At 54.5% G+C, this 44832-nt stretch carries 48 protein-coding genes, 3 tRNA genes and 1 riboswitch; of the genes, 26 read left to right on the forward strand and 25 right to left on the reverse strand.

Annotation, left to right across the window (positions count from 1 at the left end; genetic code table 11):
• Positions 1–6 precede the first annotated feature (6 nt).
• The 3 genes from N902_RS0114345 (at position 7) to N902_RS0114350 (ending at position 2330) form a co-directional block, all read left to right on the forward strand.
• Positions 7–82: transfer RNA gene (locus tag N902_RS0114345), tRNA-Asn, on the forward strand.
• A 42-nt stretch (positions 83–124) separates the two neighbouring features.
• Positions 125–373: a GIY-YIG nuclease family protein gene (locus N902_RS20715; protein WP_084288461.1), complete on the forward strand. Its 249-nt coding sequence runs from the start codon at positions 125–127 to the stop codon at positions 371–373.
• A gap of 313 nt (positions 374–686) precedes the next feature.
• Positions 687–2330 carry a fatty acid--CoA ligase gene (locus N902_RS0114350; protein WP_027371464.1) on the forward strand — a complete coding sequence of 548 codons (1644 nt, stop codon included), beginning with the start codon at positions 687–689 and terminating at the stop codon, positions 2328–2330.
• Between the two features lie 40 nt (positions 2331–2370).
• Here N902_RS0114350 and N902_RS20720 read toward each other — a convergent pair whose 3' ends face one another.
• The 8 genes from N902_RS20720 to N902_RS0114380 form a co-directional block, all read right to left on the reverse strand.
• Positions 2371–2472 carry a ribonuclease HepT family protein gene (locus N902_RS20720; protein ID WP_208596340.1) on the reverse strand — a complete coding sequence of 34 codons (102 nt, stop codon included), beginning with the start codon at positions 2470–2472 and terminating at the stop codon, positions 2371–2373.
• Positions 2435–2725, reverse strand: coding sequence for a HepT-like ribonuclease domain-containing protein (locus N902_RS19540; RefSeq protein ID WP_208596341.1), 291 nt, complete (start codon positions 2723–2725; stop codon positions 2435–2437). Before N902_RS19540 ends, N902_RS20720 begins: the two co-directional genes overlap by 38 nt.
• Positions 2722–3018, reverse strand: a complete 297-nt coding sequence (locus tag N902_RS0114355) for a nucleotidyltransferase family protein (protein WP_027371465.1) — start codon at positions 3016–3018, stop codon at positions 2722–2724. Before N902_RS0114355 ends, N902_RS19540 begins: the two co-directional genes overlap by 4 nt.
• On the reverse strand, positions 3008–3787 hold the full coding sequence (locus N902_RS0114360) for a PP2C family serine/threonine-protein phosphatase (RefSeq protein ID WP_027371466.1): 780 nt from the start codon (positions 3785–3787) through the stop codon (positions 3008–3010). Before N902_RS0114360 ends, N902_RS0114355 begins: the two co-directional genes overlap by 11 nt.
• A gap of 362 nt (positions 3788–4149) precedes the next feature.
• A complete protein-coding gene (locus N902_RS0114365) occupies positions 4150–4659 on the reverse strand; it encodes a hypothetical protein (protein WP_027371467.1) in 510 nt (169 codons plus the stop codon).
• Positions 4656–4952, reverse strand: a complete 297-nt coding sequence (locus tag N902_RS0114370; protein WP_027371468.1) for an MTH1187 family thiamine-binding protein — start codon at positions 4950–4952, stop codon at positions 4656–4658. Before N902_RS0114370 ends, N902_RS0114365 begins: the two co-directional genes overlap by 4 nt.
• 16 nt (positions 4953–4968) lie before the next feature.
• Positions 4969–5634, reverse strand: coding sequence for a TVP38/TMEM64 family protein (locus N902_RS0114375; RefSeq protein ID WP_153304251.1), 666 nt, complete (start codon positions 5632–5634; stop codon positions 4969–4971).
• A 978-nt stretch (positions 5635–6612) separates the two neighbouring features.
• Positions 6613–6685, reverse strand: a tRNA-Lys gene (locus N902_RS0114380).
• 332 nt (positions 6686–7017) lie between these two features.
• Between N902_RS0114380 and N902_RS0114385 the strand changes: the two genes are divergently transcribed.
• Positions 7018–7215 (forward strand): helix-turn-helix domain-containing protein, encoded by a 198-nt coding sequence (locus N902_RS0114385; protein WP_027371470.1) that lies wholly within the window; start codon positions 7018–7020, stop codon positions 7213–7215.
• A gap of 427 nt (positions 7216–7642) precedes the next feature.
• Here N902_RS0114385 and N902_RS0114390 read toward each other — a convergent pair whose 3' ends face one another.
• A complete protein-coding gene (locus N902_RS0114390) occupies positions 7643–7876 on the reverse strand; it encodes a hypothetical protein (RefSeq protein ID WP_027371471.1) in 234 nt (77 codons plus the stop codon).
• A gap of 1158 nt (positions 7877–9034) precedes the next feature.
• Between N902_RS0114390 and N902_RS0114395 the strand changes: the two genes are divergently transcribed.
• The 16 genes from N902_RS0114395 to N902_RS0114470 all read left to right on the forward strand — a co-directional run bounded on the left by N902_RS0114395 (position 9035) and on the right by N902_RS0114470 (position 25855).
• Entirely contained in the window at positions 9035–9223 is a 189-nt protein-coding gene (locus N902_RS0114395; RefSeq protein ID WP_027371472.1) for a Flp family type IVb pilin, read from the forward strand.
• A 115-nt stretch (positions 9224–9338) separates the two neighbouring features.
• The gene (locus N902_RS18945; protein ID WP_084288465.1) at positions 9339–9878 is read left to right on the forward strand and encodes an A24 family peptidase; all 540 of its coding nucleotides are present in this window, start codon (positions 9339–9341) and stop codon (positions 9876–9878) included.
• A 475-nt stretch (positions 9879–10353) separates the two neighbouring features.
• Entirely contained in the window at positions 10354–11199 is an 846-nt protein-coding gene (gene cpaB, locus N902_RS0114405; RefSeq protein WP_027371473.1) for a Flp pilus assembly protein CpaB, read from the forward strand.
• A 412-nt stretch (positions 11200–11611) separates the two neighbouring features.
• Positions 11612–13018, forward strand: a complete 1407-nt coding sequence (locus tag N902_RS18155) for a type II and III secretion system protein family protein (protein WP_051564629.1) — start codon at positions 11612–11614, stop codon at positions 13016–13018.
• 50 nt (positions 13019–13068) lie between these two features.
• Positions 13069–13356: a hypothetical protein gene (locus N902_RS0114415; protein WP_027371474.1), complete on the forward strand. Its 288-nt coding sequence runs from the start codon at positions 13069–13071 to the stop codon at positions 13354–13356.
• A 66-nt stretch (positions 13357–13422) separates the two neighbouring features.
• Positions 13423–13926, forward strand: a complete 504-nt coding sequence (locus N902_RS18160) for a TadE/TadG family type IV pilus assembly protein (RefSeq protein ID WP_051564630.1) — start codon at positions 13423–13425, stop codon at positions 13924–13926.
• A gap of 3 nt (positions 13927–13929) precedes the next feature.
• Positions 13930–14454: a TadE/TadG family type IV pilus assembly protein gene (locus N902_RS19550; protein WP_208596342.1), complete on the forward strand. Its 525-nt coding sequence runs from the start codon at positions 13930–13932 to the stop codon at positions 14452–14454.
• 27 nt (positions 14455–14481) lie between these two features.
• Complete coding sequence (locus N902_RS19945) at positions 14482–15573, forward strand: pilus assembly protein TadG-related protein (protein ID WP_084288467.1); 1092 nt, start codon at positions 14482–14484, stop codon at positions 15571–15573.
• Positions 15574–15619: 46 nt separating this feature from the next.
• Positions 15620–16777, forward strand: coding sequence for a CpaE/TadZ family protein (locus N902_RS0114430; protein WP_027371475.1), 1158 nt, complete (start codon positions 15620–15622; stop codon positions 16775–16777).
• A 255-nt stretch (positions 16778–17032) separates the two neighbouring features.
• Positions 17033–17413, forward strand: coding sequence for an endonuclease domain-containing protein (locus tag N902_RS0114435; RefSeq protein WP_027371476.1), 381 nt, complete (start codon positions 17033–17035; stop codon positions 17411–17413).
• 18 nt (positions 17414–17431) lie between these two features.
• Positions 17432–18751, forward strand: coding sequence for a TadA family conjugal transfer-associated ATPase (locus N902_RS18165; RefSeq protein WP_051564631.1), 1320 nt, complete (start codon positions 17432–17434; stop codon positions 18749–18751).
• A gap of 570 nt (positions 18752–19321) precedes the next feature.
• A complete protein-coding gene (locus N902_RS0114445; protein ID WP_027371477.1) occupies positions 19322–20290 on the forward strand; it encodes a type II secretion system F family protein in 969 nt (322 codons plus the stop codon).
• Between the two features lie 380 nt (positions 20291–20670).
• Entirely contained in the window at positions 20671–21639 is a 969-nt protein-coding gene (locus N902_RS0114450; RefSeq protein WP_051564632.1) for a type II secretion system F family protein, read from the forward strand.
• A 468-nt stretch (positions 21640–22107) separates the two neighbouring features.
• Entirely contained in the window at positions 22108–23070 is a 963-nt protein-coding gene (locus N902_RS18950) for a tetratricopeptide repeat protein (RefSeq protein WP_051564633.1), read from the forward strand.
• A gap of 700 nt (positions 23071–23770) precedes the next feature.
• Complete coding sequence (locus tag N902_RS0114465) at positions 23771–25033, forward strand: LytR C-terminal domain-containing protein (RefSeq protein WP_084288469.1); 1263 nt, start codon at positions 23771–23773, stop codon at positions 25031–25033.
• Between the two features lie 117 nt (positions 25034–25150).
• Complete coding sequence (locus N902_RS0114470) at positions 25151–25855, forward strand: outer membrane beta-barrel protein (RefSeq protein ID WP_027371480.1); 705 nt, start codon at positions 25151–25153, stop codon at positions 25853–25855.
• A gap of 205 nt (positions 25856–26060) precedes the next feature.
• Here N902_RS0114470 and N902_RS0114475 read toward each other — a convergent pair.
• The 4 genes from N902_RS0114475 to N902_RS0114490 all read right to left on the reverse strand — a co-directional run bounded on the left by N902_RS0114475 (position 26061) and on the right by N902_RS0114490 (position 28943).
• A tRNA-Leu gene (locus tag N902_RS0114475) sits at positions 26061–26147 on the reverse strand.
• A 138-nt stretch (positions 26148–26285) separates the two neighbouring features.
• Positions 26286–26624: a preprotein translocase subunit SecG gene (secG, locus tag N902_RS0114480; RefSeq protein ID WP_027371481.1), complete on the reverse strand. Its 339-nt coding sequence runs from the start codon at positions 26622–26624 to the stop codon at positions 26286–26288.
• 28 nt (positions 26625–26652) lie between these two features.
• The gene (tpiA, locus tag N902_RS0114485; protein ID WP_027371482.1) at positions 26653–27417 is read right to left on the reverse strand and encodes a triose-phosphate isomerase; all 765 of its coding nucleotides are present in this window, start codon (positions 27415–27417) and stop codon (positions 26653–26655) included.
• Positions 27418–27767: 350 nt separating this feature from the next.
• Complete coding sequence (locus N902_RS0114490; protein WP_027371483.1) at positions 27768–28943, reverse strand: phosphoglycerate kinase; 1176 nt, start codon at positions 28941–28943, stop codon at positions 27768–27770.
• Between the two features lie 178 nt (positions 28944–29121).
• On the opposite strand from N902_RS0114490, the gene N902_RS19885 reads away from it, so the two are divergent.
• Both N902_RS19885 and N902_RS0114495 read left to right on the forward strand, forming a co-directional pair.
• Positions 29122–29331, forward strand: a complete 210-nt coding sequence (locus N902_RS19885) for a hypothetical protein (protein ID WP_153304252.1) — start codon at positions 29122–29124, stop codon at positions 29329–29331.
• Between the two features lie 63 nt (positions 29332–29394).
• Positions 29395–29925 (forward strand): NUDIX hydrolase, encoded by a 531-nt coding sequence (locus tag N902_RS0114495; protein WP_027371484.1) that lies wholly within the window; start codon positions 29395–29397, stop codon positions 29923–29925.
• A 340-nt stretch (positions 29926–30265) separates the two neighbouring features.
• Here N902_RS0114495 and N902_RS0114500 read toward each other — a convergent pair whose 3' ends face one another.
• From N902_RS0114500 to N902_RS0114515, 4 genes are all read right to left on the reverse strand, one after another.
• Positions 30266–31054, reverse strand: a complete 789-nt coding sequence (locus N902_RS0114500) for an inositol monophosphatase family protein (protein ID WP_027371485.1) — start codon at positions 31052–31054, stop codon at positions 30266–30268.
• A gap of 76 nt (positions 31055–31130) precedes the next feature.
• Positions 31131–32156, reverse strand: coding sequence for a rod shape-determining protein (gene mreB, locus N902_RS0114505; protein WP_027371486.1), 1026 nt, complete (start codon positions 32154–32156; stop codon positions 31131–31133).
• Positions 32157–32170: 14 nt separating this feature from the next.
• Positions 32171–33142: a GAF domain-containing protein gene (locus N902_RS0114510; protein WP_027371487.1), complete on the reverse strand. Its 972-nt coding sequence runs from the start codon at positions 33140–33142 to the stop codon at positions 32171–32173.
• Positions 33143–33147: 5 nt separating this feature from the next.
• Positions 33148–33363 (reverse strand): DUF6485 family protein, encoded by a 216-nt coding sequence (locus N902_RS0114515; protein ID WP_027371488.1) that lies wholly within the window; start codon positions 33361–33363, stop codon positions 33148–33150.
• 1117 nt (positions 33364–34480) lie between these two features.
• Between N902_RS0114515 and manA the strand changes: the two genes are divergently transcribed.
• Together manA and N902_RS0114525 are read left to right on the forward strand one after the other, a co-directional pair.
• Positions 34481–35719 (forward strand): mannose-6-phosphate isomerase, class I, encoded by a 1239-nt coding sequence (gene manA / locus N902_RS18175; protein ID WP_051564634.1) that lies wholly within the window; start codon positions 34481–34483, stop codon positions 35717–35719.
• An 11-nt stretch (positions 35720–35730) separates the two neighbouring features.
• A complete protein-coding gene (locus N902_RS0114525; protein ID WP_027371489.1) occupies positions 35731–35931 on the forward strand; it encodes a hypothetical protein in 201 nt (66 codons plus the stop codon).
• Between the two features lie 133 nt (positions 35932–36064).
• Here N902_RS0114525 and N902_RS0114530 read toward each other — a convergent pair whose 3' ends face one another.
• From N902_RS0114530 to N902_RS0114540, 3 genes are read right to left on the reverse strand one after another with little or no spacing between them, the layout of a single operon-like run.
• Positions 36065–36697, reverse strand: a complete 633-nt coding sequence (locus tag N902_RS0114530) for a LysE family transporter (protein WP_027371490.1) — start codon at positions 36695–36697, stop codon at positions 36065–36067.
• A 29-nt stretch (positions 36698–36726) separates the two neighbouring features.
• Positions 36727–37569, reverse strand: coding sequence for an alpha/beta fold hydrolase (locus N902_RS18180; RefSeq protein ID WP_051564635.1), 843 nt, complete (start codon positions 37567–37569; stop codon positions 36727–36729).
• Positions 37556–37858, reverse strand: coding sequence for a hypothetical protein (locus N902_RS0114540; protein WP_027371491.1), 303 nt, complete (start codon positions 37856–37858; stop codon positions 37556–37558). Before N902_RS0114540 ends, N902_RS18180 begins: the two co-directional genes overlap by 14 nt.
• Positions 37859–38071: 213 nt before the next feature.
• Between N902_RS0114540 and N902_RS18955 the strand changes: the two genes are divergently transcribed.
• A complete protein-coding gene (locus N902_RS18955; RefSeq protein WP_051564636.1) occupies positions 38072–38599 on the forward strand; it encodes an acyloxyacyl hydrolase in 528 nt (175 codons plus the stop codon).
• An 11-nt stretch (positions 38600–38610) separates the two neighbouring features.
• Here N902_RS18955 and N902_RS0114550 read toward each other — a convergent pair whose 3' ends face one another.
• The 5 genes from N902_RS0114550 to N902_RS0114575 all read right to left on the reverse strand — a co-directional run bounded on the left by N902_RS0114550 (position 38611) and on the right by N902_RS0114575 (position 42624).
• The gene (locus N902_RS0114550) at positions 38611–39654 is read right to left on the reverse strand and encodes a lipid A deacylase LpxR family protein (RefSeq protein ID WP_244147436.1); all 1044 of its coding nucleotides are present in this window, start codon (positions 39652–39654) and stop codon (positions 38611–38613) included.
• Positions 39651–39956, reverse strand: coding sequence for a transcriptional regulator (locus tag N902_RS0114555; RefSeq protein WP_027371493.1), 306 nt, complete (start codon positions 39954–39956; stop codon positions 39651–39653). The genes N902_RS0114550 and N902_RS0114555 overlap by 4 nt, the downstream gene beginning before the upstream one ends.
• Before the next feature lie 72 nt (positions 39957–40028).
• Positions 40029–40541 (reverse strand): hypothetical protein, encoded by a 513-nt coding sequence (locus N902_RS18190; protein WP_034623110.1) that lies wholly within the window; start codon positions 40539–40541, stop codon positions 40029–40031.
• A gap of 158 nt (positions 40542–40699) precedes the next feature.
• Positions 40700–41161 (reverse strand): YbaK/EbsC family protein, encoded by a 462-nt coding sequence (locus N902_RS0114565; protein WP_027371495.1) that lies wholly within the window; start codon positions 41159–41161, stop codon positions 40700–40702.
• Between the two features lie 389 nt (positions 41162–41550).
• On the reverse strand, positions 41551–42624 hold the full coding sequence (locus N902_RS0114575) for a hypothetical protein (RefSeq protein ID WP_027371496.1): 1074 nt from the start codon (positions 42622–42624) through the stop codon (positions 41551–41553).
• A gap of 458 nt (positions 42625–43082) precedes the next feature.
• A riboswitch (cobalamin riboswitch) is annotated at positions 43083–43326 on the forward strand.
• An 83-nt stretch (positions 43327–43409) separates the two neighbouring features.
• Here N902_RS0114575 and cobT point away from each other — a divergent pair.
• Positions 43410–44468: a nicotinate-nucleotide--dimethylbenzimidazole phosphoribosyltransferase gene (cobT, locus tag N902_RS0114590; RefSeq protein ID WP_027371497.1), complete on the forward strand. Its 1059-nt coding sequence runs from the start codon at positions 43410–43412 to the stop codon at positions 44466–44468.
• Positions 44469–44832: the final 364 nt, after the last annotated feature.

The raw sequence follows: 44832 nt of genomic DNA on the forward strand, positions 1-44832 counted from the left end.
GAATGTTCCCCGGTAGCTCAATCGGCAGAGCGGGTGGCTGTTAACCACTAGGTTGGCGGTTCAAGTCCGTCCCGGGGAGCCAATATATAGGCCCTGTCCAGCTCTGGACGGGGCTTTCTTGTTTATGAGTTTTCAGGTTTATATCCTGCAAAGTGAATCGACGGGTCGATACTACTGTGGCCAGACCGCGAATCTTGAAAAGCGGCTATCAGAACATAATGATCCTGAGGATGCCGGTTCACAGACAACTAAGCGCTTCAAAGGACCCTGGCATCTTGTCCATACTGTGGAGTGCGCAACCAGGTCGGAAGCAATGATTCTTGAGCGCAGAATCAAAAAACGGGGCATAGCCCGTTTCCTTCAGGGTTCGTAAGCCCGGTAGCTCAATCGACAGGGCAGGTGGCTGTTAATCACGCTGGAAGCGTGATTGGCGGTTCAAGTCCGTCCCGGGGAGCCAAAATATAGGCCCTGTCCAGCTTTGGACAGGGCTTTTTTTACCTGTCGCAGTTCCCTATCTCATCATCCGGCAAAGCGCCTGCATTTTCCTTTCCTTTCTTGACACAATCCCTGCCCAAATCTACACTTCTGGCCTATAACCTTCTGTCCGGTAAACGGACTGCAAGGGACAGGTTGGAGAAGGCAGCAAAGCGCACGTGCTGTGAACATAGTGGTAAGGAGGAGCATAAATGGGAGTCCGTCTGGTTCAGCCCACCCCGTCCGCGTATTCGTTTCCCCTCTTGATAAAAAATCTTATTCAGCCGGCTCAGATCTATTTTCCGGATCAGGAGATCGTGTTCCGCGATCAGCATCGATATACCTACCGGGATTTTTTCACCCGGGTGCACAGACTGGCGAATATGCTGGAGTCCCAGGGCGTCAAGCAGGGGGATGTGGTCGCGGTTATGGACTGGGACAGCCATCGCTACCTGGAGTGCTTTTTCGGGGTGCCCATGATGGGGGCTGTGCTGCACACGGTCAACATCCGCCTTTCCCCGGAGCAGCTCCTGTATACCATCAACCACGCCCAGGACGACGTCATCCTGGTCAATGCCGAGTTCCTGCCCCTCTTGGAGCCGATCAAGGATCAGCTGGAAACGGTGAAAAAGATCATTGTGATCAATGATCAGCCCGAGAGTCCGCAAACAGGCTTGAATCTGGCCGGCGATTACGATCAGCTGGTGGACCAGGCCCCTGCGGAATACGAGTTTCCGGATTTCGACGAAAACGCCATGGCCACGCTGTTCTACACCACTGGAACAACCGGCCTGCCCAAGGGGGTCAACTTCAGCCACCGTCAGCTGGTTCTGCATACCTACGGCATTTTGTCCGCCCTGGGGACCTTCCCGGGGTTCAAGGTGGATATCCAGGATGTGTACATGCCCTTGACCCCCATGTTTCACGTTCATGCCTGGGGCATGCCCTATTTCGCCACCATGATGGGCCTTAGACAGGTCTATCCCGGGCGGTACGATCCGGAAATGATCCTCAAGCTCATCACCGGGGAAGGGGTAACCTTTTCCCATTGTGTGCCCACCATTCTGCATATGCTGGTTACCAGCGAGGCAATCAAATCTCTGGATCTGTCCAAATGGAAGGTGGTCATCGGGGGATCCGCCTTGCCCAAGGGGCTGTGCAAGGCGGCCCTGAAGCATGGCATCAACGTAACCACAGCCTATGGCATGTCCGAGACCTGTCCGGTGCTGACCGCGGCACTGCTCAAGCCGAACATGTGGGATCTCAGCGAGGAGGAGCAGGTGACCGTCCGCTGCCGAACCGGGCTGCCCATTCCCAACGTCCGGTTGGAAGTGGTGGATCCCATGGGGTTTCCCCAGCCGCACGACGGGAAGAGCACCGGAGAAGTGGTGGTCCGCAGCCCCTGGCTGACTCAAAGCTATCTCAACGATCCGGAAAAGAGCGAGGCCCTGTGGCAGGACGGCTGGATGCACACCGGCGATGTGGGATACATAGATACTGAGGGCTATCTGCAGATAACCGACCGGGTCAAGGACGTGATCAAGACCGGAGGAGAGTGGATTTCCTCCCTGGAGCTGGAGGACATCATCAGCCAGCACGAGGCTGTCAGCGAGGCTGCGGTGATCGCAGTTCCGGACGAGAAGTGGGGGGAACGACCGGCGGCTATGGTGGTTCTCAGGCCGGAGTACCGGGACCAGATCGGCGAAGAGGATCTCAGGGCCTTTTATCAATCCTTTGTGGACAAGGGCAGTCTGCCCAAGTACGGCGTTCCCGGCCGGATCGATATTGTGGATTCCATCCCCAAGACCAGCGTGGGCAAGATCAGCAAAAAGGACATCCGCAAGATGTACCAGTAAAAGACCGGGTCCCGTTCCGAACGGGACCCCGTCTTTTACCTCAAGGAGATTGTTTTGTTAACTGATCCATGAGTTTTTTGATTTCGTCCTGCAGAGGCGGTAATTCATCCTGAATTACCGCCCACACGATGCCAAGATCCACTCCGAAGTATTCGTGGATGAGGGTTGTCCCGCATTCCAGCCATATATTTCCAAGGAATGGATGGGGCCTGAGAACGGAGATTCTCAGGGATACGTTTAGTAGCTTCACCTAAAACTTCCAAGCTGCGGACTACTGCATTGATTGTTTTTCGATCTTGGGAGAAAGCATCGAATGTCATCCCTTCAGTAAATTCAAGCGATTCTTCGATCGAAGTCAGTATGTCCTGCAAATAGTCTCGATAATCTCGGATCATACCATTTCTGCTTCGTTGAGGATGTGCTGTCCAATATGGGGCTTAAGAGCTGCTTTGGTTACCAGCTCAACTCTCGCTTCAAGCAGCTCACCAAGACGTTCTTCGAGTTCCATGAATTTAAAAAATCCTGGAGTTCGGTTGAACTCGACCAGTATATCAACATCACTTTTTTGCCGGGCTTCTCCACGGACATAGGAGCCGAAGATCGCAATGGTCGCAACGCAGTAGTTTTGGGAGAGCTCATCCCAATGGTGGCGGATGATTCTCTGGATTTCAAGAAGGTCAAGAGGCATTGAGGCTTCTCCCTGACATTGTCCAAAAAGAGTGCCGCAGATCCACGACAAGAACGGTCAGATTGTCCGTACCTTGCCGGATGTCCAGGACCTCGTGTCTGAGTCGTTCCACGGCCTCATCTGCGTCTGCGGCACCCTGGACTACTTCGGCCACGTCCTGGTTGCTCATAAAGTCGAACAGCCCGTCGCAGGCCGCGATCAGCCACTCATCCTCCGGGGTCCGGGCAACGGACTGCACAAACGGGCTGAAGGTCACACCCGCCTCATGAAACCCGGCATCGCCAAGAGACCGGGTCGGTTCAAGGCCGGAGAGGCCGTGCATGACATATCTTCCCTCGATGATTCCTCCCGCCTCAAGGATCCGGCGGCGCTCATCGGGATCGTCCACCCTGTGATCGCGGGTCAGCTGCCGTGGGGTTGTGTCTTGAATCAGCACAACCCGGGCGTCGCCCACATTGGCTGCCGCCAGCTCCTTGTCCTGAAGCAAAAAAGCGGCCGCGGTTGATCCGGAGGGTTCGGTCAGCAAGTCCTGCCCCAGGTGTTCCAGGGTGAAGACCAGGGCGTTCCCCCCGTCCTGTCCGGAATCCAGGGTCTGGTGGACCAGCTGCGGAAAACGGCCCGCGGCGTACGCAGCTGCCCGGGATCCGCGGTGTCCGTCGAAGACAGCGCCCAGCACCCAGCCGAAAGCACCGAAGTCCGGGAGCAGGACATGGGCGTCTTCCATGCTCCGCCGTCGTCCCTGCTCCGAAATGGAGGCTGTTCTGGACATGATCCATGCCTCCTGGGTGATACGTTCAAGCTTAGACCGGTTCTTCGACGTAGCCTGTGGATTTTTGGAGTTTGCCATCTCTTCTGTGTGCCCACTTTCGGCCCGGTATTTTCTAAGTCCCGCCAAAGGGGGATCCCTGCCCCCTCCAGGCACTCACATGATGGACATTGCTTTCAGATGGACTGAGCATATCATGCATGTGAGTGCCTGGTTTCCCCCTTTTGGCGGGACCAAGAAAATGTGCGGGCCTGCCGCTCACGGCACACAGAAGAGACGGCAAACTCTTATATATGCAATTCCACTTTCTGTGTCGAAGAGCCGCTTAGACCGATATCTTGAAGATGACCCGCAATTGCACGATTTCAAACAGTCCAAACAGCTGCACTCATTCCATGGTCCCGCAGGGCTTGCTCCAGCTCCGGGACATAGTCCTCGGGCCAGAACTGGAAGATGCAGGTAAAGAGGATTGTGGCATACACCAGGCTGGCTACGGCCACATCCTGCTGGGACCAGTCCTCGTTCTCTACCGCGGATTGGGCCATGTGCAGAAAGTAGGACCACAGATGGGGCTCCAGGGCTTCCAGAAGGTCCACGATCCGATCCTCGTGTTCTCCCTGGGACCATCGCTCCCAGATCCGGTCCATGAATCCGGCGGGCAGGCTTCTGGCCGGTTGTCCGCAGCGCTTGCGAAAGGCCCGGACGCTTGCCGCGACAACAAAGGTGAGCGCCGGCCGGGTCCGGCCCAAAAGCTCTTCCTTGTCTTTTAAAAAGGGAAATATCTCGGGAAGAAATCCGAGCTCTTCAGTCAGGTTCTGCGGCCCGAAGCTGTTCGGGTTTATCTCCGCCAGCACATTTTGATCGATAAAGGTCATGTCAGCTTCTCCTGCACAGATGCGATCTTGCTTTGCAGCCGTCCGGTCCTGTCCTGGACATAATCCACTTTCAGGCTCATGGATATTCGGGAGCAGTCCTGGGCCAGGTCCTTAAAGCAGCTGGAAACAACCTGCATGACCTCATCCCATTCCCCTTCGATGCAGGTGCCCATGGGCCCGAAATCGTGGGACAGGCCGCTTTGCTGCACAATGCTGACCGCCCGGGCCACGTAGGGGCTCAGGCTTACTCCCTTGTCCAGGGGGAAAATGGACAGCTCGGCTATGACACTCATATGTTCTCCTGCCTGCTTACGTGTTTTTGACTCTTTTCCTGTACCAGTGCATGCCCATGGAGCCGAGGATCAGCAGGATCAGCACCGCAGTGAAAAGTCCCCAGCGCTGCTGAGAGGCCGCGCCGCCCAGAACCACCACCGGCATGGCCAGGGCTCCCTGCACCACCCAGGACAGACCAATATATGACAGGAAAGGCAGGCCGGTCAAAGCCAGGATGTAGTTCTTCATTACATATGGGGGACCCGGGAGTATGAGGAAAAGAAACATGAGCTTTCCCGGCCTGGCGGTCAGGAAGCCTGGCGGATTGTGTCCCCTGCTGTGCATGATCATTAGGATCATGCTGCGGAAAAACGTCTTGCTGATCAGGTAGCACATTACCAGATGCACGGGCATGATCAGCAGGCTGATCCCCAGGCCCCATGCTGTACCGAACTTGATCCCGGAGAGGACAAGAAAGGGGCTCATGGGAAAACCGAAAACCGGAAGAAAAACCATGAGCAGAATATACAGACCGGGGTGGATGTCGTGGCGCAAAAAAGCGTACAGGGCTTCTATGGGCGCCTGGCCTTGCTGCAATAGAATGAAAGCGGCAATCAGGGCCGAGATTGCGGTCAGGATGAGCACGAATTTTTTGCCGGAGGTCATTGTATGCGCTCCGGTTGAAGGTTGCAGATGCATCATCAGTATTCGTTCCGGGTGCCTTGCCCAGCGAGGCGCTGAAGGCTTATTCCCGGGTGTTTGATCATTTTGGGTTCCTTGACGTAGCCAGTGGGTTTTTGGAGTTTGCCATCTCTTTTGTGAGCCCACTTTCGGCCCGGTATTTTCTAAGCCCCGCCAAAGGGGGATCCCTGCCCGTCCATGGAGGACTTTGATGATATTTCAAATGTGGCCAATGCACAAATTGTTCACATTTCCCGGCACATCTGTATAGGACCAACCTGGGCGTCTTCTTTTATTTATCGTTCCCACGCTCTGCGTGGGAACTCTACAGGACGCTCCAGCGTCCGCAAAAGACCGCAGAGCGGTCCAGACAGGCTCCCACGCAGAGCGTGGGAGCAATATGGTGCCCGAGACCACCGGATCACGTCCCCCCTTGAGGGGGGAATCCAAGGGGGGTGCTTTTCTTTTGTCACAGCGGTCGTAAGCGATCCGATAAGGCATACACCCCCCAATCCCCCCTCAAGGGGGGACGGGGATGGAGATCAGCTGCGGTTTCAGAATCATAATACCGGGGGATCCGTGGACCCGGAGCTGTTTTTCAGCGGATTGTTCTATCTGATCGTTCCCATGCTCTGCGTGGGAACTCTACAGGATGCTCCAGCGTCCGCAAGAGACCGCAGAGCGGTCCAGACAGGCTCCCACGCAGAGCGTGGGAGCGATAAAGTGCCCGAGACCAGCGGCTCACGTCCCCCTTGAGGGGGGCAAGGGGGGTGTTTCTTTTTCCCTTTCCCATCTTCTGTTTTCTGACTTCTGTCTTCTGAATCGAGGGGGCAAGGGGGTGTTTCTTCTTTTGCCCCAGCAACCGTAAGCGATCAGGTAAAGAGAACTGACCCCCTGGCCGCAGTTTTACCCCCTGGGCCGGAAAGGTGGTCGTCATCAGGATGGGACGGAAAGGGCATAAAAAAAGGGAGTGAGGGGAAAACCTCACTCCCTTTTTAATGGGCCACCAAGGAATCGAACCTTGAACCTTCGGATTAAGAGTCCGCTGCTCTGCCAGTTGAGCTAGTGGCCCCGAACAACGAGGACCTGAATATGTGAAATTTGATCTGCTGTCAAGGAAAAATCCAAGACCAATGTTGAAGAGCCAAATGAAAGAGATATCCCGATCAGACCCGGGTCAAGCCTGCAAATATACGATGATTTCAGTGCTTTTATTTCAAAATCCCTGCTTTGTGAGTGCTTATGGGTACAATCGAAATGAGTGAATCAGGATTAATCGTCTTCTGTTGGATTTATTGATGAAAATAAGAAGATACGCATTTTTTCACCACAATAATGTGGATAAATTTGACAGTAATTATGTTCGTATGATATTTTTTAAGAAAAACGATGAAGGAGATAATCATGAGCAATGAGCAAAAAAATCTGAGTGAATTGATGAAAGAATACGGCATCAAGCAGAAGTCTATCGCCAAGATGGCCAAGGTCTCGCCGGCCGCAGTTTCCTTGGTGGTCAACGGCAAATCCAAGTCCGGACGGATAGAAGGGATTATCATGGAGGAGGTAGCCAAGAAAAGGCAGGAGCTGGAAAAGGCACAGTAGCTGTGATGATCTTCTGCTGCACAAAGGTGAAAAAGCCTGGATGCTTTTCTGGTGATCTGAAAATGCATTCAGGCTTTTGTTTCGTTTGAGCTGAGCGGTTCTCAATTTGCGTTGCCAGCGAAGACATGTAATCTCGGATGGTAGGATGAGATTGCCACCCACCTTTCAGGTGCTCGCAATGACGGGCAGGTCAGTGAGTGAGACTGAAAATCCTTGCAATAGATTCTTCAGTCCCTGCGCTCCTTCAGGATGACAGGAGGGGATCATCAGGACCTCCGGCCTCCATCCTTCCTTTTGTCATCGGTCCGCGTTTTTTCCTTGTTGTCATTCTGAGCGAGTCCGGGAGCGAAGAATCCCTGGAGCCAAAGCATGCCTGCGTTTGGGCGGTGCACAGGTTAGCAGCATTTCTATTCTCGCCCCTTCTTCTTCAGCGTTCCACAATCTTGCCCTGGACAATAAGGGTGGAGACCGACATCCGGTCATTGGCCACCTGGATTTTGATCACCCCTTCATAGCGCTGCACAATTGTTGTGGCCCACGTGCGCATATATGGGCTGAGGCTGCTTAGCCCGGAGACCTGGACCCGGTCCTGACGAACTGAAACCCGCAGTTGCAGCACGCGCTCCAGGTACTCCAAGGGATCAAAGTATTGGTGGAACATGACCCGTCCCCCCGTTGTTCAAGGGTGTTCTGGCGGTATCCTTATCTGATTGCAATCCTCCTGCCTCTTGATTTTTCTGTCGTCTATCCTCTGCCGTCTGTCATCTGTCAGCGGGCCGCCATTCTTTCTTCCTGTCATTCTGAGCGAGTCTGCGAGCGAAGAATCTCTCATCCTGTTTCTTTTATCTTAGAGTTCCCACGTTCTGCGTGGGAACTCTTCAGGATGCTCCAGCGTCCGCAAGAGACCGCAGAGCGGTCCGGACAGGCTCCCACGCAGAGCGTGGGAGCGATAAGGTGCTCGAGATCAGCGGCTTACGTCCCCCCTTGAGGGGGGAATCCAAGGGGGGTGTTTCTTCTTATGCCCCAGCAATCGGAAGCGATCCGATAAGGCATACACCCCCCAATCCCCCCTCAAGGGGGGACGGGGATGGAGATCAGCTGCGGTTTCAGGGTCAGGATACAGGGTGATTCGTGGACCCGGAGCTGTTTTTCAGCGGATTTATCGTTGATTGTTCCCACGCTCTGCGTGGGAACTCTTCAGGATGCTCCAGCGTCCGCAAGAGACCGCAGAGCGGTCCAGACAGGCTCCCACCCAGAGCACTGTCCGGGCATGCCATGGCATTGGCTCCGGACGGTCCTTGGTTTTGCCTGGAGTCAAGAAACATCTCGTATGCATCAGATTTCACACCATGCAGGGTGAAAGGAAATTGACATGTATGCACAAAAATGCATGCCGGTGTGCAGCCTGGGGGTGTCATTCCAGGAGTGGAGGCAACTTCCCGCCACATAAGGGCCCTACATACATGTCCTCTTCTAGCGGGTCGCATCCCAAAAAGCCCCGGGTCCCAGACGTGGCCTGGGCCGGCATGTATCCAACCCGCGGGGTGCACAGGGCCGAAGTTCCCAACCTCCAGATCTTCTATGACCCAAAATGAAAAAATAAAGCCAATATTTTCAGCGATCGAGTCAAAAATGTGGCTTTAAGCCTGTCAAGTGTGCCCATATTTTGCAAGACAAGTGTCAGGCTGCCAATCATTGGGCTGGGAGGCAAGTGTCGGGATTGCACTCAGTTCAGCCTGAGAATGATTGTGAGAGGCATGTGCGGATAAGGTTTTTATTGTGTTCATGTTTCATTTCAAAACCAGAAAGGAGAAGAGCCATGATGAACGCACTGAAGAGATTTTGGAATGATGAGGAAGGGGTGACCATGATTGAGTACACTCTTATTGCGGCACTTATATCCATTGCCGCTGTTGTTATTATTGGCAGCACTGGAGATGCAATAAATTCATTATTCACTTCAGTTGAAAGTGAAATTTCCGGAGCAACGACAACTGAAAGTCAATAATAAAGTATAAAAAATTATTAGTGATGATGATCTGATTAATAAAAATAATAATTAGATCGTCATCACTATAAATAATATATTTAAAAATTAAATGATTAATAGATAGTATAAAATTATGGTTTTGATTATTCATATATTATATATTGTTATAATGATAATTATATCGATATTTGATTATATTTATTATAGAATACCAAACATCATTGTAATTTTGTTAATTTCAATTTCATTGATAAGTATGATTGTTTTACATGGAACTTATGGCATAATGTTGTGTTTTTTGGGGATAGCTCTAGGTATGTCCTTTCTGCTTATTCCCTATATTTTAGGCGGCATGGCAGCCGGTGACGTCAAGCTTATGGGCGCTGTAGGGGCAGCCCTGGGACCATCAGGGGTGATTGTGGCTTTTTTGTATTCGGCCATTGCCGGAGGGGTTTATGCCCTGATTCTCATGCTCATCGGACGGGCCGGGGATTTTCCCAAGAGATTGGGGAATACGCTGACCACCTTGTATTACACCAGGCAGTTTATTTACGACAAGCCGCAACGGCCGGAGCAGCAGGTCAAGCTGTGCTACGGGGTGGCCATCGCGGCTGGAAGTATCCTGTATATTGTTTTGGATATGACCGGGACGGGGCAGTTGGTGCAATTTTGATGAGCTGAAAGCGGAAAGCGGAAAGCTCAAAGCTGAAAGCGGAAAGCTCAAAGCTGAAAGCGGAAAGCTAAAAGCTGAAAGCTGAAAGCTCAAAGCTGAAAGCTCAAAGCTGAAAGCTGAAAGCTGAAAGCTGAAAGCGGAAAGCTCAAAGCTGAAAGCGGTGAGAGGAGCAAGGGACGAGGGCCAAGGGCTAAGGAAGAAGGGGAGGGTCATGCTCAAGGCTCAAAGCTCAAAGCGGTGAGCGGGAAGTATGGAAAGAGTTCTTCGTTCTTTGTGCTTCGTTCTTCGTTGAGCCTAAGATAAACATCTAATTAGTTATGCGCATAATTGCGATAATCAATTTAACTTCTGTATCTTATAATAAACCACAACAAGATTTACATCTCATAAAAGAAGAACGAAGAACGAATTACGATGCACGACGAGCAGATAACAGATAACAGATAACCGATAACTGAAGGAAACGAGGTCCACCATGGGCAAGCTCAAGGCACTCATCCCAGTCGTACTGGCCCTGGTAATTGCTGTTGGCGGCAGTGCGCTCATCTACCAGTACATGCAGCAGCAGAGCACTCCTCAGCATGCGGAGAAGATGGAGAATGACAAAATAACCACTGTCCCGGTTGTTGTGTCCACCACCGACCTGGCCTGGGGCACGGAGCTGACCAAGGAGATGGTCAAAACAGTGTCCTTTCTGCAGGGCAGTCTGCCGGCGGGGTATCATTCCGCGACCGAAGACCTGGTGGGACGCATCCTCATCTCCCAGCTGTCGGCCAATGAACCGATCACTGAAGGCCGGCTGGCGCCTGAGGATGTCACCTCCGGTGGGGTGTCCGCGGTTCTGGAGAGCGGGATGCGGGCCATCGCTGTGCCCGGGAACAAGGTGTCCGGAATTTCCGGGTTCATTCGGCCGGGCAATCAGGTGGATGTCCTGGTGACCATGAAAGATCCGGACTCTGAGGAGGACGTGACCAAGCTGGTTTTGGAGAAGATCCCGGTGCTGGCCACTGGAACCCAGATTCAGGAAGGAAAAAATGGCGAACCTTCGCCGGTAGATGTGTACACCTTAAAAGTAAAGCCGGAAGAAGCGGAAAAGCTGACCCTGGCCTCTTCCAGGGGCAAGCTGCAGTTCGCCCTGCGCAATATCAAGGACCAGGACACTGTACTGACTGAAGGTGCAAATATTGCCGATACATTGGACTCGCTCAAAGTCATCAAGCCCAAACCGGTGGCCAAGGCCAATCCCCGCCGGATAGCCCCCCGGCAGGCATACACAGTGGAAGTGATCAATGGGGAAAACCGGGATACGAAGAGGTTTTAAGGGGCAAGGGACAAGGGACAAGGATCAAATGATGAGCTCTGTGAACTTGGATCTTTTATCAGCGAAGATGTGCTTGTTACGCCTGCCCAGTGTACCTTCTTTCAGTACACCGGGGTGAAATTTCATCCCATTTCACTGGGGCGAGATCTGTGGTTGAGAATTTCTATCCGCTGAGGGCGCATTTGGGAGAAGAAAAAGATGAAGAAATTTTTAACCGCTGATTGCGCTGATTGGCGCAGATTCAGAATCTTTTATCAATACCCCTATAATGATATGCATCAAACTGGAATTCTTTTTTCTACGAAACCCACAAAGAACGAATAACGGATAACGACGAACAGACTTTCTTAACCTCGGCCCTTGGCCCTGAGAACGAATAACAGATAACGAATAACCGGTAACGGAGCAGGCCATGGGATCTTCTGCACATCATACGGTACGTTGCTTCAAATTTACGCAGGTGGTCATTGTGCTGGCTGGCATGGCCTTGCTCTTAAGCCTGGCCGGGTCCGGTCAGGCGGCAGGCAAGCTGCAGCAGATGCTCAGCGAACCGGAGACATTGGAGCTCACGGCTGGGCGGACCATGGTTTTGCGCAGCGATCAGCGGGTGAGCCGGGTGTATGTGACCAATCCGGAGGTGGCCAAGGCAAATGTCTTTTCTCCCCGGGAGATCGTGCTCACTGGAGTCAGAGCCGGGTCCACGACCTTGAACGTGTGGCACAACAAGGAAACCATCTCCTTGTACACCTTGGATGTGTCCTTTGACCTCAGCCGGCTGAAGCAGAAGCTGAACAGCATGTTCCCGGAAGAACAGGAGCTCCGGGTCAGCGCGGCCCACGAGACCATCACCCTGGCCGGGCGGGTGTCCAGCGCGGAGGTGTTGGACGAGATTTTGGCTGTAGCCGCATCTTATGCGGCTGAAGACAAGATCACCAACCTGGTTGCGGTGGGCGGCGTGCATCAGGTCATGCTGGAAGTCCGGGTGGCGGAGATGAGCAGGAGCCTGTTCAATAAATTCGGGATTAATCTCCAGTATGTGACTGCCGGTGATCATGACAACTTTGTGGGCCAGACCTTATACAGCGCATCGAACTTTGGTGAAACCGGTCTGGACGGTTTCCTGGGCCGGCTCTTTCTGTCCGAAGGCCGGGAGAGTCTGACCGGTGTTATCGACATATTAAAGGCTGAAGGCCTGGTGCATGTTCTTGCAGAACCAAACCTGATTGCCTTGAGCGGACAGACTGCAGAATTTCTGGCCGGCGGGGAGTTTCCGGTGCCGGAGGATTCGGGTGATGACGGGATTGATATTGAGTGGAAGGAGTTCGGAGTGAATCTGGCCTTCACTCCCCGGGTCCTGTCCGGAAACAAGATCAACCTGACCATGAGCCCTGAAGTGTCCGAGCTGGATTATTCTTCTGGAATAGAGCTTGCCGGCATCCGGGTGCCCGGACTGACCACCAGGCGGGCGACAACCACAGTGGAGCTGAGTGACGGTCAGAGCTTTGCCATCGCCGGGCTGCTGCAGAACAATATTCAGGATTCGCTGGAGAAGACGCCGTGGCTCGGAGACATTCCGGTGCTTGGAAATCTGTTCAAGAGCAAATCGTACCAGAAGAAAGAGACCGAGCTGGTGATAATTGCCACCCCCCATCTGGTTCAGCCTCTGGACATGGCCGACCAGACCCTGCCCACTGACTTCTACCGCGAGCCAAGCGATGCCGAGTTCTACATCCTGGGGGCCATGCAGGGCAGAAAGCCGAAACATACAGATATGTTCGGCCGGTTTGACGGGGAGTTCGGTCATGTCTTGCCGGAGTAAGGAATTTATAGACCGCGAAACACACGAAATGACGCGAAAGGGAGCCTTTCATGAAAAATAATCACCTGATTATAGCAACAATCGCCTGCATCGGACTGATAGCAATATGGGCTGCCCCAGCAAAGGCATATGATCAAAAGTATTGGAGTGAACAAAATTTCGGTCGTTCTGTGGAGTCGGCTAAATATAAGCAGATCATTAATCATGAACCGGTGGAAAATCAAGCGATGGAAGATCTGGACGGCCAGGCCGCGATGAAGACCATACAGCAGTACAGGAAGTCATTCGACAAGGAAGGAGATGTTGGTCAGAGCGGCATCTCTGAGCTGGGAATGTAGTCGGAGGGTGGTTGAACAGTGAGCCTTACCTTACAGAAGAACGGCCTGAGGCAGGAGAAACCGACAATGAATATCAGCAAGATTTTTATCCGCCATGGCCGATGCCATCAGAAACGAAATATGGACAGCCAACGCGGTGTGGCCATGGTTGAGTTTGCTATTGTTTTACCTCTCTTGCTTATCCTTATGTTTGGGCTCATAGAGTTTGGTCTGGTCCTCTACAATAAACAAGTTATTACCAACGCCAGTCGGGAAGGGGCGAGGTATGGGATATCATCAGAAGATGGAATAAGAATATCAGAAAATAAAATTAGAAATATTATTATTGATTATGTTGACACTCATATGATTACTTTCGGTACAGATGAGATAGGAGATGAATTAGGGGATATAATAATCACACCAAATCCGCAAACTGAAACAACTAAAAATAATTATTATGATACCTATAAAAATCTGATTTGCACAGTTAATTATGAGTATGGGTTTATTGCAGCCGGATTGTTACTGTCTGATATTAATTTGAGTGCGACAACAGTTATGAAATTTGAAAAAATCCCAGAGAGTTGATAAATGGCCATGAAAACAAATATCATGTCAACAACAGATGTATTCTTTTCTGGTTTTTGCTTTCAGTGTAGCAAAAAAGAAAGAGGAGGCGTGTTAGTAGAATTTGCTATTGTATTACCTTTGCTATTAATTATTCTATTTGGAACAATAGAATTTGGATTACTTATGTATAACAAACATGTATTAACTAATGCAGCTAGAGAAGGTGCACGCTATGGAGTTGTTGTAAAAGCAAATAATTATTTGGATTCAGATGTCATAGGTCGTGTAAAAGACTATTCAGGAGAGCATTTAATAACCTTTGGAAATGACAAAACAATTGATGACCCAATTGTTATTGCTGTTGATTCAAATAATAATGAAATATCGATTTCTGATGCTTGTTTTGGTGATAGCCTTATTGTTGATTTCTCATATACTTATACATTTTTAGCTCTACCTGCTTTGTTGCCTGCAGAATGGGAAACAATAAATATAAATTCCAGAGCAAAAATGCGTTATGAAAAAGGCTGTTCTTATAAGAATTAATATTAAAATACTTTAAGAGAGATTGATATGTTAAAGAATATCCTCACAGAATATAGGAACGAAAATCAAAAAGGTGCTGTGTTGATTTGGGTAGCTGTTGCAATGATTGCGTTGCTTGGGTTTGCGGCACTTGCAGTTGATGTTGGATTCCTTATGGCAGCTCGAAATGAATCCCAAAATGCTGCAGATGCTGCGGCATTAGCCGGGGCTAGTGAACTTGGGCGTATGTATTATGATAATGGAATAAGTTACGATACCTCATGGGATAGTCAGATAATAAATGTCTCTGACAGCACAGGAAAACAAAACAATGTATTTGGAGAAGAAAGCACTATAGATACGATTCAGATAGGTTGTTGGGATGGAACTGATTTTGAACCAAAATTTAATGATACATGTCCTAATGGTCAATTCCCAAATGCTGTGCACGTTAAATCTTCAGGAAATAATAGTTCATTTTTTGGAAAAATTTTGGACATAGAACAACTGAATTCAGCCGCACATGCTATAGCATCTCTTTCAGCAAAATCGTATTGGGAGCCTGGAGAGGTCACTGTACCGATCGGTATATCAAAATATTGGTTTGACCCTTCTAATATACATCAGGGTGCTGATGGAGGAACTTTTTGTGGAGGAAACATAGGTTTTTCTCCAACTGGAACGATTGACGGATGTGCAGGTTTCACTGCTACGTTTGATGACTCAAATAGTCAATCTCCTTCCGGGTTAAGAAAGTTGTTTGATAAAATACTTAATGATGAAGATATATCACCTGAAATATATTCTGGCGTAACAAAATTCGGAATGTGGGGTGGGGAGCCAGGAGCAGTATTAATTCAGCCAGCTCAAACAGATTTTGAGGAAGTTTTTGATTACATGAAAACAAGGGATGAAGATGGTGACGATACAACATGGTCAGCAACTGTATTTGTTTACGACTGGAATAATTGTGATAATCCAAATAAGCCCATTCCAATTATAGGTGTTACTGATATAGTAATTGAAAAAGTTGAAGAACATGACATAATTGCAAAAGTCAGCTGTGTTGCAAAGGATTTTCGCGGTGAAGCTGGTCAATGGTTTGGAATTTACGGAACAATTCCTGGACTTGTAGAATAAGAACTAAATATTAAGAATCATGTAATATACACCCCAGGATTTTGCCATGACAGACACACAGCTCACAGTCCTCTTGGATATTCAGACTTCCAACCTGAAACGTCAGGTGCAGAAGGTTCTGCTGGCGATGCGGGATGTAGCTGTCTCGGAGTATAGCCTGGATCTTAGCGGAGATGTGCTGATTACAGAGCTGAGCTCTTCACCGGAACAGGATTTTCAGGCCATTCAGGGGCTGATTGATTCCGGCACTGTGACGGATGTTTTTCTGCTTTCAGCCAGCACAGAGCAGGATGTGCTGCTGCGTTCCATCCGGGTGGGAGTCAGGGAATTCCTTCCATTACCCTTGGATGACGATGAGCTTTCCAAAGCACTGACCAAGCTCCAGTCCAGACGCAAAAAGCACAGCGAGGATGATGTCCCGGATCGAGAGGGAAGGGTGGTTACTGTCCTGGGCAGCAAGGGGGGAGCGGGCACGACCAGTATCGCAGTGAATCTGGCGATTACCCTGGCCCAGCGGGATCCAACCAAATCTGTCCTGTTGATGGACATAAATGTGAATCTGGGCGAGGTGCCCCTGTTTTTGAATTTCACCCATCAGTACAATTGGGGAGATCTTGCCCGGAATATTAAGCGGATGGACGAGACGTTTCTGCGCAATGTTTTGTTTGAGCACGCAACAGGGTTGAATGTTCTTCCCGGGCCTGAGCATGTGAACGGCAATTTTATGGAGATCAGGGATTTGTTCGGCCAGATGCTCTCCCTGCTTCGAAGCATGTTCGACACAGTGGTCATTGATGCCGGGCATTCCCTGAACGATCTGGGAGAGCAGGCCGTTCTTGCTTCAGACACTGTGCTTGTGATCTCTCAGCTTAATCTGCCGTATCTGGCCAATACAAACAGAATTATGAGCAGCTTGAGGCAGATTGTGCCGGATGCGGAGCACAAGCTGAAAGTGGTCATCAATCGAAACGACAGCAAAAGTGAAGTGTCCCTGCAGGAGGCGGAGCAAAGCCTGAAGACCAAGATATTCTGGAGTGTGCCTGGAGACTACAAGTTTGCTTTGTCTGCAATCAATCAGGGCAAGCCCTTTGTGCAGGTCGGGGCCAAACACAAATTGACCAAGAGCATTCAGGAGCTTGCGGCCAAACTTGTGCCGGAAGCTGCAGGGAAGAAAGAGGCGGGTAGGAAGTGGTTTTTTCGGTAAAGTTGAGGACCATTGTCCCAACCACCCCTTACTCCCCTCCTTGCCAAGGAGGGGAGTCAAGAAGGTCAAGCTTAGATGTTCATTTTTTGATTTATCTTCTCGGTTTACGGGTTCCAGCAATCTCAGAAAAGAAGCCAGATCAGGCGATTAAGAGTCCCCTCCTTCGCAAGGAGGGGACCACAGGGGTGGTTGAATTGTGATAACTTCCTTATTCTGCATAATGATGCATAACCAATAATCTTTATACATTGCCCTATGTCATCTCCAAAGCACAACAACACAGAACAGAAAAGGCTCAGGCAGAAGCTACGAAAGGAAATGACCCCGGCAGAAGTTCGGCTATGGAACGTATTGAAAGGCAGGCAGCTTGATGGACGAAAGTTTCGGCGTCAGCAAAGCTTGGGGCCATATATAGTAGATTTCTATTGTCCCATGGAAAGTCTGGTCATTGAGTTGGATGGAGAGGTGCACAATAATGCTATGCGCCGGGAATACGATGTTCAGAGACAAGCATATATACAAGATTTAGGCATGATAGTGCTCAGATTTGAGAACAGGATGGTTTTTGAAGATATTGAGAACGTGATTGCAACGATACGCCGACATTTTTGTTGTCGCAGCTCAGCAGGTTTTTAACCAGAAAAGGATGCGCTTATGCCTACAGCAGCCAAACTCAAGGTCATGGATTCTCCAGTTCCGGAGGAATATTATGAGCTGAAGACCAGGATTCACGACCGGCTCTTGGATCAGGTGGATATCTCCAAGCTGGAAACCATGGACCATGATCTGCTGCGCGGTCAACTGCGGACTTTGGTGGACAAGATCCTGCGCGAACCCGGGCAGCGGGTGCCGTTGAACCTGCAGGAAAAAGAAAAGCTGATCAGCGAGATCCCGGACGAAGTCCTGGGCTATGGCCCTTTGGAGCCCCTGCTGCAGGACCCGACTATATCCGATATCCTGGTCAATTCCTATCGCCAGATATATGTGGAGCGCTTCGGCAAGATCGAGAAGACCGATGCCCGGTTTAAGGACAACGATCATCTGATGAAGATCATTGACAAGATCGTGTCCTCGGTGGGCCGCAGGGTGGACGAGTCCTCGCCCATGGTCGACGCCAGGCTCCCGGACGGATCCCGGGTAAACGCCATCATTCCTCCCCTGGCCCTGGACGGTCCCATGCTCTCCGTCCGCCGATTTGCTGTGGTCCCTCTGGAGATGGATGACCTCATCGGACATGAGGCTCTGCCGCCGCAAATGGCGGAAGTGCTCAAGGGTATCGTCCGCTGCCGGCTGAACGTGCTCATTTCCGGAGGAACAGGTTCCGGAAAGACCACCTTTCTGAACGTCCTTTCCCGATACATCCCGGCCAATGAGCGGATTGTAACCATTGAAGACTCGGCTGAGCTGCAGCTCAAGCAGGAGCACGTGGTCCGCCTGGAGACCAGGCCGCCGAACACTGAAGGCAAGGGCGAGGTGACCCAGCGGGATCTGGTCATCAACTCCCTGCGCATGCGGCCGGACCGGATCATCGTGGGCGAGGTGCGGGGCAAGGAGTCCTTTGACATGCTCCAGGCCATGAATACCGGGCACGACGGTTCCCTGACCACCATCCACGCCAACTCCCCCCGGGACGGATTGATGCGGCTGGAAACCATGGTGGCCATGGCCAACTTCGAGATTCCCAGTGATTTTCTGCGCCGGTACATCAGCTCGGCCCTGGATGTGGTCCTGCAGCTGGGCCGACTCTCGGACGGCAAACGGAAATTGCTCAGCGTGCAGGAGATAACCGGCATGGAAGGCAATGTGATCACCATGCAGGAGATCTTTTCCTTCAAGCAGCAGGGCCTGGCCAAGGACGGATCGGTCAAGGGCCGGTTTCAGTTTCACGGCATCCGGCCCCGGTTTCTGGACCGGTTCAACGAATGGGGCATTACCCTGCCCAAGGATGTGTTTACCGGGCTGGATGAGTTTTAGGGACAAGGGACGAGGAGCAAGGGGGAAGCGGGGGAGCTGGAAGCTGGAAGCTCAAAGTTGAAAGCTGAAAGCTCAAAGCTCAAAGAGGAAAGCTGAAAGCTCAAAGATGAAAGCTCAAAGTTGGAAGTCAGAGATGGAAAGCGGAGGCTGGAAAGAGGTGAATAAGGTTTGTGAGTCACAATCCCATCCACCCCTGCCCCTCCTTGCCAAGGAGGGGAGTCAAGAAGGCTGGGGTTGTCTGCTCAATTTTTCTATAAAGTCATCCAGTTAATCAAGTATCGTGCTCGGAGAATTCAAGCCAGATCAGACGGTTAAGACTCCCCTCCTTCGCAAGGAGGGGACTAAGGGGTGGTTGAATAGGGAGAGCTTCCTTATCCCACGGTGTCAGGAGGGAGTAGGTAAAGCCCGGCTGGCAAGAAATGCAAAGAGGCTTAGCGGTATTTCATCATTTGGGAAATCTGCTCTTGGGCGCTCCATTTCTTCAATAGATCTCACAGAAGCTATAAGATACCGGTGATTCTTTCCTGTTAACTGACAACTGATAACAGATAACCTCACAAGGGGTGCCCCATGCATCCATTCATCCTGGGCTTGGTCATTTTCCTGGTCGCTGTGTCCATTATCGAGCTTGCCCTCTACTCCCGCCGGCTGATCACCAGGCCGGACCGGCAGTACGTCAAGCGCAGGCTCAAACAGCTGCCGACTCAGCAGCAGGAAGCGGTCTTGAATTCCATCCTGCGCGAGGAGAGCTACAGTGATGTTCCTTTTCTGAATCGAATACTGCAGAAAATCACCTTTGTCCGCAGACTGAAAAATCTCAAGGAACAGGCCAATGCCCAATACTCTGTGGGGTTCTTTCTCCTTTTTTCCCTGCTGTTGGCTGTGGTTGGGGCCTTTCCGGCATTGGTCGCTGCATCAGGGGGGGCGGCAATTCTGCTTTCAGGCGGGGTTGGGGCCTGCCTGCCCTGGGGCTATCTGATGTTCAAGAAACGCAAGCGCATGGAACGGTTTCGCCACCAGCTGCCCGAAGCCATGGAGCTCATCGCCCGCTCCCTCAAGGCAGGTCATGCCTTTGCGTCCGGGCTCAAGCTGGCTGCTGATCAGATGGACGATCCAATCAGCATAGAGTTCGCCGCCACAATTCACGAAATCAACTTTGGAGTCAGCGTCTCGGACGCCCTGCGCCATCTGGCCCAGCGGGTGGACTGCGCGGATCTGCAGATCTTTGTCGTCTCGGTCATCATGCAGCGGGAGACAGGGGGCAACCTGGCCGAGATCATGGAAAGCAACGCCCGGATCATCCGGGAACGGTTCAAGTTCCAGAATCACGTCAAGACCCTGTCTGCCGAGGGGCGAATGTCTGCCGTGGTCCTTTTTCTGCTGCCCATTGTTGTTTTCCTGGCCATCCAGGCATTGAACCCGGAATACATGGCCACATTGTACGCCACTCCCTTGGGCCAGAACCTGCTCTGGGGAGCGGGGATCATGATGGTCCTCGGCATGCTGGTGGTCAAGAAATTGGTGGTTATTGAGGCGTAGTGGGCATGGGAGTGAAGACAGAAGTCAGAGGTCAGAGATCAGAGGTCAGAAGACAGAAGTCAGAAGTCAGAAGTAAGAGGTCAGAGGTCAGAGGTCAGAAGTTCAGAGATCAGAGGTCAGACAAGAATCGGGAAGGGGAAAGCGGCAGGAAGCGGTGAGCTGGGAACGTTCTTTGTGCTTTGTTCTTCGTTGGAAGATAGATGTTATCGGTTATCAGGACCTGGGGCAGAGGGCCAAGGGAGAAGCAGGAAGCTGAAAGCTCAAAGCTCAAAGCTGAAAGCGGGAATCTTATCCCGGCATTTGCTCGGCCAAAGTTAATGATTACAGCCGATAACTGATAACTGATAACAGATAACAATAACCAAGAGCAGGATAGGCCTATGATGCCCACTATATCCCTCCCCATGCTGGTTGCGGTCATTGCCTTCTGCAGCATTTGCCTGTGCATGATGGGGCTGTACCATTATATGCAGGTCTTGAAGAAGAAAAAGGTGCTTTTGGGCAAGATCAAGGACAGCTCCGGACAATGGGCTACGGCTTCCGCTGATCGCGATGACCAGGACAAGGCCAGGGGGATGATCGCCAAGCTGACTCAGGCCTTGAGCTTTATGGGCCAAAAGGCGTCCAAAGGCATTTCGGACAAAGAGTATTCGGCAGCAAAGCTCAGGTTCCTGCGGGCCGGGATTCGGCATCCGAATATTGTCCCCCTGTTCTGGGGAATCAAGACCTTGTTGTGTGTCCTGTGTGTCTTTGCCTTCCTGGCCTTGGAGCTGCGGTTTCATTTTCTGCTCAATACCGCCTACACCATGGGCGGAGCACTTATCGCGGCCTTGGTCGGGCTGTATCTTCCGGATTTCTGGCTCCGGCTGAAGCGAAGCAAGCGGGCACACAGTCTGGAACGGGGTTTTCCGGACTGCCTGGATCTGCTGGTGGTCTGCGTGGAAGCCGGCATGGGGCTGGATGGGGCCATCAGCCGGGTTTCCAAAGAGATCAAGCTGAGCAATTCTCCATTAAGCGATGAGCTGCGCATGTATACCCTGGAGGTCAAAGCGGGCAAGAGCAGGCAGGAGGCCCTGAACAATCTGGGGATCCGCACCGATCTGGACGATGTAAAGAATTTTGTCGGTCTCCTGGTGCAAACCATCCGCTTCGGGACCAGCATGGCCGACACCCTGCGCATCTATGCAGATACGTTCCGGACCAAGCGCAGGCAGCGGGCTGAGGAAAAGGCGGCCAAGCTGCCTATCAAGCTCCTGTTCCCCTGTGCTCTGTTTATTTTCCCCGCTCTGTTCGTGGTCATTCTCGGACCGGCTGTGATCCAGATCTTTGAGGCGCTTATTAAGCAGTGAGCAGCTGTTGCCAGGGCCGAGGGGAAGCTGAAAGCTTAAAGCTCAAAGCTCAAAGCTCAAAGCTGAAAGTTCAAGCCGGAGAGAGGAGCAAGGGCCGAGGGGTATGTGGAAAGCTGAAAGCTGAAAGCTCAAAGCCGGAGAGAGGAGCAAGGACCGAGAAAGAAGTGTGAGGTCTCGGGTTGCGGGAATGACTAGCCACAAGGATAGAGGCGTAGTGGATTGCTGGCTTTTGGTTGATAACGAATACCCGATAACAAGTAACCAGTCTGTAGGGGCAGTGCTTCGCGTCTGCGCGCAATGCCTGCCCTCTTGTTGGAAACGAGGCCAATGCAGGGGCTTGATTTCGGGGAGAACCAGCCCGGAAAATGCCAGTGCTTCACAGCAGGCCGGCCATCTCCGAGGGCTGGTTCTTTTGTAGGACGCGGTTGCCCTCAACCGCTGTCCGTTCTTACTTAATATGGAGTTCATATGCCTCACCGTCTTCGCTTCCTGCAAGGTTTGAGTCTGGTCGTCCTTCTGCTCCTGTCCGCTGGCCTCGTGGGCTGTGCAACCTCCGGAGGCATGGACTCTCGTTCCCTGTCCAGCGGTCCGAAATTCTCCGGCACCAGCTCCCTGGAGCGAATGGCGGCCAACAGCAATATCGGGGAACTGAACGCATTGTCAGCCCCTGAGCTGGAGCACAGGGGAGACATGGCCCTGAAGCGCCGGGATTACCATGTGGCCTATATCCACTACGACAAGGCCCTGGCCAAGGAACCGGAAAATATGGATCTGACATACAAGCTCGGTCTGCTTTTTGTTCTTTCCGACATGCCGGGAGAAGCCATTGGGTATTTACACAAAGCGGCTCAGGCCAAGCCGGAGCGGCCAATGGCCCATTACCTCCTGGGTTTGTCCTTGTACAAGACCGGAGAGAAGAAGGAGGCCGCGACACATCTGCATCAGGCCATTCGGCTGGATTCAGATGTCTGGCAGGCACACAATCTGCTGGGCATTATCGCGGACGGAAAAAAGGACCATGTCCAGGCTGCGCAGTTTTTTCAGGCCGCAGTTGCCTTGCGGCCGAACAACGGTGAGCTGCACAATAATCTGGGAGTGGCGTATGCCCTGGCCGGAGAGGGAGGGAAGGCGGTGCAGTCTTTTATGCGCGCCTTGCGCAACAGATACGATTCGCCAAGGGTGTACAATAATCTGGGGTTGGCCCTGGCCGGACAGGGAAGGTTTGACGAGGCCCTGGAATGTTTCAAAAAGGCCGGCAGTAACGCCCAAGCCTATAATAACCTGGGTTGCGTTTATCTGCAGCGGGGGAATGCCATGCTGGCGGAAAGGTACTTTCAAAAGGCCATCGCACTGCAGCCCACGTTTTATTCCGTGGCCAATGCAAACTTGAGCAAGGCAGGGGTGAAGATGAGAGACGCAGGCCCGGAGTAGCTGCGGCAGGGAGTGGTGAGGGAGGAGTGATGAGCGGGAAGCTGAAAGCTGAAAGCGGGAAGAGTTAGGAGCAAGGGCCGAGGGCGGAGGGGTAAGGGGGAGGCTGGAATTCTGGGATCATAAGACAGAGCTCAGCGATCAGAGATCAGAGGCCAGTAAGAGGGAAAATTGAAAAAACGCTATAATGCTGGGAATGCTGGGATGCGGGAAGCTGAAAGCTGAAAAATCTGACATGAAGAGCTGAAAGCGGAAATCCCTTTTAATCATTGCCCGGCCCGGCACCACTTGCAGACCAAGCCTTTGTGCTTTGCACAGACGTTCAAAGTGCACAAGTGAGTGCCGGACTGGCGAGCCCTCTGAGCAGCCCGGGCCTGTCCGAGGACCGGGGTGATGTCGAAATTGTGGGATATAACTTTAACTGAGTTATGACCTTGGCTCTCTGTTGTAGGGGCAGCGCTTCGCGTCTGCGCGTAATGCCTGCCCTCTTTCATCGTTACCACGCGGTGCATAGGAGAGCTGAAAAAACGGGCTTGGTTTTCCAGCCAAGGCGCAGGTACGCTTACGCTAACGAAGCATACAAACGATTTCGATACCGATTTCGATACCGACTGGGAGTCGCTACCCAATCTGATCCTGATAACTATTAACGAATAACTAATAACAGTTTTTCATGCAAATGAAGGGGTAGGGGAGGGTGGTCATGTGTGCTTTGCTTCATCGTATGCCGGTGTTTCATCTCGGATTGACGGCCCTTCCGGCTATTTGTCTGGCTTTCCTTCTGGCAGCCGTCCCTACTGGATGCTCCTCAAGGTATGCTGACCTTCCGGCTTTTCGGGCCCACCCCCTGGTTTCTGATCCCCAGACCTCCTACCAATACGGCCGCTATCTGCAAAACAAGGGCAAGCACCAATGGGCTGTACAGGAGCTGGCCAAGGCAGTAGACGCAAACCCGCAGCATGTTCGGGCTTACAACGCCATGGGGGTGTCCCACGACATCCTGGGCGAGTACGTTCAGGCAGAAAAATGCTACCAGGCGGCCCTGGAGATTGATCCCGACCAGGCCTGGGTCCACAACAATCTGGGGGTGTCGGCCCTGATGCGGGGCGATGTGGGCAATGCCATCTCCAGCTTCAGCCGGGCTGTGGAACTCAGCCCGGATACGGTGCGGTTTCGCAATAACCTGGGCCTCGCCTATGTCCACAACAATGAAATGCACCGGGCCTTTGCCCAGTTCTCCGCGGCAGAAGGGCCTTCCCAGGCCCATGCCAGAATGGCCACATGTTTTCAGCAGGCAGGACAGAGTGATTTGGCAAAGGAGCACTTGGCCCTGGCCTATGCTCAGGAATCAGGTCCTGAAAGCACAGAGCTGATTCATCAGACAGTCGGTAATGGTGATCACGACCTCAGCTCTAAGACAGCCCGTGGAGATCAAAAGCATATATACCGAAATGAGGTGGATACCAGCCGGGTTGTGGCTGCGTCGGCAAGCACACAGACACCACCGGGCCGGAAAGGTGGCAAAGTCAAGCCCGGGCCGGAGAAAGAAAAAAAGACTCAGAAACGGGTAGTACCGGTCCAGGCTCAGGCCCCTGCACTCAAGTCAGACTCCCAGAGATCAGGGGAAGAATGTCCCATCCAGGAGTTCACTCCCGATCCTCAACCCGGAATTGAGATCTCCAACGGCAATGGGATCCGGGGCATGGCCGCTCGAGTGGGCAGGTTCCTGTCCGAAAAGGGGCAGCATGTCGTCAGGCTGACCAATGCCCAGCACTTTAGACACGAACATACTCTGATATTTTACGGTCCGGAGTATCTTCAGCAGGCCTATCAAGTGGCCCAGGAGATTCCCGGCTGGCAGGACATGCGTGAAGACGCACACCTTGGCCGGGAGGAAATCAAGATCCGGGTTCGCATTGGGCGGGATATTGTCAGGTATGACGGGAATCAGTTCGGGGCCTTGTGATCCTGGTCCGCCGGTTCCTGTTATGATCTCGTGGAGGATTGATCAAGCCAGGGATTAAGAAAGGTATTGTGTTTAAGGCGCGGGAGATTGGATGTTTCACTGATAAAGGAGGCGGGTATGCGGGCGTTTGTTATTTTTGTTCTTATTGCGTTGTTTCCTGCTTTTTGTTGGGCAGCCCAGGACTCAGGGCATTTAGCCAAGAAGAATTCAGTGGCCATCAAACCGGGGTATCACTTCTATCCAGACAGTGATTTTTTCGATTTTTGGGGCAATGACGCAGATGACTTATCTGGATTTATGTTTGAGTTGGCCTATGAAAGAGAGCTGAACGACTACTTGGGACTGGAAATAGGCTTGGGATATTTCTCTTCCAAGGAAAAGTATCACAATGTACTGTTTTTAGGAGATTCTGCAGACTTGGATATACAGAACACTTATGTGTCGCCAACGTTGAAGGGGTATCTGCCGTTGTGTGATTATGTGTATCTTTATGCTGGAATCGGGCCGGACATCTATTACACATATGCTGATTTTGACTACGATTCAGCAGTATTGTCCTATTCCAACGACAATGATGAGTTTAGTCTCGGTGCCCACGTGCAGGGGGGCATGGAGGTCTATCTCTTCACTGAACCTGGGGCGGGACTGTATGATTGGCCTGTTGGTCTATTTGTGGAATACAGATATTCCTGGGTCGATGTTGAGGACTTGGATCAGCCTGTTGTCAGTGATGTAAACAAGTCTCTGGATACAAATTACGGGGAGAATGATTTGGATGTTGGTGGATCGCAAGTCATGATGGGCCTGCGCTGGCATTTTTGATGGACATATAATACATAGCCGCAGTTAGGTACATGATTAGCCCTTGAAAGTAGCCAGGGGGCCTCCGGAGGGGTCTCCCTGGGGCTCACACCGAAGACCGGGTCGAGCCCCCTAAGCGACAACTAGCCTGACACGTCGGCACCCTCTCCGCACCCAATAAAAAAGCTCCGAAATTTCCTAAGAAATCCGGAGCCTTACCTTGCTATGGTGCCGAGGGGGGGATTCGAACCCCCACGAGCTGTTGCCCACTACCCCCTCAAGATAGCGTGTCTACCGATTCCACCACCTCGGCGCAAGAAATCTGTATAGCTGATAAACAGTTCAATGTCCAGTCTCTTGGGGTGAGCAAATCGTCCAGGGCAGTGCATCTCCAGCATGGTGAATGTGCAGCATGCCGTATATCCCGCAAGTGGGACTGGTCAGGAAGCAGTTACTGTTGTGAAGCGTTGTTTTCAGACGCCTTGTCTGCCGGCTGCTGAGCCGGGGCCTGGGACTTGGCCGGCTCCTGCTGTTCGAGGACCACGGATTCCGGAGGCGCCGCCCGTTTGCTGGCATCCATATAGGTAAAGGTCAAGGAGGTAACAAAGAAGACGACAGCCACGGTCACGGTCAGCTTGGTCAATAGGCCTCCGGCTCCGCTGCTGCCGAAGAGCGATGAACTGGAGCCGCCGAAGATGACTCCCATGCCCTCGGCTCCGGATTGCATCAGGACCAGGGTGACCAGGGAAATGCAGGCTATGACATGTATGGTAAGGATAAGGGTGTTCACAGACAAACTCCGAACTATGCCGATAAGGTTATTGGGCCGTGCCCATGGCAATCTGGGCCATGCTCTCTGCCTCCAAGCCAGCACCACCTACCAGGACTCCGTTTACATTGTCAATACCTATGATCTGAGCGATATTGTCCGGCTTGACGGATCCGCCGTAGAGGATGGGCACCGACTGCCCGGACTGCGGCAGGAGGGTGGTCAGCTCTTTGCGGACATAGGCGTGGGCCTGGGCTATATCTTCCGGCTGGGCGACCTTTCCGGTGCCGATGGCCCATACCGGTTCGTAGGCAATGAGCAGCCTGGACTCCAGATTGGAGAGTTGCAGCCCGGACAGGGCGGTGGACAGCTGATCGTGCAGCACGGTTTCCAGCTGTCCGCTGTCCCGCTGCTGAAGGGTTTCCCCGATGCACAGGATCATGCGCAGGCCCTTGTCCAGCCCGAAGCGAACCTTTTGGGCCACGAACTCATTGTCTTCGCCCAGGACATGCCTGCGCTCGGAATGACCGGCCAAAGCCAGGGAGCAGCCGTGGTCCAGGAGCATGTCCGGTCCGATTTCTCCGGTAAATGCCCCTTGATCGGCAGGGTAGAAGTTCTGGGCTCCCAGGACGAAGCCGGGGGCGGAGGTCAGGGCCTGGGATACGGCATGCAGGGCGGTAAAAGGGGGAATGAGGACCACTTCCCGGTCCTGGGGCAGATTGGAGCCCAGAATACGGACCAGCTCAGCGGCTGTTTCTCCGGCCTGGGACTGGGTTTTGTGCATTTTCCAGTTGGCGGCCATGCAGAGCTTCATAGAGAGGCGACCTCCTGTAAGACGTGGGTGGGTAGGGGATGGTGAACGGTGAATAGTGAACGGTGAACGGGAAGAGGGAGAGAGAAGAACCCTCCCCTGCCCCCTCCCTGGTGAGGGAGGGGAACTCAGAAGAAGAAAATCCCTAGTGCCGAACGGGTAACTCAGAAGAAGAACGTCCTTGGTGCCGGACAGGGAGCTCAGAGGAAAACCGTCTTTCTCACATCTTCCTGTATTTATTCTTCCTGTTCACCGTTCACCATTCACTATCTGCCAGTTCACGGATCACCGTTCATGAATCACTGTCTGCTGTTCACCGTTCAATGTTCACAGTTCTCCGTTCACTGTGCAAGCTAAAGCCCCAGGGCCTGGATTCCGGGCAGCTTTTTGCCTTCCAAAAACTCCAGGAAGGATCCTCCGCCGGTGGAGATAAAGCTCATGGAATCCACAAGCCCGCAGGTATGGACCAGGGCATCGGTGTCCCCGCCGCCGACAATGGTCAGGCCGTCCACCTTGGCCACGGATTGGGCCAGGCCCACCGAACCCTGGGAAAAGCTGGGGTTTTCAAAGGCGCCCATGGGGCCGTTCCAGACCACAGTCTTGGCGTCCCGGAGGACTTCGGCGAAGAGGGTATGGGTGGCCGGGCCGATATCCAGGATCATTTCCTCCCTGGGGACATCCTGGAAGGGAAAGACGCCGCTGGGCTGGGCGGCCTTGATGTCCGCAGCGGTCAAGCAGTCCACGGGAAGATAAAAGCTGACCCCCTTGGAACGGGCGGTCTGCATGGTCTGCAGGGCCTGGTCGATGAGGTCCTCTTCCACCTTGGAGCTGCCCACCTGGACACCCATGCTGCGCAGAAACGTATTGGCCATGGCCCCGCCGACGATGATCCGGTCCACTGTATCCAGAAGATTGGTCAGTATCCCCAGCTTGGTGGAGACCTTGGCTCCTCCGGCGACAAGGACAAAGGGATGATCAGGATCAGCCATGGCCTTGCCCAGGTACTCGACCTCCTTCTGCAGGAGGAGCCCTGCGCAGGCGGAGTCCACATGTTCGGTCACTCCGACCACTGAGGCATGGGCCCGGTGGACCACGCCAAAGGCATCGTCCACGTACACCTCGGCCAGAGAGCCCAGCTGCCGGCTGAACTCAGGATCGTTCTTGGTTTCTCCGGAATGAAAACGCAGGTTCTCCAAAAGAAGGACCTGGCCGGGCTGAAGGGCGTCGGCCATGGATTTCACTTCGTCTCCGACGCAGTCCGGGGCCATCTTCACCTTCCGGCCCAAAAGCTCCTGCAGGCGATCGGCCACAGGGCGCAGGGACAGGGAGGGATCTTTGTCCCCTTTGGGTTTGCCCATATGGGAGCAGATCACCAGGGCCGCTCCCTGGTTCAAGATATGCTCATAGGTGGGCACAGAGGCCCGGATGCGGTTGTCGTCCCGAATGGTGCCCTGGTCGATGGGGACATTGAGGTCCGAGCGGACCAATACCCGTTTGCCGCGGAGTTGAATCTGGTCCAGATATGGCATAGGCTCCCTCCTGAAATCCTGGATATGATCTTATTAATGAGAGCAAAAAGTTGGTTACTTTTCTGTATGAAAAACTGTGATTAGTTAATGGTTGGGAGAATCCAAATCGAAATCGAAATCGGGATCGCTATCGAAATCGAAAGAATATGTCATTCGGTGCAACAGGAACCCTCAGTTTATGGATATCGATCCCGATCCCGATTTCGATTACGAACTCGAAGAAAGGAAATCACAACAATGGGTAACCACTTTCAATCGGTATCGAAATCGTTTGTATGTTTCGTTAGCGAAAGCGTGCCCGTCAGGGCATGTGAATTTGCATCTATATGCGGCAGTCGATGATTCCGGGGCGATGCTAAGTCCTCCGGAAGCGACGGTTGCCGGATAATCCTTCATTCGCATCGCTGTAGTGTGAACATCTTGGATGGTATCCGAAATTATGGGGCTGGATATGTCCGCTGTCAATTCTCTTCCTGTCGACCCAAGCCGGCTGGAGGTCTTGGACCTGAAAAATCGTCCGATTGCGGTCTTTCCAGAGAAGACCGTGCATGAACAGAAGCTCAGGCATCAGCGGGCAGCTGCCCTGATCTATACCGCAGAGGGAAAGCTTTTGTTGTCCAGACGTCCCTCCAGCAGCCTGGACGGCCCTCTGTGCTGGGATGTTTCCCTGTCCGCCCATATCTTTGCCGGACAGTCAGGATATGAGACCCTTCGTCAGGGGCTCTTTGGCCAGCTGGGGATCACTGTGTCCAAGATGCGATTTGTGCATTGCCTAGAGCCCGCTCCAGAGACAGAGCAGGAGCTTGTACCGGTCTTTACATGCATCATGCGCTCCGAGGACCCCGGAGATGAAAACCTTCGAACCATGGAGTATATGCTGGGCAAGCCCCATGAGGTCGGCTACGTCATACGCCATTTTCCCGGGCGGGTAACCTCTACCCTGCGCGTCCTGTTCGAGACCGGGGTGCTGTTCGAGGCCTGAAGGAACACGAAGCAGATTGTGGTTCTTCGACCTAGCCTGTGGATTTTGGGAGTTTACCCTCTCTTCTGTGTGCCCACTTTCGGCCCGGTATTTTCTAAGCCCCGCCAAAGGGGGATCCCTGCCCCCTCCCGGCTACTCACGTGCAGGTCACTACTTTTTGTTTGACTAAAGCTTGTCATACACGTGAGTGCCGGGTGGCGGGACCAAGAAAATGTGCGGGCCTGCCGCTTACGGCACACAGAAGAGACGGAAAACTTTTATGCTTGCAATTGCACTTCCTGTTTCGAAGAGCCCAGATTGTCCGGCTGCAGCAGAGTCCCCGGAGGCCCGGGCCGAATGATCAGATTGCGAGCAACTCGGCCATGGCCATGTGCAGTTTGCTGTTGGTGGCCAGGATGGCGTCGGCGCCCAGTGCGTAATCGGCCACCGGGGAAAATCGGCTGACCCGGCCGCCGGCCTCCTGGACCAAAAGCCAGCCGGCTGCTGTATCCCAAGGCTTGAGCCCCAGCTCGTAAAAGGCGTCAAACCTTCCGCAGGCGGTATAGGCCAGGTCCACGGCCGCAGCGCCCATGCGGCGCATGCCGCGGCAGGTGCTGAGCACACCGCGCAGCCGGGGCACAATCTCGTCGATCCGTTCCCGTTTGGCGTAAGGAAATCCGGTGGCCACCAGGGCCTGCTCGATATGGGACTGAGCGGATACGGATATGGGGGAACCGTTCAACCAGGCGCCGCAGCCCCGTTGAGCAAAGAAGCATTCCCCGGTCTTGGGCAGATTGACCACCCCCAGCTCAACTTTTCCGTCCTGCCACAGGGCAACGGATGTGGCCACTGCGAACAGGCCGTGGGCAAAATTTGTGGTCCCGTCCAGGGGATCGACGATCCAGGTCAACCGTTCGAGCTCGTTTTCGGCCGCCGATTCTTCGGCCAGAAATGAGGCCTGGGGGAGCAGGGCCGAAAGCTCCCGGGTCAGAAAGGATTCTACTGCCACGTCGGTTTCAGTGACCAGATCCACCCGGCCTTTGTAGGCAATGTCTTTGGGCTGGTCCCAATGCTGAAGGATGATCTCTCCGGCCCGGAGGACAACGTCTCGGACCGAGTCGAGCAGGGTAGAGTGGGTGGCGTTGTGCATGGTGATGTTCCTGGGCGGTAACAGGTGGCCGGTGAACGGTGAACTGTGAACTGCCTCCCGTTCATCATTCCCTGGGCTAATTCACGAACACGAACTCCATGTCCTTTTCCCGCTCCAGGGCGATGCCGGTGCCCCGCAGGACAGTGGTCAAAGGGGCTTCGTCCACGATGACGCTTATCTCGGACTGCTGGCTGATGAGCTGATCCAGGCCCTTGAGCATGGCCCCGCCTCCAGCCAGGAGCATGCCGTTGTTGGCCACGTCGGTGACCAGCTCCGGAGGGGTCTTTTCCAGGGCATTGCGCACGGCCATGACGATCATGTTCAGCGGCTCCTTGATACTTTCCCGGACCTGGCCGTCGTTGATCTCAATGGTCTTCGGCCGGCCGTCGACCATATTCTTCCCGGAGACCCGGATGCTTCTGGGCTCAGGAAGGGGAATGGCCGAGCCGAGCTCGATCTTGATTTTTTCGGCGGCGTTTTCTCCAATCAAGACCTTGTGCTCATCCTTGGTGAATCGCTGGATGGCCTCATTCATCTCATCCCCGGCCACGCGGACCGACTCGGCATAGGCCACAGAAGACAAAGAGATGACCGCGACCTCGGTGGTCCCGCCTCCGATATCCACGACCATATTGCCCATGGGCTTGTTGATTGGCAGCTTGGCCCCTATGGCGGCGGCCATGGGCTCCTCTACAAGCCTGACCTCCCGGGCTCCGGCCTGCTGGGCTGATTCGATGACCGCCCGTTTTTCGACCTGGGTGATGCCGGTTGGGACGCAGATGACTATCTTGGGTTTGACCAGCTGCAGGCCGCGGATGACCTTGCTGATGAAGAAGGCGATCATGGCCTTGGTGACTTCAAAGTCGGCGATGACCCCGTCTTTCATGGGCCGGATGGCCCGGATCCTTTCCGGAGTGCGGCCCAAGAACTCCTTGGCTTCCTTGCCCACGGCCAGGACTTTTTCGGTCCTGGAGTCCAGGGCGACCACGGATGGCTCGTTGAGCACAATGCCGTCCTTCGGGGTGTAGATCAGGGTGTTTGCCGTGCCCAGGTCCATAGCCAGATTCTTGCCCAGAAATCCGAACAGCCGTGTGAAGACCATGCGCGTGTCCTTGTTTACACTTCTTGCAGTTGCCGAAGTTTGTTCTTCAAGTACAGGTTTTCCAAAAACAGGGCTAACTGGTCGCTGATCAAGGCTACAAAATCCATGAGCTCCGAGTGAATGCTCCGTCTTTCCTCGTCAGCCAGGACCAGGACTCCCCTGGTCCGCATATGGACAATGAGCGGCACGCAGATCACGCTCTGAAACTTGGGGGCGTCGTAATGCTTCTCGAAAAGGGGGGCGCCCCGGATCCGCTCGCCCTTATCCGCTGTGGTTATCGACTTGTGATTGCGAAAGACCCAGCCGATGACCCCGGCGTTGATGTCGAACTTCTTGCGGTGCAGGTCTGTACGCCGAAAGAGGGGCCGGCTCCATCCTTCCAGGGAGTAACCGTGGCCCATCTCATCCCTGGAAGCGAAAAGACAATAACTGAAATGGGTGCACTCGGCCAGGGTCTGGAGCAGATTTTCCAAAAAGATGGACCAGCGGGGGTTGTTGTGCCGGAGGCGATGAAAGGTCTGCACCACGGCGTAAAAGCGCTGCTTCTGCTCCGAATCCTCCTGTTGGCTGAACTGGGCGCACAGGGCTTCGACCAGGTGCACAAACTGATGCAGGATCTTTTGCTGCTTGGGGCTGAAGGTGTAGGACTTCTTGCTGTCCAGACACAGGGCCCCCCGGCCATCGGGCAGAGGACAGCCCATAAAGGCCTTGATCTTGGACTCGGCCTCTTGGGGATAGTAACCCAGGCTGCCGCCTTCCCGGTGAAAGTCGTCGACCAGAAGGGGCTGATTGTTGCGCAGGACCCAGCCGACCAGGCCCTGTCCGGTCTGGATTAAGGTCCCGTTCTGGATATTGTCCCCCAGACTGAAATGGGAGACCAGGGTGTATGTGCTGTCGCTGGAATGCAGGAAGAGAACAGCGGAATAGGCGTCAAATACACTGCAGATCAGGCCCAGAATGCGGTCGAAAAAAGAGTGATCATGCATGGGATTCACTTTTTGAAATGCCGGTGGACATAGAATTCTATGCTTCGATTGTAAGTGCGCTCTTCTTCAGGCGTAAAATAGCAGGCCGGCAGTTCCCCCCGCTGGCGATGGTACTGGATGCACTCGCAGCACAGGCCGTGCCGCGGACAATTGGGATAGGTACAGGGACAGCTTTCGGAGTTTATCTTCAGACGGGGGCATCGTTCCTTTTTGTCACTCATAACTGCATCCTCCACAATCTGATGCTCGACGCCGGCACTATGGGCGGTGGTGGTCATAATCGCTGCATGGGTCGACTGCCAGAGTTTATTCAAAGCTTTGAATGCAGCCTGTAGTCGGATCTGGGATGCGCCGCCCGCCTGCGGGGCAACTGATGTTCGGGCTCTGGGACCGGAATCCGCATTCGTTTGCCGGGCAGTCTGCGGTCCCGGGGGCAATGGGGGTAAATGTAGGAGAAATGCATTGCCCTGGTCAAGCATAATACCCCATCCTGGTTGAGGGATTCTCAGCTTCTGATAAAGTTTACCCCTGGGAGCCTGAGCGCACAATCAGGAATGGGGATATCGGATCGCGGTACTTGCCTGCCTGAATCCGGAAACGTATGCTGAGGACCGATAGCAGGCAGATCCTGTGCGGATGCGCCTGCAAAAAGACTGAAGACTGAAGACTGAAGACAGAGGTCAGAAGTCAGAGGTAAGAAGACAGAGGTCAGAGGACAGAGGTCAGAAGTCAGAGATCAGAGGAAAATGGGAGTCTCTGTGGAATGTTGCTCCGATCTGGGGGTTCATGCTGTAGGGGCGAATAATCATTCGCCCTCTTTCGGTCGTGCGGGGACGCGATGTGGGCCAAAGGCAACACCCCCCGTAGCCCCCCTCAAGGGGGGACGGAGAGAAGGAAGACAGAGGTCAGAAGTCAGAAGTCAGAGGACAGAGATCAGAGGTCAGAGGCCAGAGATCAGAGGTCAGAAGACAGAGGTCAGAGATCAGAGGTCAGAAGCCAGAGGACAGAGGACAGAGGAAAACGGGAGTCTCTGTGGAATGTTGCTCCGATCTGGGGGGTCATGCTGTAGCCCTCTTTCGGCCGTGCGGGGCCGCGATGCGGGCCAAAGGCAACACCCCCCGCAGCCCCCTTCAAGGGGGGACGGAGAGAAAAAAGACAGAAGACAGAGGACAGAGGACAGAAGACAGAGGTCAGAGATCAGAAGTCAGAGGCCAAAGGTTAAAGGACTGAAAAATCAGTATGTTATAGATTCAAGCGTGGATCGTCCTGGCTATTAATCGTCTTTTTGCAGTTCCGTCGACAAAAACACAGCGAGGGGTTCGCTGAAAAAGGAGATACATGCTGTCCATCCTGCCGATGCACAATCCGATTCAGAACTATGCCTGGGGATCGCGGGAGAAGCTGGCCACGTTTTTGGGATATTCGACCCCGCCCGCAGATCCTCTGGCTGAACTGTGGATGGGTGCCCATCCCAGCGCCCCGTCGCAGGTCTATACTCAGGGACGGTGGGTCCAGCTGGATGAGCTTATTCAGCAGAGTCCGGACCGGCTGCTGGGGAAGAAGAATACGGAACGATTCGGTCCCCATCTGCCCTTTCTGTTCAAGGTTCTGGCCGTGGATCGCCCCTTGTCCCTGCAGGTCCATCCCAACGCCAAACAGGCCTGGGCCGGATATCAAAAGGAAGAGGCCCTGGCCGTTGCACCCGCTTCGGCGGAGCGGAGCTACAAGGACCCCAATCCAAAACCGGAATGCATCTGTGCCCTGGAACCGTTCTGGGGGTTGAACGGATTCCGCCCCCCGGAGGAGATCGAGCGATGGTTTGCCTGGCTGGCTCCTAAGGCCCTAAGGCCAGAGCTGGATATACTGGACAGGGAAGAAGGCCCGGAGGCTTTGTCCGGGATGCTGGAATCACTGCTGCATATGGAACCAAGGCGGAGGGTGGAGGTCCTGGAGCATGCGCGATCCAGGGTCGAAGAGGAGTCCGAACTTAACAGACAGGATCCCAGATACTGGATGGCCGTTCTGCTTGCCGAGCATCCCGGGGACATCGGCGCACTAGCCCCGGTCTTCCTCCAGTTGATGCATCTCTCTCCGGGGCAGGCAGCGTTTTTGCCCCCCGGCCGCCTGCATGCCTATCTGTCCGGCCTGGGCCTGGAGATCATGGCCAATTCGGACAATGTGCTCCGGGCCGGGCTGACCTCCAAGCATATAGACGTCCAGGAGCTGTTAAAGACCATGGATTTTGACCGCCCGGAGCAGGGAGCTCTGGAGCCCGTGCCCGGCGGCGGGGGATGGTTTGCCTACCCGTCATTCACCGAGGAGTTCGTTCTCTCCGGGTTTGAGCTCGGCCCGGGCTGCCCCCGGTTTGAAGCGTCTTTGACCGGGATCTCCATTTTACTCTGCGTGCAGGGAGAGCTGGAGATTTCCGACCAGCAGAGCGGAGAGGGGATCAGGCTGGTCCAGGGGCAGTCGGTGTGCATTCCGGGCTGTGTTCAGAGCTGGACGGCTTCCGGCCGGGGGCGGGCCTATGTGGCCGAAACCGGGGTCAACCTCGGATCATCTTTTCCGGATCGATGAGGATAGAACTTATGCAAGGTCCCATCAACAAGGATGCGTATATGCAGGAAATCCTGGCCCTGGCTCAGGAATACCAGGACGTTCCCTCCTACCACACAGTCAAAAAGATATCGGATCTGGCTGCGGCCATCATCTACGACTACACGGTCTATGGGCGGCCGGAAGAGTACAGCAAGCATTCCTGGCGGGACGATTCAGCCCGGGACGAGTAAGGACGCCACTGCTGTCGGAAAAGAAAAAAGGTTCTTCGCTGTAGCCTGTGGATTTTTGGAGCTCGCCATCTCTTCTGTGTGCACTGAGTGGCAGGTTCGCACATATCCGTTTGAAGAGGCAGAATGTGTGTGATTACAGCTCCAGGAGCCGCCAGGCCTGGAGGATGAGGGAGAGGGCGAATCCCCACAGGGCCAGGCCCAGAATGCGCATGGTCCAGGCATAGATGCGGCCTTGGACCAAGAAGCGGGCGGACCCGGCGATCCAGGCCACAAGCATCTTGGCCCCCACCAGGCAGATATAGAACCCGGACAGAAAGAATGCGGCCCGGAGCAGGGGGTGGCTGTCCGCCCCGGAGAGCAGGGGAGCGCCGACGGTGAACCAGAACAGATAGGGGTGGGGGTTGAGGTAGTTGGTCAGTACGCCCTTGAGCAGGGACTGGGGATTGGTCTGGTCCGGGTGCAGGACGTCTCCGGTGACCTGCAGGGTCTCATACCCCAGGTACAAGAGATACAGGGCCCCGAGAAGGGAAAGCCCGGCCAGGACCGGCTGCATATCCCGGATATGGATGGAAAGGACAACGGCTGCGCAGATGATGGGCGGGTCGGTGAGCAGGGGAGCCAGGGCCACCTTGCAGCCTTCCCGGATGCGATAGCGCAGGGTATGGGACAGGACCAGGGTGAGCATCGGGCCCGGGGCCAGCCCTGCGGTCAGGCCGAGAAGGGCGCCGGAGAGAAGGGAACTCGCGGGGGTGGAGAAAAGAGGCATGGGTTCATCTCTGGGCCGGCAGGGGCAGTTCAGGTCCTGGGGGCGTATTCGGCTATAAAGGCCCTGATCTTTTCGGTAGCCTGTTCCGGGGCCTCCAGGTGGGGAGCGTGCCCGCAGTCCGCGATCCAGCAGGGCAGGGCAGGGCCGGAGGTATTGCAAACGATGCTGTCCACCTGCTTAGCTGTTCCGAAGACGTCGTCGACTCCCTGCATGACCAGGGCCGGACTGGATACCCCGACCAGCTCCCGCTCAATGTTCCAGCCCGCGAACTCTGAAGACAGCCAGGTCTCAGTCCAGGCGTAGAAGACGTCATCTGTTTTCTCTTTATGATACTTGGCCAGCTTGTGCGGCCAGTCGGTGCGCTGGTAGCGGGTCTTGGCCTGGGCTATGCCCTGCACGGTTTCCGGCTCCACGAAAACATGTGCGGCGATGGTGGTCAGGCAGCAAACCCTCTCCGGGAAGGCCGAGGCAAAGAGCAGGGCGATGCTGCCCCCGTCGCTGTGCCCGATGAGGATGGCCCGGCTGATTCCCAGGGCCTGGAGCAGGGCCGGGAAATAGGTATAGGCTTCTGTGTGCAGATAGTCCGGAGTCCTGGGACGGACAAAAGGGGATGACCGTCCGTATCCCTGACGGTCGTAGGCGAGCCCGGGACGTCCGGTCGCTGCGCACAGGGCAGGGGGAAAGTCCTTCCACATCTCCACGCATCCCAGACCTTCGTGGAGGAAGATCAAAGGCGCGGAGGTACTCAGGTCAGTCTCTTGCCGCCGGGCGAAGCTGAAATGCCGGACCCGCAGCGTGGCGTCCAGGACCGGGATCATCTGATCGTGGGTCTCGATCCCGCATTCGGGCTGCCAGTCATCACTGGGGTGCATCCCCGCTTTCCTCCAGCCACTTGGACAGAATGTCGATAATCTGCCTGGCCTGCTTCTGATTGGAGATGTTGAACTTGGTTTGTGGCCGGAACTGGCCGCCGATCTTGCGGTAGCGGCGGATCATGTATTTTTCCGGGCCAAAGTCGTTCGTCTTGGGGTCAAGCTGGCGGTAGCGGAAGAGAATAGTGGTCCAGGCCCCTTTGGTCAGGATCTCCTTGTCCAGTTCCTGGACCAGGACCTGCCCGTCTTCTTCGTAGCTTATGGTAATGTCTTCAATCTTTTCAGCCATGAAATTCCCGTGAGTTGCCCGTGTTATGCGGATGCTGACTTCAGAGACCGTGATTTAGGATGCAACCATACCCAAGACCGGGGTGATGGTCAAAAACCGTTTTCAAAAGGATGCGTCCTGATGATTTGGCAAGCTGTTTGCATACTGTGCGGACGGGAACCTCCGATATAAGAGTGTCCAGGAAACCATGCAAACCAATAAGGAGGCAGAAAGATGGTACGCAGGGTGTTTTTGGCTGTTGTGGTGTCTGTTTTCGTCCTCTCCTCTCCCGGCATGGCGAAGCAGAATACCCTGTTTATCAGCGGTGGCGGCTCCTGGGACGCGGATGGAACCGTCCGTTTCAGTTATGTCCGGGATGTGGATTGGCAGTTCTGGTCTTCGTCCTTGGGACATTTTACGCCCAGTGTTGAGGTTGGGGCAGGATGGTGGTTTTCATCTGCCAAAACAGGTGTTCATGCCGATGTCACCCCCATGTTCAGATACGTCTTTCATACCGGCCGGGACGTGGTCCCCTTTGTGGAAGGAGGCGCCGGGGCCTCGTACATCAGCTACGAGCAGTTCGGGGGTCAAGATCTGGGCTCCCATTTTCAGTTCCGGGACGTGGCCGGAGTTGGGGTGGCCTTCGGCCCTGATGCCCAGTACTCCATGCATGCCAGATATGAGCACTACTCCAATGCAGATTTGGCTGATGAAAACGACGGCCTGGACTTCTGGGTCCTGGGCTTCGGGATGTCCTTTTAGGCCGAGGGGGATCAGAAGGACCAGGTCAGGGTCAAGGAGCCTATAACCTGGGGATCGTCCTGGCTCTCGAACTCCTTGGTCCGCAGCATGTGCCGGTAGGTAACTTTCAGCCGCTCAAAGGTCAGGGCCAGTCCTGCGGAGACCTGGGCCACCAAGGGATGCTTGTCCACACTGTGGCTGTCCTTCCAGGTGTTGCCGTCCAGAAAGATGTTCCGGGCCACAGCCTGGACCTGGGCGGCGGCGAACAGGTGCAGGCCGAACCGTCCCCAAGGGGTCAGCTGTGGCCCGGAGGGCTCTGGGACGCTGACCCCGGCTCCGGGCCGGATAACGTCCGATCCAAAGTCCCGGGGCAGCCTGTAGCCGAAGCGGAATTCAGCCCCGGCGTTGGCCGCAGTGAGTACATTGCCCACCGTGGTCCCGGCGAAGGGGATGAGGTCGGCTCCCAGGCAGCAGTCTGCGGTATGCTCCCAGGCCCGCCATTTTCGCTGCCAGGACAGGCGGATAGCCGGCTCGTCCCGGAGCTGGTTGTCCCAGCCCTCGGCCTGTTGCAGGTCGCGGAGCTGGTGGACCGTGTTTTGGGCTTCTTCTCCCAGAGCGGATGGGCCGATCATCCCGGCTACCAGCTCGATGGTGTCCAGCTGGGTGGCTGTCTTGCTGTGCAGGGCCAGGCCTGCATACAGAAAGCCGGCATAGGGCCGGTCGTCCACGAGCAGGGCGGGGGTGGAAATGTCGGAGGGGGTGTAGATCTGCTGCCCGAGGATGAGCCCGACGTTGTGCATGCTGTCCGGATCGTTGACAAAAGGGGCCATACGGATCAGAGGCAGGCTCCATTCCGGGAGGCGGACATCCTTGCTGTATTCTTCCAAGTCTTTGGACAGCCAGGTCAGCTGCACGGCGTTGGTGTAGTACTTGTCCGTATTCCCGAAGAGGTCGTTTTCAAAAAAGACCTGCAGGGTCTGATACTTTGAGGCGTCGTCTGCCAGGGCGGAGGATGGAAGGCCAAGGGCCGCGAGAAGCATCCAGAGAATGAGGGCGATTCGGGCAGTCCAGTTCACTGATGATCCCCGAGGGTGAAAAGTTGGGGCTCGATCCGTTCGCTTTTGCACATCGGGCAGCGGCTGGGGCGGGTCATACGGGTTCGCTTGCCAAACTCATGCCCGCAGGCCCTGCAGCTGGCCGGGATAATGATTAGCCGCCTGCCTTGGGAGCGCAGGGTCTTGGCCACATGTTCCATGTGGGCCGGTAGGTCCTTTTCCGAGACACCGAGTTCTACGGAGAGATCCCGGAAGCTCACGGGGCCCTGCGCAGATTCCAGGCTGGAGATAATTGCTTGTCTGAGGGTGTCCCGTGCGGTCATGAGGTCACTGCTGTCTGGATGTATCCAAGCTATACGGCCGATGTCGCGCTTCTCCGGCACGGCAAGCAAGGATTAGGACTGCTTGGTCTTGGTCCTGCTTTTAGGCGTTTTTTTCTCTTCCGTTTCCCCGGATGGCTCCTGTGCTGTCGCCTCGGGGGCATCTTCCCTGGCGTTATCCAGATCCTGCTTGATCTGTCTGCGCTCTTCCTTGGTTTTGGGAACCAGCTTGAGTTGAGGCACGAGAACTTTGGTCACAGGATAGACCTCCTCAACATCCTTGAGCAGATCCTGGTCCGGATTCTTCTCGTCTAAATCGTCAACCATGTGCAGGCTGCCGTCCAGCTTTTTGAGGATATACATTTTTTTTCTCCTTTGGGGGTGAAGACCAATTACCACCCGGGTCAAGAACGGTGAGGTGAAAAGCATTCTGCGGTCGGTTGCACTCAGCTCCGGACAAGGAAACCTGGGGCATCGCGGACAGGCCAGAAACGGGGCATAGCGGTTGTATACCGGGCAGTAGAAGCTCCTGTTGTAGATGCTTGCCGGATCGTCTTCCGCATAGTCGAAGATCTTGTCATTCGTCATTGAGCCGCTTTTCCCGAGCTGCCGGAGTACACAAGCTGGGTTCTTCGACGCAGCCTGTGGCTTAGTGACGTTGCCATCTCATATGTGTGAAATCTCACTTCCAGCGTCCAGGAGCCAAAAATTGGCCAGGGCTGCTGTGGTGCTCAGCTGCGTGGTGGTTATCCGTCCTGGGCGATGTCACAGACCTGCCCGCGGGTTATCCGGGCCAGATCGTCAAGGTGCATGGGGACTCCGGAGGCATCGGTCCCGGCTGCGGGGTAGATCAGCTGGTAATTTCCAAGCCGCTGGTCGATGAAAATCTGTAGGCCGTTTACCCCGAAGGGACAGACTCCGCCGATGCGGAAACCGGTCTGCTCCAATGTTTCTTCCGGGGTGGCCATGCGGTGCTTGACCCCGGTAATGGTTTTGAATTTTCCGGAGGCCAGCTTTCGGTCTCCAGGCAGAACAGCCATGCGAAAGCAGCCGTCCTTGCCGGCCAAAAGGATGGATTTTGCTATTTGGGCCACTTGGACCCCGATTCGATCCGCCGCCATCTGTGAGGTGGGCGTGCTGCCGGGGTCAAACTCCAGGGCCTTCAGGCCGTTGTGGTCCAGAATTTCCTGTACTGCGGATGGAATCATGGAGGTCCTCATGTATGAAAATAATGCTCTAACAACCTGTTTTTTAAAAGCATTTTTGTATATTTCGTTAGCGCAAGCGTGCCTGCGCCTTGGCAGGCATGTGGGTTAGTAGCTTTCTGTGTCGGAGAGCCGAATATATGTAACACGTTGGAATGTCGACGAAGATTAAATACAGAACAGGCCCGGTGTCAAGCAGTCGGCGCATAAACGCGGGATTTGATGTGAATCAAGTCGAACAGGTGCAGCCGGACAAATACATTTGGGTCAATCCGAGGCTTGCACACCGATCAATTCTTCTATATGCTAAAAACCTGTAGCTCAGGTTCTACCTGTGAAGAGGCCTTAAGGAGTTTGCCCCTCCTCTCCTTAAGGCCTTTTTTTGTCTCCATTTATCCCCACATCGGCTTGATCCGAACTCCGAGATCCTGAACATGAGCAGGGACCAGGCTGGCGCAATAGGTACAGGCCGAGCAGCACAGTCCGCAGTCCATGGTTCGTTTTCCGAAGTCGGAGGGAAGATCTTGGTTAGCCACATAGAACCTGTGGGCCAAGAGCTCCAGGGTGTCCATCAGCTCCAAAAGATTCCCGGCATAGGCCCCCTTCAGGTAGATGCTGAGGACTTTACGCATCACCCCGGCCCCTCTGGTTCGTCCTCCCAGCTTGATGGTCTGAATCCATGGGCTGTAGGCAGCAGCGTCTTCAGGGCGGATGAAGGGAGAGCGCAGAATCAGAGACGGATCGCGGGCAAAGGCCCGGGCACATCCCAGGGAGGTGTTCAGGTCGAGGGTCCGCTCCAGGGCCGGGTCCATGCGGCCCAGGGAGATTGCGGCGTCGTGGGACAGCTTGAACGGACAATGGGGCAGACAGCCCTCGTTGGCCAAAAGCCCAAGGCGCATGCCTGGCCACAGTCTGGCGCAGCTGGAGCTGATCTCCCGCAGCCGGGACAAGTCCCGGTTTAGGCTTCGGTCCAGGATCAGCTTGCCAGGGGACATGAATGCCGTGTGAGTGATGAGTTCCAGGTGCTGGTTGATCCGGGGCAGGGAGTCCAGCATGGCGTTCACTCCGGGCACGGCCTGCAGATGGGAGCACAGATCCGGCGCACGGTCGGAGAGGGCCTGAAGGAGATAGGGATCCACATATACGATTCCGTCCAGGCATCCGGCCCGGTGCAGGGCCGCAAGGGGCTCCAGGGCGGAGTCCACCCATCCGGGATCCAGAAGACTGGAAGGATTCTGAAAGCGGCTGTTGAGCAGGGCAAACTTGGGCGTGTCCCGTATGGTTCGCAGGTGCCGGATCATATCCTGCAGAGAATGGGGGGCTACCCCGGCCCGGGCGTCAAGCAGGCGGTCTGTGTGCAGGCTGAAATAGACCCCATCCAGCCGGGAGGAGTTCTGAGCCAAAAAATCGGCGTAGTCCGCCTGGGGAAGAAAGGGGACTTCGAATCTGAGCTGATCGCTGCGCATGCCTCCTCTCTATCAGAGGCGGCGGTGGAGGACCAGAGGGAGCTAAACGAAGTTCCCGGTGTCTAACGGATCGTATTTGTGGTTCTTCGACGTAGCCTGTGGATTTTTGGAGTTTGCCCTCTCTTCTGTGTGCCCACTTTCGGCCCGGTATTTTCTAAGTCCCGCCAAAGGGGGATCCCTGCCCCCTCCAGGCACTCACATGATGGACATTGCCTCCAGATGGACTGAGCATATCATGCATGTGAGTGCCTGGTTTCCCCCTTTTGGCGGGACCAAGAAAATGTGCGGGCCTGCCGCTCAAGGCACACAGAAGAGACAGCAAATTTTTATGCATGCAAGGCCCCTGAACTTTGGGAAGGGGGGCTGAGCGATTACAACGGTTCACTCCCTTGATGGCATGTGCGGGGTTGGGCCGGATCTTGACAAGTGCGGGAAGGGAGACATATCTTCGTTTCGTCTGTCAACAGACCCGGCATGGTGCCCGTCACGGGCAAAGAGGGAAACCGGTGCAAATCCGGTACGGACCCGCCGCTGTTACCGGGGACAAAGGCTGCAGGACGGCCACTGACCCCCTCACTCACTTGAAGCCGTTTTTCTGGAATGTTTCCAGACCAAATGACTTCAAGTGATTGAGGGGGATGGGAAGGCGCAGCCGGAGGAGGATCCGGAAGTCAGAAGACCTGCCCTGCCGGACGGGCTGATGGGGAGAAGGCAAATCCTCAAGCATTGTCTATCAATAGCTTGGGGATTTTTTTTATCCCCAAGCAAGCCACGGGAGGTACACAATGAATAGGTTGACCGAGTATGCCCAATCCATCCCCCGCCCGGATGCGGACCTTTTTCAGGCCGCACTGGATCGTCTCAACCAGCAGGTCCGGCCCCGGGGAAGCCTGGGCAAGCTGGAGGGTACTTCCGCCCGGTTGGCGGGTATCAAAAGGACCCTGGACGTTCGTTTGCAGAACAAGGTTATCGTTACCTGTGCCGGAGACCATGGGGTGGTGGAGGAAGGAGTGAGCCTGTATCCTCAGGAAGTCACCCCTCAGATGGTTCATGCCTTTGTCAGCGACGGGGCCTCGATCAATGTCTTGGCCCGTCATGCCGGAGCCAGGGTGAAGGTGGCCGATCTGGGGGTCAATTATGACTTTGCCCCTGATCTGCCCATTCTGCACGCGAAAGTCCGCAAGGGAACCCGAAACATGGCCCGCGGACCGGCAATGAGCAGGGAGGAGGCAGAACAGAGCATATGGGCCGGGATCGAGATCGTGGACCAGCTGGTGCGGGAAGGTCTGGACCTGCTGGGTACCGGAGACATGGGCATTGGGAATACCACCCCCTCGACAGCGGTTATAGCTGCCTTTTCCGGTCTCCCGGTTTCCAAGCTCACCGGCCGGGGGACCGGGCTGGATGATACGCGGCTGAGGCACAAAATCCAGGTCATCGAACGGGCCCTGGAGGTCAACCGGCCGGATCCCAGGGATCCCATCGACGTCTTGGCCAAGGTTGGCGGCCTGGAGATCGGGGGCCTGGCCGGCCTGGTCATCGGGGCAGCGGCCCACGAAGTGCCTGTGGTCTGCGATGGGCTGATCGCTACGGCTGGGGCCATGATCGGGTGCGAGATCGCGCAGCAGGCCAGGGACTATCTGTTTCCCAGTCACCGTTCAGTGGAGCAGGGCCATGCCTATATGCATGAGCGGCTGGGGCTGGATCCCCTGCTGGATCTGGAGTTCCGCTTGGGGGAAGGAACTGGAGCTGCGGTGGCTATGGAGCTTTTGGACGCATCCACCCGCATCCTGGCTGAGATCAAGACCTTTGCCGAGCTGGACGTGACCCAGGCCCAGGACTAATTTTTTTCGGTTCTTGGACGTAGCCTGTGGATTTGTGGAGTTTGCCGTCTCATCTGTGTGCCCACTTTCGGCCCTGTATTTTCTACGTCCCGGCAAAGAGGGATCCCGGGCCGGGGCGTGGATTGACATAAAGTATACGACCGGTCTATTAGGGCAGCTGAACTGCCCAAAGATATGTGTTCAGGGGGCCTTGTCCAGCGAGGGGCTGAAGGCCTCCTGATCCCGGCTGTGTAATTATTTTTGGTTCTTCGAACTAGCCTGTGGATTTTTGGAGTTTGCCATCTCTTCTGTGTGCCCACTTTCGGCCCGGTATTTTCTAAGTCCCGCCAAAGGGGGATCCCTGCCCCCTCCAGGCACTCACATG

The organism is Desulfovermiculus halophilus DSM 18834 (assembly GCF_000620765.1).
GTDB classification, from domain to species: domain Bacteria; phylum Desulfobacterota; class Desulfovibrionia; order Desulfovibrionales; family Desulfothermaceae; genus Desulfovermiculus; species Desulfovermiculus halophilus.

What these genes read in the sequence shown, in the direction of transcription:
- N902_RS0114445 (WP_027371477.1), top strand. Translation starts at nt 19,322, where the DNA reads ATGCATCCATTCATCCTGGGCTTGGTCATTTTCCTGGTCGCTGTGTCC.
- N902_RS0114360 (WP_027371466.1), bottom strand. Translation starts at nt 3,787, where the DNA reads ATGTCCAGAACAGCCTCCATTTCGGAGCAGGGACGACGGCGGAGCATG.
- N902_RS0114470 (WP_027371480.1), top strand. Translation starts at nt 25,151, where the DNA reads ATGCGGGCGTTTGTTATTTTTGTTCTTATTGCGTTGTTTCCTGCTTTT.
- N902_RS0114375 (WP_153304251.1), bottom strand. Translation starts at nt 5,634, where the DNA reads ATGATGCATCTGCAACCTTCAACCGGAGCGCATACAATGACCTCCGGC.
- N902_RS19885 (WP_153304252.1), top strand. Translation starts at nt 29,122, where the DNA reads ATGGATATCGATCCCGATCCCGATTTCGATTACGAACTCGAAGAAAGG.
- N902_RS0114350 (WP_027371464.1), top strand. Translation starts at nt 687, where the DNA reads ATGGGAGTCCGTCTGGTTCAGCCCACCCCGTCCGCGTATTCGTTTCCC.
- N902_RS0114555 (WP_027371493.1), bottom strand. Translation starts at nt 39,956, where the DNA reads ATGACCGCACGGGACACCCTCAGACAAGCAATTATCTCCAGCCTGGAA.
- N902_RS18155 (WP_051564629.1), top strand. Translation starts at nt 11,612, where the DNA reads ATGGGATCTTCTGCACATCATACGGTACGTTGCTTCAAATTTACGCAG.
- N902_RS0114415 (WP_027371474.1), top strand. Translation starts at nt 13,069, where the DNA reads ATGAAAAATAATCACCTGATTATAGCAACAATCGCCTGCATCGGACTG.
- N902_RS18945 (WP_084288465.1), top strand. Translation starts at nt 9,339, where the DNA reads ATGGTTTTGATTATTCATATATTATATATTGTTATAATGATAATTATA.
- N902_RS19945 (WP_084288467.1), top strand. Translation starts at nt 14,482, where the DNA reads ATGTTAAAGAATATCCTCACAGAATATAGGAACGAAAATCAAAAAGGT.
- mreB (WP_027371486.1), bottom strand. Translation starts at nt 32,156, where the DNA reads ATGGTCTTCACACGGCTGTTCGGATTTCTGGGCAAGAATCTGGCTATG.
- N902_RS18950 (WP_051564633.1), top strand. Translation starts at nt 22,108, where the DNA reads ATGCCTCACCGTCTTCGCTTCCTGCAAGGTTTGAGTCTGGTCGTCCTT.
- N902_RS0114490 (WP_027371483.1), bottom strand. Translation starts at nt 28,943, where the DNA reads ATGCCATATCTGGACCAGATTCAACTCCGCGGCAAACGGGTATTGGTC.
- N902_RS19540 (WP_208596341.1), bottom strand. Translation starts at nt 2,725, where the DNA reads ATGATCCGAGATTATCGAGACTATTTGCAGGACATACTGACTTCGATC.
- N902_RS0114355 (WP_027371465.1), bottom strand. Translation starts at nt 3,018, where the DNA reads ATGCCTCTTGACCTTCTTGAAATCCAGAGAATCATCCGCCACCATTGG.
- N902_RS19550 (WP_208596342.1), top strand. Translation starts at nt 13,930, where the DNA reads ATGGCCATGAAAACAAATATCATGTCAACAACAGATGTATTCTTTTCT.
- manA (WP_051564634.1), top strand. Translation starts at nt 34,481, where the DNA reads ATGCTGTCCATCCTGCCGATGCACAATCCGATTCAGAACTATGCCTGG.
- N902_RS0114435 (WP_027371476.1), top strand. Translation starts at nt 17,033, where the DNA reads ATGTCATCTCCAAAGCACAACAACACAGAACAGAAAAGGCTCAGGCAG.
- N902_RS0114500 (WP_027371485.1), bottom strand. Translation starts at nt 31,054, where the DNA reads ATGCACAACGCCACCCACTCTACCCTGCTCGACTCGGTCCGAGACGTT.
- N902_RS0114390 (WP_027371471.1), bottom strand. Translation starts at nt 7,876, where the DNA reads ATGTTCCACCAATACTTTGATCCCTTGGAGTACCTGGAGCGCGTGCTG.
- N902_RS18190 (WP_034623110.1), bottom strand. Translation starts at nt 40,541, where the DNA reads ATGACGAATGACAAGATCTTCGACTATGCGGAAGACGATCCGGCAAGC.
- N902_RS18955 (WP_051564636.1), top strand. Translation starts at nt 38,072, where the DNA reads ATGGTACGCAGGGTGTTTTTGGCTGTTGTGGTGTCTGTTTTCGTCCTC.
- tpiA (WP_027371482.1), bottom strand. Translation starts at nt 27,417, where the DNA reads ATGAAGCTCTGCATGGCCGCCAACTGGAAAATGCACAAAACCCAGTCC.
- N902_RS0114395 (WP_027371472.1), top strand. Translation starts at nt 9,035, where the DNA reads ATGATGAACGCACTGAAGAGATTTTGGAATGATGAGGAAGGGGTGACC.
- cobT (WP_027371497.1), top strand. Translation starts at nt 43,410, where the DNA reads ATGAATAGGTTGACCGAGTATGCCCAATCCATCCCCCGCCCGGATGCG.
- N902_RS18180 (WP_051564635.1), bottom strand. Translation starts at nt 37,569, where the DNA reads ATGCACCCCAGTGATGACTGGCAGCCCGAATGCGGGATCGAGACCCAC.
- N902_RS20715 (WP_084288461.1), top strand. Translation starts at nt 125, where the DNA reads ATGAGTTTTCAGGTTTATATCCTGCAAAGTGAATCGACGGGTCGATAC.
- cpaB (WP_027371473.1), top strand. Translation starts at nt 10,354, where the DNA reads ATGGGCAAGCTCAAGGCACTCATCCCAGTCGTACTGGCCCTGGTAATT.
- N902_RS0114525 (WP_027371489.1), top strand. Translation starts at nt 35,731, where the DNA reads ATGCAAGGTCCCATCAACAAGGATGCGTATATGCAGGAAATCCTGGCC.
- N902_RS18165 (WP_051564631.1), top strand. Translation starts at nt 17,432, where the DNA reads ATGCCTACAGCAGCCAAACTCAAGGTCATGGATTCTCCAGTTCCGGAG.
- N902_RS0114370 (WP_027371468.1), bottom strand. Translation starts at nt 4,952, where the DNA reads ATGAGTGTCATAGCCGAGCTGTCCATTTTCCCCCTGGACAAGGGAGTA.
- N902_RS0114465 (WP_084288469.1), top strand. Translation starts at nt 23,771, where the DNA reads ATGTGTGCTTTGCTTCATCGTATGCCGGTGTTTCATCTCGGATTGACG.
- N902_RS0114450 (WP_051564632.1), top strand. Translation starts at nt 20,671, where the DNA reads ATGATGCCCACTATATCCCTCCCCATGCTGGTTGCGGTCATTGCCTTC.
- N902_RS0114540 (WP_027371491.1), bottom strand. Translation starts at nt 37,858, where the DNA reads ATGGCTGAAAAGATTGAAGACATTACCATAAGCTACGAAGAAGACGGG.
- N902_RS0114565 (WP_027371495.1), bottom strand. Translation starts at nt 41,161, where the DNA reads ATGATTCCATCCGCAGTACAGGAAATTCTGGACCACAACGGCCTGAAG.
- N902_RS0114385 (WP_027371470.1), top strand. Translation starts at nt 7,018, where the DNA reads ATGAGCAATGAGCAAAAAAATCTGAGTGAATTGATGAAAGAATACGGC.
- N902_RS0114430 (WP_027371475.1), top strand. Translation starts at nt 15,620, where the DNA reads ATGACAGACACACAGCTCACAGTCCTCTTGGATATTCAGACTTCCAAC.
- N902_RS0114495 (WP_027371484.1), top strand. Translation starts at nt 29,395, where the DNA reads ATGTCCGCTGTCAATTCTCTTCCTGTCGACCCAAGCCGGCTGGAGGTC.
- N902_RS0114365 (WP_027371467.1), bottom strand. Translation starts at nt 4,659, where the DNA reads ATGACCTTTATCGATCAAAATGTGCTGGCGGAGATAAACCCGAACAGC.
- N902_RS0114510 (WP_027371487.1), bottom strand. Translation starts at nt 33,142, where the DNA reads ATGCATGATCACTCTTTTTTCGACCGCATTCTGGGCCTGATCTGCAGT.
- N902_RS0114575 (WP_027371496.1), bottom strand. Translation starts at nt 42,624, where the DNA reads ATGCGCAGCGATCAGCTCAGATTCGAAGTCCCCTTTCTTCCCCAGGCG.
- N902_RS0114530 (WP_027371490.1), bottom strand. Translation starts at nt 36,697, where the DNA reads ATGCCTCTTTTCTCCACCCCCGCGAGTTCCCTTCTCTCCGGCGCCCTT.
- N902_RS0114515 (WP_027371488.1), bottom strand. Translation starts at nt 33,363, where the DNA reads ATGAGTGACAAAAAGGAACGATGCCCCCGTCTGAAGATAAACTCCGAA.
- N902_RS18160 (WP_051564630.1), top strand. Translation starts at nt 13,423, where the DNA reads ATGAATATCAGCAAGATTTTTATCCGCCATGGCCGATGCCATCAGAAA.